Genomic DNA, 57671 nt, shown 5'->3' on the forward strand with positions numbered 1-57671 from the left:
GAGATCAAGCGATGCAATTCGTCGTTAGAATTTCAGTATTAAAACTTCTGAAGTTAGTATGAGCCAAATCATTTTTTCTATCCTCTTAAAACCATTACTTTAGTCGCTCAAAGCTGATTTTATGAATAACGCTGCCCAAAAACTTCTCTATGAACTGATTAGTCAACAGTCACCTGATGAGGCAGTGACGTGGTTAGATCAACAAGCCGGAAAATACCGGAGTCAGCCGAACAATCGCATTTTTAATTTGACCTTCAGTACCATCGTTCGGCATTTTGAGAAGGCTGATCTTACACTGAATGATAAAACGTTACAGAGAGCCGAGCAAATTCGTAGTGGCTGGGATTTGAGTCAGTGGGATGTTCGTCAAGCTGCCCGTACCTACTGGTTGCTACAGCTATCGGCTGATTCATTTGAAGAATACCGGAAGGTGCTAGACCGTTTATTTGCCACGGCGGATATGGATGAACAGGTGACACTGTACGCCGCACTTCCGCTGTACGATTATTCTGACCAGATGGCTTACCGGGCTTCCGAGGGTATTCGAACTAACATAACTGATGTGTTTGATGCGGTGGCATTGCGTAATCCGTACCCGGCGGAGTATATGTCGGATGAAGCCTGGAACCAGATGGTACTAAAAGCCATCTTTATGGGTCGCCCGTTGTATCTCATTCAGCAACTGGACGAACGTCGCAACCCCGATCAAGCCCGAATGCTGATTGACTTCGCCCATGAACGCTGGGCTGCCAGCCGTCCAGTAACTCCCGAACTCTGGCGCGGAGTTGCTCCTTACCTTACCGAAGAACACCTCCCGAATATCCAGCGTCTATTAGAGCAAGGTGACAAACTAGAAAAACAAGCCGCCGCCCTAGCCATCAAAGAAAGTGAAAACGATACGCTGAATAAACAGTTAGCCAATTATCCACAATCTGATAAGGAACTGGATTGGAAAACCATCGGAATAAGATACAATGATTGATGAGTAATGATTGATGAATAATGAATACCATACCATTAATCATTACTCATCAATCATCATTCATTAAAGAATTAGCAATCGAACCATAGAATAATTGAACCATGATGTTTATAGACCCCCACATTCACACTTCTTCCCGTACGACTGACGATTACGAAGCGATGCAGCAAGCAGGAGTTGTCGCTGTAATCGAGCCAGCTTTTTGGATGGGACAGCCCCGTACTCAGGTGGGCAGCTTCCAGGATTATTTTAGTAGCTTAGTGGGCTGGGAACGCTTCCGGGCCAGCCAGTTCGGCATTAAGCACTATTGCACCATTGGCCTGAATTCTCGTGAGGCGAACAACGAGGCCTTGGCCGAAGAGGTGATGGAGCTGCTACCACTATTCCTGAGCAAAGAAGGCGTAGTAGCGGTAGGCGAAATCGGCTACGACGACCAAACCCCGCTGGAAGATAAATACTTTCGAGCGCAACTGGAGCTAGCTCGGGAAATGGATATGCCGGTGATGGTTCATACTCCCCATCGCGATAAGAAAGCCGGAACCTCCCGCAGCATGGACGTTTGCCAAGAACACGGCTTAGCTCCCTCTGAGGTTGTAATAGACCATAACAACGAAGAAACCGTTAAGGAGGTACTAGACCGGGGCTTCTGGGCCGCGTTCTCTATCTATCCTCACACTAAAATGAGTCCCGAGCGCATGACGGCTATTGTGCAGCAGTACGGCCCCGAACGCATCATCGTGAATAGTGCTGCCGACTGGGGGATTAGTGACGTGCTTTCCGTACCTAAAACTGCTAACCTAATGAAAGAAAAGGGGGTGCCCGAAGAACATATCCGCCTCACTTGCTACCAAAATGCCCTGGATGCCTACGGCCAAAGCGGACAAATGAACGAAGCCGACTTACTAACCCCCGAACTGGTTGACCAGCGCAAAAAATTCTCCGGCAACTCAATTCTTCGCGGTGGACAAACCCCGAGGGTGGATAAGAGTGGTTCTTAACCGACTGAATAATACATTCCATTGGTTGATGAAAATCACATATCAGTAATAGATGCTTCTGAAAGGATAGGAGTAAACAAGCAGACACTATTCAAGTGGATAAAAAAGCTAGGGCTTGAAACTACTAAGTCAAAAAACTCTTCTTATAAAGGACAAGCTATCTCTTATGTAGAAATAGGTGATTTTGAAAAACTGTTTGAATACAAGCAGCAGAATGAGCAAAATTACACGCAAACTCAGAATTCAAGCAAAATTGATCACGGAGTCTTCTATTTAGTTCAGCTTGAACCTGAATTTGATCCTGGTCGATTTAAGTTAGGCTTTGCTACGAATATTGCAGAAAGACTAAGGTCTCATAAATGTTCTGCTCCATTTGCTAAAATTATAGAAACTTGGCCAGCTCATACTTTATGGGAAAGAACGGCGATTGATAGTGTAACTAGGGGTTGTGAGAAATTGTATACGGAGGTATTTAGAACTGATAACATAGAAAAAATCAAAATTAGATGTAATGAGTTCTTCGCGCTAATGCCAAATCTTGATAAAATCAAAAGATAGTTATGAATTCAATATGTGTCCGTACAACGCCAGTCTTCATTAAAAAATATTGGAGGTAAATTGATCTATGAAGAGTGTAAAAAATCGCTTCATAAATTTGAAAATGTTGAAGAAGAGTAGAAATTCTTAGACGTTACTAAGCAACAAGATGAAGTTGACTAAAGAAGAAGTTCAAGAGATTATTGACTACGAAATAGTAGTAGATTGCTACACTGAGGAGGAAGCCAATATGGGATGGGCTATCTATATGGAAGAGAACATCAGCTATCCGTTTGAAGCAGAATATGAAGTGAAGAAAAGACCGGGCGAGCGGCAGTGGAAGAAGGTACAAGTGGTCAATAACGAAACGGATGAATCTAGTTTTGATGGTGGTGATTACTACGTGGAAATTGAATACGAGGAAATAGTAATCCCAGTTAGAATTGACGAACTGAGAAATATAGTGGCCGATGAAGAAACAACGCAAGCCCTTCAGGTTTGGCAAAGCCGAAACGCATGGTAACCTATGAAAGCGTTTTTAGACCATATCAACTCGCAGGGAATTGAGCAATTGAAATCAGAATTGCGAGAACTTTATTCCAGCTTTGAAGTAGTACGAAATTACTACCTGATCAAGTTTAGTGACACTGAGATAGACGAAAAACTTCTTGCCACCTACAAAGATCAAATTACTCAAGCCATTTACCCCAACAAGTATATGCAGGGTGGGTTGGATACGGAAAAAGTGGATAATGTCATCCAGCAGCTAAATAGCCACGCTATCATCCGGTACTACATTGAGGCCAGCTTGCATGCAGTAGAAGAATGTACCAATATTGCCAATGAATTTGGTGGGGATTTTGGCGAAGACTTTTACATATACTTTGAGGAACTATTCGACGATGTTGTAAAAGTTATTTTGAAGGAAAACATCGAGAGTGAATATCAGATAAGACTACAAGAGATCGCTAACTCGGCTTGTGAGGGATACGGTCATTACGACCAACTGCAGGATACGCTTAGTAAATATTTTGGGGAATAAGGTAACTGTATCGTATGCACTTGCCAAATACAAAAATAGGCTTGTAAATCTAAAAATGTAGTAGATACAGGATTCGATAGCGGACTCAACCTAGACAGATGAGCAAGCTGGTTTAACATTATCAGCGTAAATTTCGTATTATTGCATATATGAGTAAGAATACTGAAAATATCACACTTCATAGCAAAGGCGGACGGCTGTACGTAAAGCCAGCCGATATTCTGGCTACTCAACAAGCCAAAGAAACGTTAGCGCAATTCAAGCAGTCATCTATTTATAAAGCTATTAAGCAGCGTAGTCGTATCCACGATGGCCGCAAACCCTCTAGTGCGGCATAAATAGCTATGCCCTTTAATCTACTCCTATTTCCGCTAGTAGGCGGCTACTATCTCCTCATTACTTCTCGCTTTACCAAGTACATTCATCAGCGAATAGATCGTCAGCGGCTAATTTTTAACGCGATACTAGCAGGAATTTTTCTGCTTGTTTTGGCTACAGTAGGAGTTAGAGTTCTAAAAATCAGCTTTCCCGAATGGGCACAGAGTATTAGAGATAGTTTTCCATTGCAATTACCGTATACCGGTACGGCCATTCTCTCGTTTTTGTTGGGTATTATAATTGCTCACATTTCTAACCTTTTTATTGACGATACTAAAGCACTAAGTCGCTCTATTCGGTTCATCGGGAATGAATTGGAACAATTAGTGCGAAGTGCTTTTTTTAACACAGCCCTTATTTCTTTCACTATGAAGAGCGGAAAAGTGTACGTAGGCTGGCCGCTGTCACTACCTCGTCCTTCGCGCGGCTCTTATTTGTCGGTATTGCCTTTAATTAGTGGGTATCGCGATGAAACCCAAGATATTGTGTTTACGACTGAATACTGGGATTTGTATCAAGAGCGGCAACTGGGAGGTGAAGATGATATTTACGCCGGATTTCTACTGGTGTTATCGGTAGATGAAATCACACACGCCAGCTTGTTTGATTTTGACGTGTACGAACGCTTTAATCAAACCCCAGACCGTAATATCGGCACTTAATCAATAGCCAAAGAAGATGCCCCTTCCCCGAAAGCTCAGAGCCTACCTACAACTAATGCGTCCAGCCAATATTGTGACGGCCATTGCGGATATTCTGGCGGGAGCAGCCGCCTCAGGAGCTATGTTGACTATAGTAAATAGTCTCGATGAAAACGTTGATCATTCAACCAATTTGCTTTGGTTGGTATTGGCTACGATTGGACTGTACGGTGGGGGAGTGGTGTTTAACGATGTGTTTGATGCTAAGCTAGATCAGAAAGAACGACCAGAGCGGCCTATTCCTCGGGGGGACGTATCGGTAACGGAAGGAGCCATATTAGGAGGAGTGTTGCTGGTTGGTGGTATTCTTTGTGCAGCTCAGGTGTCGGTAGCAAGCTTCGTCATTGCAACGGCAGTAGCGTTTTGTGCGCTGCTGTACGATGCCTGGGGTAAGCATCAACTTATTCTTGGACCAGTCAATATGGGATTGTGCCGGGGCGGAAACTTGTTATTAGGCATCAGTCTCGTTCCGGCAGCGATCGCGGATTATTGGTATCTGAGTCTTATCCCTATCGTTTACATTGCCGCTATTACGATGGTGAGCCGCGGTGAGGTACACGGGGGTAACCGTTCCGCATTGTGGGGCGGGGCCGGATTGTACACTATCGTTATTTTAGCGTTGGCTACGCTCGCTATTCGGGAGCAGAGCAGCTGGGTAGTGTTTGTATTTCTAGCGTTATTCGCCTCCCAAATCTATCCTCCTCTGTTTAAAGCCATCCGGCACGCTCAACCGCAGCTTATTGGCAAAGCAGTGAAAGCTGGGGTAATCTCGTTGATTGTTCTCAATGCCGTTTTTGCTAGTGTCTTCGCCTCAGGTATATTCGGATTGCTGGTTCTCTTGCTATTGCCGCTATCCATTGGACTAGCCCGTTTTTTTGCCGTAACCTGACGGTGAAACCATTTCTAATTTAATGATGAATGAATAGTGAGTAATGATTGATGGGTTGTATATTGTTATCCATTTGTGCTACACAAAGATTATAACCTTTAACTGTCATTTTATCGCCCTATCACTCATTCATCATTACTCATCAATCATTAGTTAAATGAAGTCGCTGTCCCAATCATTCGCCGTTGCTTTTCAATATCAGGTACACTTTACCGATCAACTATTTCAGACCGAAAACCCGTTGCTAAACGAAGTCTTTCCGAAAGACGGTTTAGCTAAACTATTCGTAGTAGTTGACCAAGGAGTTGCTGAAGCGCATCCACAATTGTTAACCGACATAAAAAATTACGTCAACGCCCACTCCGGTTTACTTTCCCTATTTGCTGACCCACTGGTAGTTCCGGGCGGAGAAGAAGCAAAGAATAACACTCAGTATTTGCAGCAAATTGTTGAGGCGGTAGACCGTCATCGGATCGACCGGCATTCGTACATCGTAGGTATTGGTGGCGGAGCAGTGCTGGATATGGTAGGCTTGGCCGCGGCGGTGAGTCATCGGGGCGTGCGCCACATTCGTATCCCTACTACCGTTTTGTCACAGAACGATTCAGGCGTAGGAGTGAAAAACGGAATTAACTACTTCGGCAAGAAAAACTTTCTAGGCACTTTTGCCCCACCCTACGCCGTCATCAACGATGCAACTTTCTTATCCACACTGGATGACCGGGATTGGCGAGCTGGTATTGCTGAGGCTATCAAGGTAGCCTTGATCAAAGATGCAGCTTTCTGGGAACGACTGGAGCAGGACGTTACTGCACTAGCTAATCGAGATCAGCCGGCGATGGATTATCTTATTTATCGTTGTGCTGAGATGCATTTACAGCATATTGCTGGAGGTGACCCGTTTGAGATGGGATCATCGCGCCCGCTGGATTTTGGCCATTGGGCCGCGCATAAGCTAGAGCAACTTACTGATTATCAACTGCGCCACGGAGAAGCCGTCGCTATTGGTATTGCCTTGGATGTCACCTACTCCTACCTCAAAGGAATGCTTCCCGAAGCCGACTTTCATCGCATCATCAAGTTGCTTTTGCAATTAGGTTTTGATATTTACACTCCTGAGTTAGCCGAACCAGATTTGCTACGCGGACTGGATGAGTTTCAAGAGCATTTAGGTGGCCAGTTGACGATTATGCTGCTGGAAAAAATCGGTAAGGGAGTGGAAGTACACGAAATGGGTAAAAGCTTAATCCAACAGGCAATCGGTCAGCTAGCGGAACTGCAAGCAGCGAAAGTTGTGAGTTGATTTTTTAGTTACCTAGATAGCAAATACTTTTACTTCCATTCGTGCTTTTTCATTATACTCTATGAAACTATCCGATCAACACCACCTTACCTACTGTACCAATATTCATCCGGGCGAAAGCTGGGAAGAAGTAGATCAGAGTTTGAAAACCTACGTGCCGACGATTAAAACAGCCGTAGCTCCTGATCAACCCTTTGGAATAGGCTTACGGCTATCGCAGCAAGCAGGAGAAGAACTGGCCCGTCCGGCGGATTTGGCGGCCTTTCAGGAATGGCTGGCGGAGAATAACTGCTATGTATTTACGATGAACGGCTTTCCCTACGGCGGATTCCATCGGCAGGTAGTGAAAGATCAGGTACACCAGCCCGACTGGACGACACCCGAACGCTCGGTGTATACGCAGCAAATGTTCGCAATTCTGGCGAAGTTACTTCCTTCGGATATGGACGGAGGAATTTCTACTTCCCCACTTTCGTACAAGTACTGGCACGCTGACGAACAAGCCCGTGAGCAAGTCTTTGAAAAGTCTACCGACCATTTGGTGCAAATAGTCGCTGGGTTGTACCAGCTTCGACAGGAAACGGGTAAACTACTGCACCTGGATATTGAACCAGAGCCGGACGGAACGCTGGAAGACACGCAGGAAGTGATTGATTATTTTAACGATTGGCTACTGCCCCAAGGTATACCAATCTTGCAACAGCAGCTAGGTCTGAGCCCGAATGCAGCCGAAGCGTGCATTAAAACGCATATTCAGCTTTGCTACGATGTGTGCCACTTTGCTGTAGTGTACGAAAAGCCAAAGGAAACTTTCCAACGCTGGCAAGAAGAAGGTATCCGCATTGGAAAAATTCAGATCAGTGCTGCCCTCAAAGCCGATTTACCATCTGATAAAACTGACCGCCAACCGGTAATCCAAGCGTTTGAATCACTAGTCGAATCTACCTACTTACATCAGGTGGTAGCCCGGCAAACCAACGGTCAATTATTACACTATCCTGATTTACCCGATGCACTAAAACATATTAGTAAGCCTGAAGTAACGGAGTGGCGAACACACTTTCATGTCCCCCTATTTGTACCCAGCTACGGAGTGTTAAATTCTACCCAGGATGCTATCCGCGAGGTGCTTAGTATTCTAAACGAAATACCCGTAACCCAGCATCTGGAAGTGGAAACCTACACTTGGGAAGTGCTACCGAAGGAAATTCAGCTAGGGCTGGATCAATCCATTATTCGGGAATTAGAGTGGGTACGTAACCTTATCAATTAACAATGTACAGTGAGCAAGTAGCAATGACTAATGATTAATGACTAATGATTAATGACTGATGACCAGTGACGAAGGACGAAGAATCAATAAGCAAAAAACTGTCGTAATAAACGTAGTAGCCCTCTCGGGTCGGGTGCTGGGCGAGCACACTCCTTTTCTGAAACGCTGGAGTCAGCAAGGGAAGCAGGTTGCAGTAAAACCCGTGCTTCCGGCAGTAACCTGTTCGGCTCAGTCTACCTATCTTACTGGGAAGTGGCCGACTGAGCACGGTGTGGTCGGTAACGGTTGGTACTTTCGCGATGAGTGCGAGATCAAATTTTGGCGACAGTCGAACAAACTGGTGCAAGCCCCTAAAATCTGGGATGCTGCTCGGGAGACTGATCCTAATTTTACCTGTGCTAACCTGTTCTGGTGGTACAACATGTATTCGTCGGTAGATTACGCAGTCACCCCCCGTCCACTCTACCCGGCTGACGGCCGAAAACTGCCCGATATTTACACCCACCCGATGGATTTACGCGATCGGTTGCAGCAGGAACTGGGGCAATTCCCGCTCTTTGAGTTTTGGGGCCCAAATGCCAATATCAACTCTACCAAGTGGATTGCCGAAGCAGCGAAGAAAGTTGACGAATGGCATAATCCTACGCTCACACTGGTTTACTTACCCCACCTGGACTATAATCTGCAACGCTGTGGTATTGATTTTTCTAAAATTAGTTCGGACTTACGGGAAGTGGATGCCGTTTGCGAAGACTTAATCATTTATTACGAAGCGCAGGGTGCCCAGGTAGTAGTACTGTCCGGGTACGGAATTACTTCGGTGAGCCGTCCGGTGCATATTAACCGAATATTGCGGGAACAAGGTTACATCACTGTGAAAAATGAGTTAGGATTAGAAATGTTGGATGCCGGAGTGAGCCGCGCTTTTGCCGTAGCCGACCATCAATTAGCTCACGTCTACGTTCAACATCCCGAAGATTTACTCAAAGTTCGGGCTTTGCTAGAAGCAACTTCTGGTATCGCTCAGGTGCTGGACGAAACCAGCAAACAGGAAAGTAATTTAAACCACAATCGGGCGGGTGACCTGATCGCGGTAGCCGAAGAAGATGCTTGGTTTACCTATTATTATTGGCTGGATGATACTAAAGCCCCCGATTTTGCCCGTACCGTCGATATCCACCGCAAGCCGGGCTACGATCCGGTAGAAATGTTTCTTGATCCAGAAATTAAGCTGCCGATGGCGAAGGTGGGTATGAAGCTCTTAAAAAAGAAACTGGGCTTTCGCTACCTGATGGACGTAATTCCGTTGGATGCTTCACTGGTAAAAGGCTCGCACGGGGCTATTCCTGCTTCGGAAGAAGATTGGCCGGTTTTTATTACTCAATCGTCTGATTTATTAGCGGATGATCGACTGCCAGCGACTGATATCTATTCTCTTTTAATGACTCATTTGGCTGGTAAAAGAAATAAAAGTGTCTGATAACCATACTATTACGAGAGTGGGTTTTAAGATATAAATGGTAAACTGACACGAGTGTTAGGTACGATTTATGTGGAAGCTATTCACATGAAACGCACTATTTACCCTGCTTTAACTTTACTATTGCTCTTAAACTTCGGGTGCTTTGACGATGGTATCGATTGCGGTTCTGCTGTACCTCGCTATTTAGATGTTGAAGGACTAACAGGTCAGAACATAGTAATTGATAGCCTTTTTGCTAATTTCGATACGTTGGCGGAAGGGGCTACTGTAAGCTATGCTGATTTTGGTATTCGGGTTACGCCCGAGGTAACGTTTACCGACGAAATTGCTGTATCAGAAGGTGGCTTTCAGGCTTTTGCTTGTGATCCGGTTCTCCCTCAACCGAGCGAAGAAATAGCCGAAATCGTGGTCTTTAGTTCCGCCGATTATTCTCAGGCAGCTAGTGATAAAGTGTTTCTAGCTGGAGATACGCTGAACTCTATCATTAAAATTTACGACCTGTACAGCGGGCGCATCGTTAGCTTACCCGATTTTTTTGTAGAGGATGATATAGCCGCTTCGGATCAGCCAATTACGCTACAGCTAACATCTGCCCCGACGGTTGCAACTGAACAGCAGTTTACGGTGCATTATCGTCTGGAGAATGGTGAGTTTTACCAGGTTACTACTGATCCGGTAACTATTTTACCCTGAAATACCATCTAGTGCTCTGTCAAGTTTGAAATTGAGGGTTAGGCGACCGTGAGTTTTGATCCAGATATAGGCGCAAAAAATGAGCATAGCCGTAGCTACGCGATTTTTTTTGCAACGCAGAGATGGGTCAAAACTCGCATCGGATAACCCGAAGATTTAGGCTTGACAGAGCACTAGGGTTATTTTGGTTAATTGAGTACTTTTTTGCTAGCGAGCATTAATACTGGGTAGTATTTACTTTTCTACTTTAGGCAATAGCTTTGGTGAGAATCGCGAAAAGCCAAATAAGCCGCTTTTATTTGTTAGGCTTACCGTATATTTACTCAACATTCACTTATTAAGTACTTACAATGGTTGTTCTCTCTAAACTTACCTGCTTATCAATTATTTGGGGGATTTTGGTAGCTTGCCAATCTAACTCTGATTCCACTATGGCGAATAAAACTTCTGAAGCTCCCGATGCCCCCCAACAAGATTCAGTACTTTCTGTCCACGGCGATACTCGCGTTGATCCCTATTTCTGGATGCGCCTTACTGATGAGCAAAAGCAAGCAGAAAATCCCGACGAGCAAACCCAGCAGGTGCTTCAGTACTTAGAAGATGAGAACGCTTATACCGAAACGGTGATGCAAGATACTGAGGAGCTACAGGATCAGCTTTACGACGAAATAGTTGGGCGAATTAGTCAGGAAGACTCATCGGTGCCCTACTTTAAGAATGGCTACTGGTACTATACGCGCTACGAAGAAGGGCAAGAATACCCGATCTACGCTCGAAAAAAAGAAACACTAAAAGCTGAGGAAGAAGTTTTACTGAATGTAAACGAACTGGCTAAAGACTACGACTATTACAACGCTCGTGGTTTAAAGGTAAGCCCTGATAATAAACTGCTGGCCTTTGCCGAAGATACGCTGAGCCGCCGAATTTATACCATCCGGTTCAAAAACCTGGAAACCGGCAAGATGTTGCCCGATCAGCTTCCCAACACGCAAGGTGACGGTGCTTGGGCTAGCGATAATCAGTCGTACTTTTACACAACTAAGGATCAGGTGTCACTCTTGTCTAATAAAATTTGGCGGCACCAGCTTGGGCAAGCCGTAGATAATGACGAGCTGAAGTACAGGGAGGAAAATCCTTCATTTTATATTGGAGTTACCAAATCTAAGTCTGGTGATTACCTCATGATTTGGAATCAGAGCACGTTGGCTAACGACTATCATCTACTTCGCGCCGATCGGCCAGAAGGTGATTTTCAGCAGTTTACCCCCCGGGAAGAGGAGCATCTTTACAGCATTGAGCACGTAGGCGATAAGTTCTATGTCCGTACCGATTGGGATGCTCCCAACTACCGGATTATGGAAGCACCGCTGGGTAGTACTAACAAAGCGCAGTGGAAAGAAGTGATTCCGCACCGTGAAGATGTTTTTCTGGAGGATATGGATGTTTTTAGTCGGTACTTGGTGCTAACTGAGAAAGCGAACGCACTGCCTAAACTGCGGGTAATGAATACCCAAGCAAATGAAGAACACTACATTCAGTTTGATGAGCCCGCTTACGTGCTTTCATCGGCGACGAATCCTGAGCTGGATTCTGAAGTATTACGCTACGGCTATTCTTCTCTAACCACTCCTACCTCAATTTACGACTACAACATGCGTACGCGCGAACCGGAGCTAAAAAAACGACAGGAGGTAATTGGCGGACATAATCCTGAAGAATACGTAACTGAGCGACTATTTGCTCCGGCTCGCGATGGTAAGCAAATACCGGTCTCATTAGTCTATAAAAAAGGGGTGAGGGAAAACGCGTCAACCCCCTTGCTACTGTACGCCTATGGCTCATACGGAAGCTCTATGAACCCCTACTTCAGCAGTACCCGATTGAGTTTGCTGGATCGAGGATTTATTTATGCGATTGCTCACATCCGGGGCGGGCAGGAAATGGGAAGGGCGTGGTACGAAGACGGCAAAATGTTTAATAAGAAAAATACCTTCACCGACTATATTGACTGCGCTGACCACTTGATTTCAGAAAACTATACTGATTCTACTCAACTGTATGGCATGGGTGGTAGTGCCGGGGGGTTGCTAATGGGTGCCGTTGCTAATATGGCTCCCGACCGATTTAATGGACTGATTGCTGCCGTGCCGTTCGTCGATGTGGTTTCTACCATGCTGGATGAATCCATCCCCCTGACCACCAATGAATTTGACGAGTGGGGTAATCCTAAAAACCTAGAATCGTACCAGTATATGCTTTCCTACTCGCCCTACGATAACGTAACTGAACAAGAATATCCTAACATGCTAGTAACTACCGGATTATTTGACTCGCAGGTGCAGTACTGGGAACCAGCTAAATGGGTAGCCAAACTGCGAGACAAGAAGACTGATGATAATTTACTATTGCTAGAAACTAACATGGATGCCGGCCATGGTGGGGCTTCCGGTCGCTTCCAACGCTACAAAGAAACCGCACTGGAGTACGCTTTTTTACTGAAGCTAGAGGAAGAAAACGAGCAAGTTACGAATTGATTAAAGTACTTTTGCGGTAGTAACTTTACTGGGTGTCCAGCGAGAACGTAGCTCTTCAATGTGCATATTTTCTCGCCCTTTCTGTAAGTGGCGCGGACTACTTTCAAAGGATAGTGAAGAAGGTAGAATAGTACCAGCGTAGGCTTCCTGCAAAAAGTCCATTACCTGTTGATAAGACGGAAAAAAGGCTTCCCAGTCAGCACTGTTCATTACATACTTCTTACGAAAAGCAGCGGAAAATAATCCGGTGCCATCATCAAAAAATCGCTCAGTAGTCTGGCCGTATTTGTTGTAGGGATAATAATGTAAGTCTTGTGGTGCGTGATGGGCTACCCATGAGGCATATGCCCAGAACTCGCTAAAGGTACCAAAGTCGTTTGCCGAGCGCATCATCAAATTTGCCCAATGGTCATCAGATTGATAGTAAGTTTGCAGCCTTCGCTGAAACGAACGAAGGTGTTCTTGCTTAAACCATAAGTGGTGGGGAACGAAAGTGCCTTCCTTATCGATGAGCGGTTTTACATTTAGTGTTTTTTCAATCCAAGCTCTCCACTTATTCACAATAATTTCGTTCCCGTACTGATTGTGCTGCAATAGCGCAAACCAGTAGCTGGTTTTTTCATTTTCTGATTGGATGATCGGCCAACTATCTACTGGCAATAAGTCGGCATCCCACACCAAGTACCATTCGCTAAGATTGGGTATTCCTTCAACTGCTCCCAGCTTAAGCAACTGCTGGTAGAACCATCCGGGTTGATACAGTGATTTCTCTAGTTGCAATTCCCCACAAATTTGTGCTTTGCTAAAGCCCATGGATTGAAAAAACGACTCTTCGGGATAGGTAGTTAGTTGGGGAACATCCCAGTCTGTAGCTAGTTCGGCTAAATGTTGCGCCTGTTCTTGAGGGGAAATAACGTGAATACTACGAGGCTGGTACTTTACCAAAATTCCTTCTAGTACTGCCCGGGTATTCCAGCGTACTTGGAAGAGTGGCAATACAAAATCGTAAACAGGGGGCGGCATAGAATTACAATAGATTTTGAAAAAATAGGGTCGTGAACGCTATTTAAAGCAGTGCACGACCCTCGGTAAGTTATATAATTGTTTCTTCTATCGTATTCTGGTCAATTACTGGCCCGGAGTAAACTGTGGAAGGATCTTCTAACCCTACATCGCTGCACAGAGGCTCTACCCCGAGACCTTTGCGGGGGAATCGTTGGCAAACCTTGTGGTACTCGCTGATAGCTTGCCGTAGTTCGTCGCGGGTTAGTTGGTTCAAATAGCCACACTGACCCACGTTCCCCTTGGGTAGCGGTGCTACTAAATTACCGCCTCGCTTTTCGATCATCTTCTCCTGAGCAGCCCACAGGGTTTCTTCGTCTAGCAAAATATCGTGCCATAGACTTAGCTCAAAGGTGCTGATGAGGGTAAGAATACGTTGCAGTGCAGCTTCATCAATCCAGTCGTTACGGTAGCTCAGGTAAGCTCCCCAGCCCATCCCGATGGCTACGGCGTGTCCGTGTAGCAAGCCCGCTTTAATTTCAAAGCCCGGTGACCAAGTATGGCCGTAGGCGTGAGGGCGGCACTGGTGGGTTTCGTACAGGTTATCGTATTCGGCCTCTACGTAGCTCCGCATGGCAGCTCCCAGTATCTTTTGCGAAAAGTTGTTGATCTCGTCGTCTTCGTCACAGTTTACAGTTCCGAAGGAAGTATCCAACAAGCGAGTGTTGACCTGCTCTAAATAGCCAAATAGTTTGGCATCTTTGACTACTGCCATTTTGATGATTTCAGCAATACCGTGCCGCAGCCAGCCCTTATGGAGCGTAGAGAAAAACGAACGGTCAGTGATCGATAGTACCGGGGCGTGGTACGCTCCAAACAAGTTTTTGTAGCCAAAACCATCGCAGCAAGTACGGGGTGAAGGACCCGCATCAATACCCGCAACAATGGAGGTAGACAACATAATGTAGGGCGTGTTGCGATGGTACAACGCGCAGGCTAGTCCACCTGTATCGGCAATCACTCCGCCCCCTACAATTAGAACTGGTTCATTACGCGATACACCCACTCGTTTAAAGTCGCCGAGCATCTGCTCTACCGTATTGATTCCTTTATCAACTTCCATAGCCCGGTAGACCAATTTCTTAAATTCAATATTGTGATGTGCGAAATAGTTTGTTAACTGTTCGCCGTAGTAGTGTTCCACGTTTTTGTCTACCAAGCAAACACAGCGTCCTTTGGGAAGAAATTTGTCTACTAATAACGTATTATTAGGGTCTAATGCGTTCTCCGTAATACGAATAGAGGTAAATGTTGAACAACTCATCACCGCCTCTACGGCTTGGTCATCTTCCGTGCTCACGGTGTAGCCTTTGCTCTCGCGGTAGTTAGAAGTAGGATAAATTGCGTGCGGATTCTCCTCAACTAATCGTTCGGCTAGTTCGGTGTAAAACTCCGATTCGCCCGAGGCACGTAAACGATCCAGCAGCTTAGTGTCTGCCTCACGGGAAGCGTATACTCCTTCCGAAAACGCTTTCCACGCTTTGCCTTTAGTTTGGTCAAAGGCTAAAGCTACTTCGGCTAGTAAAGCAAAAAACTCTTTGAGCTTTAAATTGAGAGAGCTTCGGAGCTTACGACAAGCTGAAACTCCCTCAATCGCTCCTGCCGCAATAAATTCATCGCCTAACTCTTTAGAGAAAGCGGAGGTTTGAGTAAAGTCTATAAGCAAATTCTTAAACAAATCTTCGCGCAATAATTCTTCTAACTTCACTTCAGTACTGGAAATAGTGAATTGATTAGGATCAATTTCGCGGAGAAATGCCCGGATGGATTCAGTAATCTGACTCATCAAGTAAAATTTAATAAGGTAAAAAGAGAATTGTTATTTAATAATGCATTACAGGGAAGTAACGTGGCTAAAAAAATATTTGTTCAAGTTATTAGGGAATAATATTATACAAAATATACTCTATTTTATAAGCATAAATAACTAATCTAGAGATGATAAAAACGATTAAAATAAGTAAGTAGATATTCTGGTTTAGGGATAGACTTACTACCACAGCTGCTTTTTATAAAAACTCTCAATACTACTTGATACTAGAGGAAATACTCGCATCCATCTACCTGATTTCGCATTCTAAGGCTAGTTCAACAGGGATACATTTACTGTATTATGATGCTACAAAAACAGGGGGCTAAAACCAGTAGCGAAGTAGACTTGGTGAGTAAATCAATTAAAACCTTTGCTCCCTTGCACAGTTAGGCTTACAGAAAAAGCGAGTTTAGATAAGTTAGCTTAAACCTGCTTCTCTAAGTATTACTATCATTCATCAATTTTCTTTACTCCGTGGAAACCATAATACGTGACCAAACACAACTTAGACCAGTAACTCCTCAAGCCCATATCAGCTTTGAGCTAAGCCGTGCTTTGGATCTACTTAACAATATTGACCTTTCTTCCGATTTAAAGGAGCAGCTTTTAACTCATCTGAATAAAGCCTCCCGAATTAGTGCCCAAATGGAAACATATCTTTCATCGGTCACTCAACCACCTTCCGAATGCTTACGTGATTTGGAGCGGGCAACTCTGGCTCTTCCTTGGCAGGGTGACTCTGACTTAGCGCGTACGTTAGAGCCGGAGATGCTCTCCGGGCATCTGGAAGGGCAATTTCTCAAACAATTGGTGCGCTTCACTAAAGCTACCTCGCTGCTAGAAATTGGCTTGTTCACCGGTTACTCGGCTCTAGCGATGGCGGAGGGGCTACCTGAAAACGGTAAGTTGGTAGCCTGCGAATTAGACGAAACAATTGCTGACTTTGCTGAAAGCTACTTACAACAGTGTGCTGCCGGGCGTAAAGTTGACATCCGCCGGGGTAAAGCCGACGAATCGTTGGAGCAACTACGCTCGGAAGGGCAGTCATTTGACTTGGTGTTTATCGATGCGGACAAGCCGGGTTATCGTAAGTACTTAGATCAGTTGATCAGTCAGCCTAATTCTTTATTAGCCGATCAGGGATTGATTGTGGTAGATAACACGCTGTATCAGGGCGAAATTTACACCAAGCCTTTGGAAGAGATGTCAGAAAATGCTCAAGCTATTTATCACTTCAATGAATACGTGCGTACGCATCCGGAGCTAGAAGTGGTGCTCTTACCCATTCGCGACGGAGTGATGTTCATCAGTCGAAAGCAAAGAAGCTAGCTTTTTCATCTCGCATGCGGTTTACAACGCTTAGAGTGCTACTGCTTATTTACGTTACCCTGCCGCTTACTTTAGTAGGGTTGTTAGTAGCGCGGTTCGTGAATTATCGGAAAAAGATCACACCTGCTCGACAGATCTCTTCTTCCCAATCAGCGGTACTCATTACCGGGGGACGCATGACTAAGGCTCTTCATCTGGCGCGTAGCTTTCACGCTATTGGGTGGCGGGTAGTTCTGACTGACGGCGAAAAGTATGCCTACTGCGGGCCTAAGTATTCTGAGGTGGTCAGTGCTTTTCGTACGCACCTAGACCTCGCCAAAGTAGGCGAAACCGCTTACTTAGATAGTTTGTGTAAAATCATCATTCAGGAAAATATTGATTTGGTGATTCCGGTTTCATCCCCCAAATCGAGCTTGCCCGATGCCAAACTACAGTTGGTGATTGATGCGGCGGTGAAGAAAGGTATAAAAGAGAAAGCAACCGTCGTTTTTCACGGTACGCCCGAACAAATAGGTACGGTAGACGATAAGTTTCTTTTTTGTGAAAAAGCGAGCAAGCTGGGGCTTTCATCACCAAAAGTGTTCCGTATGACCAGCTACGCCGAAGTGGAACAGTTTTCTCTCGCCGATTATTCCGACCAATCTTTCATCTTCAAAAGCATCAATTACAATCCTACCGCTCGGCTGGACGAGAATGTGTTTGGCCCGGACGACCAAGAAAAACTGTTAGCCTACGCTCGTTCGGTAGACATTTCTGCCAAAAGCCCCTGGGTACTACAATCGTATATTGAAGGACGAGAATACTGTACCCACGGAACGGCGGTGAATGGTAAGCTTACCCTGTTTTGCTGCTGCGAATCATCGGCCTTTCAGGTTAATTATGCCCATGTGCATAAACCGACCATTGAGCAGTGGGTGGCTACTTATGTAGGTAAAGAAAGGCTTACCGGTCAGTATTCTTTTGATTTTATTGAAGAGCAGCAGGGCAATATATTTCCGATAGAATGTAACCCGCGAACCCATACCGCAATCACCACTTTTTATAACACCACCCGATTAGCCGAAAGCTATCTGGCTAAGCAAGACACGTCAGAAGAGCAAAATCTGGATAAATCTACGTCTGTAGTGCCCGAACCAAATGCCAAACCTACTTACTGGCTGGCCCACGAGTTACATCGGATATTCAGGCCCTTAGCGGGCGAAACCTCGCTTCATGCCGTGAAAAGGATCTGGCGAGGAAAAGAAGCTGTGTACGATCCCGCCGATCCGCGACCGTTCTTGATGCTGCACTACGTACATATTCCTTATTTATTACTCGGGTTACTCCGGCGGGGCAGCAAGTGGAAGCGAATTGACTTTAATATTGGTAAAATAGTAGAAGTAGGAGGGGATTGATGTTGCCGGAGGCCGGAGATCGGTCGCTGTGGGACAGCCCCTGTGGAACAGCGACCGGAGACCGGAGACCGGAGACCGGAGACCGGAGACCGGAGACCGGAGACCGGAATTTAAAATTGATCGTTGCTGGAACCAACCAGCTAATGAATAATGATGAATTGGCGTGGGACCCTGTGCAGTAGACAATGAGCAAAGCTAAACCTTGTACATCAAACTACGCTAACACCTGAACACTTCAACCTTCTAACTCTGTAGACCAATGACCAATGACCAACAGCCTCACCTTATTCACTTTATTGGTTCGCCCAGTAGCTGGTACGAGTTTCGTTTGTCGCTCATCTATGCTACCCAAACGATTGATTTTTCAGCGTATCGGGAGCAGTGTTTGCTGGTTTTTCCGGATGAACAGTGGTTGTTGCTGGATAAAACTCACCTAAAAGATTTTAGCAAAAAGGCACTGAGTGAAAGTCAGCTACCGAAAGGGTATAACTACTACTCTGAAGAAGCTGCTCTTTGTAAACTTCCGGAAGGCTTCACACTGATTTCTCACGTGTTTTGTCAAAAAGGTATGATCGGGTATCGAGTCGTTTTTGAGAAGATGCCCAGCGTACAATTGGTTGGCAGCAATGCACAAGTAATCCAACTAACTCAATCTAAATTAGCTACTAAGCAAGTGGTAGCTGAAGCGGGCTTACCAGTGCCGGACAGTATCGTTCTAGAGAGCGAAGAGAGCCTTCAAGCTTCATGGGCAGAAATACCCCAACTGGGCAAACAAGTGATCGTCAAGCCAGACGATACGGATAATTCTGTAGGGCTTTCATTGGTTCAAGATTCTTCCGATCGCGAAGCACTTACCGAAGCGTGGGAAAAAGCTAGTCAACAGTCTAATAAGGTTTTAGTAGAAGAATACATTGCTGGTCGGGAGATAAGAAGCTGCGTAGTTGAAACTAATAAGGGTTTCATCGTTCCGGCCATGATTGAGTATCAAGTATCTGACCAGCACCCAATTCGGGCGGAGGCAGATAAGCTTAGTTTGGATGCGAAGGGAATGCCGCTGGCTCAGAGTTCCTACAAAAATATAGCGGCTATCTGTCCGGCTGACTTAAATGAAAAGCTGCACGAAAAACTACGTTCTTATTCTATCCAAGCCCATCAGGTATTGGGCTGTCGCCAATTCTCTATCTTTGATTTTCGTGTATCCGATTATACTCAAGAAGCCTACCTCCTGGAGGCCGGACTGTACTGGAGCTTTAGCCCCCAGAGTATGATCTCCAAAATGCTTACCGCTACCAACATGGATTTTGCCGAGCTTTCACGACAGGTGGTTAATGAAGCTGCTGATAATGACTGATGACTAATGATTGGTAATTGATATGATTTTTATTCATCACTCATTAACCATTATGTATTATCAGTATTTTGTCTTAACTCTTTCGGCATTTGTTCGTATATTTTACTGATTGCTTACTTACTTTAATACTTAGTATATGGCTACTTCAGTCAGTTCTACAGTGGAATATGCTTCACTAGCCCAGATTCAATCCGCTCAACAAGGTATTCCCGCCGATGAGTTTTTTGCTGTGGCTAAACAAACGGGTATTTCTCAAGAAAAACTAGCTGCTTTATTGGAAATATCCCCTCGTACCCTGCATCGCTACCAACGAGAGGCGAGAAACCTAAATGCTAAAGAAAGTGAGTTATTGATAAAATTATCTTTACTACTGAAGCGGGGAGAAATCATTTTCGGATCTACGGATGCCTTTACTGCTTGGCTGTTTGAACCGGCTTACGGACTAGACCGTCAGGTCCCCTTTGAACTACTATATACTAGTGAAGGGGTAAATGTGGTTGCCGATGAAGTAGAGCGAATTGCCTTCGGTGATTTAGCCTGATACCAGAGTGGAAGCGTATCGGATTACCCACACGCAGTATGCTGACCAGCTTTATGCTTCTGGCAGGTCGGCTCGTTGGAATACCAAGGGACAAGAAGTTATTTACACCGCCGGTTCTCGGTCGCTAGCCTGCTTAGAAAATGTTGTCCACCGCAATGCCCGAGGGTTAAATGCCCAGTTCCGAGTCATGGTCATTTACGTACCTGATGCGCTGTATTGCGAATCAATAGATGAGTCTGTACTACCTAATGATTGGTATGAGCACGCAGAAGTATCCCAGTGTCGGGAAATTGGTGACACTTGGCTAACAGAAAATCGGTCGGCAATCCTACAGGTTCCCTCTGCCATCATCCCTACCGAGTGCAACTATTTATTAAATCCGGGACACCCAGAATTTAGTCAAATCAAGTTAATTGCTACCGGACCTTTTCGGTTTGATTGCAGGATTAAGTAGTGGGCAGAAGAATTATTTCCGATTTTTTCAATAGACAAGATATTACGCACCCGCAGAAATTGATAGGGTTGAGGGCGCAGCGTAGTGAATAGTGGGGTACTCATTTTAGGAGTCACTAATCATTAAATCAGATGTTCGTTTATACTGATAAGTCAGTAAAGCTAGTTGACCACTATACTATGCTTTCTACTTACCTAATTGGTCAAACTTCTCTTTTACTGCTGTGTGAAGATGTAGAACATCGGTTCGCCAACCGTCTCTGTTTTCTTTCATGAAAAATAGCCCTGATGATAGCAGGGAATTACCCGTAAAGTTCATCTGCGAAATGCTGAGGTTTCGTTTAGGATCAATTAACAAGAACTGACCGCCAAAACCGTCGAACCAGATTGTCTGTTCGTCCTCGTCAACCCACCAAGAATAGCCGTAAGCATCATAAGGGCCTATGCTACGGCTGAATTTGGAGTGGGGCTGAGCGCTGTCTCTAATCCAGTTCCTGCTTACTATCTGTCGATTTATCCATTTTCCTTGTTGGGCAACCATAGCACCAATTTTGGCGAGGTCTCGGGCGCTGATGAAAATCCAATAAACGGGGTAGTCTGACTGCGTTTTATTGGGTACGGGCCAGGGGCTATTATAGACAATGTTGCTGGTAGAAAAATCTTGAAAGCCCAGTGGCTTGGCAAGGTGAGCTTCCATAAATTCACCAATGGACTGCCCTGTCTTTTTCTCTAGGATAAACCCAAGAACATTGAAGTCAAAATTATTGTAAAAGTAGAATTCACCGGGTTTATACTGTTCTCTTCTAGGTCTGTTTTTCTTAGCATAATCGGTTTCCGCTTCGGCCGGTAAATATATGCCCGAACGAGCCATTAGTAAATCCCCAATAGTTGCTGTCTTTTCCTGAGCAGTCAGTGGGGTTTTACTTTCGTCAATGCCTAATTCCTCCAGGGTTTCATCGAGTTTCAAATATCCCTGATTGAGAGCAATTCCAATAAGGAGGCTCATAATACTCTTCCTGACAGAATGAGCGTTGATGAGTTTCTTGGTATCACCAACCTCGAGAGCTATTTTTTCTTGATGGATAATGACAACGGCTTGAGCATTGTTGGCTGTATCTCGAATGTAAGTTGCTAACGATTCCTTTGTTTCTTCATCCATTAGCTGAGATTTGAGAAGGTCAGTACCGTATTCGCTCGGACGATAACTCACTCTTGGCACTAGCGAGTAAATAAAAAACGCTACAAAAGCGGTAAGAAAAGTAATTCCTGAAATCTTGATTGTTTTTCGCATTTTTAGTGCAATAATCTTGATTTCAAAGTGCTCATACTTCTCAAAACATGTTTTGAGAGATAATTATGGCTTTTTCAGGTGATCTTTCCGATACCCGGTGGGTGATTTTCCAGTAACTTTTTTGAATATCCGGTAAAAGCTTGCCTCCGAGTTAAACCCAGCCTCATAGGCAATCCCCAATACAGACAGGTGGTTGTACAATGGATCAACTAGTTTCGACTTTACCTCCTCAATTCTATACTGATTGATCAGCTCACGAAAGTTCTTACGATAACAAGAATTGATAACGTAGGATAAGTCACTCTGGGAAGCTCCAATGTTGTGTGCTAGTTCGGCAGCCGACAGTTCTGGTTTTAAATACTCTCTATCTTTTTCTAGAGCGACCTCAATTTTTTTCTTTATTTTTTCTATCTGTTGTTGAGAAAGCTGCTTGGTTTTTGTCAGTGTTTTAGAAGTCTTTTGGGGCGCGTAATCGCTTTTCTGATACCCCACAAACCCTAGATAATAGATATGAATGGCAACGATGATGTAAAATAGTTGCCAGCGTAAAAAACTCGAAGATTCAAAGGAAAAGATTCTATCCAAGAAGATGTTTACCAATGACAAAACACTGACTACTAGCAATTGCAGTAAAATATTTCGTAACCAATTAAAGGTAGGGTACGATGAATCGGAGGTATTACGCCCTAGCCAGCGTTTGTATTTTCTTAACTTGAAGAGTCCGACTGTTAGATAGGCGAATGCAGAAATCAGTGTGAGGTAATCCTCGATAAATTTTACCTTATCAAAATGAAAACTTTGCGCGATAGCGTCCTTGGCAGCAGGGTCGGTTACCGCTAACACATTAAAGTATACAATTAGTGAGTAGGTTTCTGAAAGTATAAATGGCAGGAAATGAAGAATAGCCCATCTGTTTATTTTAGCTTTTGGCTCAATAAGCAGAATAGCATAGAAGTAGATCAGGGGTTGAATGACCAGATCTACTGCCAAAGGAAAATACCGGAAAACGTGGGTATTCCATAGACCTAGTGTGTGCAGCAAGATTTTGCTACTAAGCAGGCAAAAGGCAACGATGGCGAGAGCGAGATAAATATTACTCTGGTGAGTCTTCTTCAGAAGTGACAATAGACTAGTTATTAGTCCTTGTACAATACCAATAAGAATAATAATATCGAATAGCGAAAAAGCCTGATTCAAGAACAATGGATTTCAGTCGATGCAAAAACACTCATTGTTGCTAATATAGGCTTTACTACGCTCAGGTCAAGTAATTGAGGTAGCTCAACAACAAATGATGAATAACAACGAGAACGTATTATTCACCAATCATTCGTCGTGAATCATCAAATCAAATAACCATGCCTCGGTGAAATACTCGGTCTCCCACTACGGCGGAATGATCAGCCCGGTGAAGGGTGCAGCGGTTGTCCCAGATTACCACATCGCCCGGTTGCCAACTGTGGCGGTAGATACGTTGCTCTTCAGTAGCGTAGTCGTAGAGCTTCCGAATCACTTCGTTTCCCAGTGAAGTATTGCGAATAGCTACGCAACGCTCCGGGGTTGACAGGTAAATAGTTTTCTTACCGCTGATAGGATGGGTTAGAAAAAGCGGGTGCCAAGTTTCAGTTTCACTGAGTTGGTGTTCATCCTGATTAATACCCGTGACCTGATGTAGCACTTCTGAGTTTTTCAATTCTTGTTTCAGTGTATCGTCCAACTCATCGTAGGCTCGGTATTGGCTGGTAAATAGCGTTTCGCCCCCGGAGGCTGGACAGTCTATAATTTTTAGTGCAGTAAAGGCTGGGGTCTTTTTTACATAGCTGGTATCGGTGTGGAACACAGAGCGGGGCGGTGTTTTTCTACCCTTATTAGATACTACGTTGAGCCGAGGTTCGTCAGGAGCATGTTTTTCTCCTTCGGTAAACGTAAGCTCACCCAGCTTACTCAGAAAGTTGGCAAAATCAGTATCACTCAGGGTTTGATGATGAAAAACCGCTACGCCATGGTTGGCCAAGGCTGCCTTTATATCATCAATTTCCTGGTCAGAAACCTCTTTAAGCGGTTGGCTGCCGGTTTCTTCCAGCACAAAATCTGACCCATCTACTGAATTAAATTTCATTCTTAGGCCGCTTTGCGTTGTAACTGATCAAAATCCAGCGAAGAAAGCTGCGCCTCCGCTCCTTCAAAGTCGTGCGCTTGGGTATTGGCTCCGCCGAAGGCATAGCTGGAAATACCTGCTGCCTGGGCAGCCGACAGGCCATCCTGGTTGTCTTCAATTGCTTTAGCCTCACTGGCCTCAACTCCTAATTTTTCTAAAGCTAACTGGTAAGCATCGGCGGCTGGCTTTTTGGCTTCAACCTGACTGCTATCAATGATTACATCAAAAGTATCAGCCGAAATTTCGGTTGAAAGGGCGCCCAATAAATTATCTATATTTTCGCGGCTAGTCGTGGTTACCAAGCCTAGTTTTATGCCTTCTTCCTTTGCTTTCCGAATGGTATCGGCAACTCCCGACCGGGGTTGAATGGACTTTTCCTGGAGCAAATCCTGAAAAATTCTTGACTTAGTAGCGTGAACCGCTTCAGCATCTACCGTTTCACCTTTACTTTCGGCAAAGCTCGCAATTCGCTGTTTGCCTCCGCTATCTTTAAGCAATTCTTGGTACTGTTCACGGGGCCAGTTCCAGTCTAAGTTATGCTCGTTAAACGCCTGGTTAAAGGCTTCACGTTGTAGTTCTGAGGTTTCGGCCAAGGTGCCGATAGATCCAAAAAGTAATGCTTTCATAGTTGTAGTTTTGTGTACCGGATAAACTATGACATCAGGTGGATGTTTGTGCTACTTACCGGTTTTTAGCAATTATAGTGATGTATACTTACTCACGCTCTACCAGTGATCCGGTCACTAGGTATTTATTAATGCCAGCACTTGCTTTCTATACGCTTTTTTAGGTGGGGTGAGCCAAATAGTATGCTTTTATAGCTCATATTTATGCATTATATTGAGCTATAAATTAAAATATTTGGCGCATAGCATTGGCCGAGTTTCAATTACAGATGCCTATTATACAAGCAGAGGACTTGCAAGCTTAACGGAGCTTTTGGTGGTTATTTTCACTTCTGCTTAATCGCCAATTGACCACAGGCGGCATCAATATCTTTGCCTCGGCTACGACGTACGTTCACGGTTACCCCTCTATTTTCTAAGTAGCGGGCAAATTGATCGAGGCGGTCTTCTTCGGTATTCTTAAAATCAGCTTCCGCGATGGGATTGTACTCAATCAGGTTTACTTTGCTCGGTACGTACTTGGTAAATTGCCATAGTTCTTTGGCATCTTCCAGCGTATCGTTAAAGTCGTAAAACACAATGTACTCAAAGGTGATGCGGGTGCGGGTTTTCTGGTAGAAATACTGCAAAGCTTCGCGTAGCACTTCCAGGTTGTTACTTTCATTGATCGCCATAATCCGGTTGCGCTTTTCATCGTTAGCGGCGTGTAGTGAGAGGGCCAGATTAAATTTCACCTGATCGTCGCCCAGCTTTTTAATCATCTTGGCAATACCGGCGGTGGAAACCGTAATTCGTTTGGGCGACATATTTAGCCCTTTAGGTGAAGTGATGTGTTCAATAGATTGTAGCACATTGGCGTAGTTGAGCAGTGGTTCACCCATACCCATGTACACAATATTGGAAAGCGGGACCTGGTAGTTTTCCTCGGCTTGTTGGTTAATAAGAACAACCTGATCGTAGATTTCGGCCGCATCCAGATTGCGTTTACGATCCATGTAGCCGGTAGCGCAGAACTTACAGGCCAGCGAACAACCTACCTGTGAGGATACGCAGGCCGTCATGCGTGAGTCCGTAGGAATCAATACGCCTTCTACCAAGTGGCGGTCGTGCAGCCGAAACATAGATTTTATGGTCTGGTCGCTACTAACTTGCTGTTCGTCTACCTGCAACGCATTGATCGTAAAGTTGTCTTCCAGTAACTCCCGCGTAGCTTTGGAGAGGTTGGTCATCTCAGCAAAGCTGGTGGCTGACTTCTTCCACAGCCACTCTTCCACCTGCTTCACCCGAAACGGCTTTTCCCCGGCTTCAATCAGAAACTCCTGAAGCTTTTCTGGTTTTATTTTACGAATGTCTTTTTTAGTAGCTACTACTGGTTCCATGCGATAAAAATACGTTTACACCTAAGCAACGATAAATGGGAATAGTAAAGTTTTCGTCTTACCGTAGTTTTTCTATTTGGCAAGAAGGGCTCTATTACTAATGGGGTGAATTATCTAATATCTGGAGAGAGAATATAATGTTAAGTTTTTGTTAAGTGGTTTTGATATTATAGCCTTTTTTATACCTTACAAATGAGAATTTATTTTTTACAATCTTATCGCTTCCGTAATACTTTTTATATCTTTTTTAAACCCTCTAAATTTCAAAAAATGACTTTTTTAAGGAAGAATTTACTCTTAGCCTTAGTGTTAGCCCTAATTACGTACGCTTGTACTAATCAGCATGACCAAGAAGCATCTTGGGAGGATTTAGATTATGAGTATAATCAACTGGAAAAATATAGATGGGAAATGCCACATTCTGCCCAAGAGTTTCGCGAAACATTTAAACTTTCGCGCGATGAATTTGCTGAGTTTATTGATTATGCGAAAGAAGGTAATTTGGCCTACATGGATAAGTTCTATGCCGAGCAAGTGTTGAAAAGAAATGTAGAAGTAAGTGCCGAAGAGTATCAAGAGTTTGAAAGGTTTTACAATGAAACTAATTGGGAAGAAGAACTCAAGCACGGAACGGGAAGTATTGATTTTGATAGTGAAAAAAAAAATCAACGTGGAACCCTGACGATAGAACCTTAGTTCCAGCCCACGCACGCTGCTGCCGTACCTCTTGCGGTACACGTCCCGAAGATGATGAAGACTCTCGCTCTATTATGCCTATTGGTATGGGAGTATTTACAAGCTGTCAAGGTGGTGGTAGCGGGAGCGGAAATACCGGTTCAGATGATGTAACAATAATTAGGGTCAGTTTCGCTAGTAAAGGTTATACTACAATTCATTTTACGGTTACTTACAATTATACGACCCATCAAACGAAGGTAACTTCTTACAGTACTGGTGAAACTAGAACAGGAGGAGTATGGCATCAGCAAGAACATTACGGACAGGCAGATGGAGTAATTGGTATAGCTCAAGTTGAAGGATATTGGGAGACTTTTTACGGAGGTAGAAGAGCTTATACTTACAGAATTGAGCATGAGAGGAATACTGGTAGAGTAAATGTTCGAGATGTAGATGATCGTCGTAGCCATTAATTAATTTAACTTACGGAAGCAGAGAAAGCACTCTTTAGGGTGCTTTTTTTGTTTAGAGATCATCGGTTTTAGTAAAACTAATCCAACAATAATTTAAATCAACTTCTATTTATTATTCAACTCTTTCGCCAAATTCAGCTCAGAAAGCTTGATGCCACGCCAACAACCAAAGTTGGATAGAAAGTTTAATGTGGGTGGTTATTCTTATTTTACTGCGTTACCTGCACTGTATCCGGCGGATAGATCACTCCCAATGCCCGGTCTATTTGTTTAACTACTTCCCCTTCTAAGTCGGCCAATTCAACAAACCGCATCGATAGGATATTGATCGTTTTGATTTCTTCTGGGTCAACCGGGGTATAAAGCACCTGAATAAAGGAAGGCATCAGCTCTTCGGTGATAAACCCTTGCGAAGTATATACTTCGGTGGCAGCGGTGACTATATTGTAGTCAAACTCAGCCACAATACCCGTGGTTACTGCCGCGTCCCAAGAAGTACTTTTCGGAAATTCAGGAAAAAACGAAGATCCGTTGGAAATAAGACCAAGTACGTCAGAGCTAAAATAACCTTGTTGAGCCAGGTAGGTTCGAAGAGTGTCTTGTTCGTCGGTGGCTGCCCGGCGAAGGTTGCTGATAATTGTTTGGTGAATATGCATGGCTGAATCCAGTATCCGCCGATTATCTTTCATTTCCTCAATAATACGTTCTAAAGCGACCTCTTTTTGCCGTTCGATTTTCTGATTCTCCGCGTAGCGATTGATAAATAGTGCGAACAAAACACTGAATACAATCAGCGCGCTTTCTATCAGCAGTCGTCTGAATCCTTTTAGTCTGATTTTCATGAGAATTTACTGTGATAAGTATCAATCTTTACCGTTACCATTCAGTGCCGCCCCCAAATTAAGCTCGGATAGTTTCGTGCCGCCTTTAACACCGAAATCTAACGTGCGGATGGGGAACGGTATGGTAATATCGTGGGCATCGTAGGCTTTTTTGATGGCAATAAATACCTGATTGATAATTTGTAAAATGGTGGGTTCGCCCGGAAAGGTAATCCAAAACCGGAGGTTAAAGTTGATGGAACTATCTTCAAATTCGTAGTAATCAAAAATAATATCCTTGTCGGTTCGTACTCCCTCCACCGTTTTTACAGCATCTAGTGTCACTTGTTGTACTTGCTCTAAATCTTCGCCGTAAGAAATGCCAATTTTTAAGTCAATGCGTCGCTCACCCGTAATTGTGTAGTTGATAATTTTCTTCTGGATGACATCTTTATTGGGAATATACACCTCCTGCCCCTGAAAGGTACGAATAACGGTCAGGCGAAAGTCAGTTCGGTCGAGAGCACCGATAGTACCGTCAATTTCTACGACATCGCCAATGTTGAAAGGCTTTTTAAAGGCTAAAATAACCCCCGCAATAAAGTTGGCAGCAATATCCTGAAAGGCAAAACCCAAAGCGATACCAACTACGCCCAGTCCGGCAATGAGTGAAGTAACGGCTTTGTCTAACTCTAGAATCTCTAGCACGACAAATACTCCCAAGCTAAGCCCCAGGTAGTATACCAATTGAGTCAGTAAACGCTGAATGCTAACATCTTCAGTAGCGCGCCCGATAATCCGGGCAAATAGTCGCCGTCCCAGACGAGCCAGATTTAGGAAGATGACGAAAGTCAGAATCGCTAAGACTAAATTGGGTAGCATGGCAGTCAGCTTTTCTAGCCAAATATCTATTTTATTAAAAATTGTTTGGAGGGCGCTATTGACATCAAATTTCATAAAAGTGTAGGGTTGGTGCGGCCAAGCTAGTAAGTTAGAAAAAATCAAATGGGAAAGAGAACATGATAAGTGCTGATCTTTAGCAATTTCCGTTTACCACCGTATTCCTACTCTCATATCTATAAAATCGGCTACGTGACCGTGCACCTTAAGGGACACTCCAGCATTAAGTAACTTTCCTAATTGGTAGTAAATCGCGTAGCGTTGGAAGAATGATTTATCGCCTGTGGTTTGAGGTTGATAAGCGTTGTAGCCCATCTGCTGGGTAAAAGATAGTTTGCCGAAGACCAAAGCGTGCCCTAGGGTAAGTGATAGCCGTAATGGAACGGACTCATTATTTTCGCGTCGGGCCTGTTCAGCTTTAGCACCATTATAGTATAGCTCAGCCCCAGCCAAAAAACCATTAATATTACTGACCGGTCGTAGTGCCCCAGTTTCTATACCCAGATTTAGGTAGCTACTACGCTTGTATAGTGCGTTGGCTTCTAACGATCGGCGCGATCCGCCTAAGTACAAGTAGCGGTGCCAGGGTTGCACTCGTAAACCCGGTTGTCGGGCGTGAGTAGGAAATTGCTGATCACCAAAGTGTTTTTCTACTCCTAAAGACAGGGTAGGAAAGTTCATGCCCTTGTTAGGAGATCGTATGCCACCGTTGCTGATGTGGTTATAATTAGCAGACAGCCGTAGTATAGCATCTTCTTGCAAGCGATAATTCAGGGTAAGGCTGGCTAAGCCAATAAAACTAGTGGATGAACCAAAGAAGAGGTTATTCGGATTAGTTATTTCATCGTAAATTTTCGTTAAATAGCTAACTCCCACTTCGCCTCGAAGGGTTATAAACCAGTTTTTTCTAAAACTCAGATAAGGCTCACCAAACATGGTGAGATTATACGATTGTCCTAGTTCTTGAGGGTTTTGAAAGTCAAAGTACGTAACTCCGACTCCCACTTTTGTAAAGCAATTGCAACTAGCCCAGGCATCGGCGCTTTTCAGTACACGGCCAGCCTCTAGGCCAATTCCCCACGGGGTACTGTTAGCGAGGCTTTGCAGTACGGTAGCGTGAGGAATAATGAAGCCAACGTGGCTTTTCACCCCTACGTAAGGAGTATTTTCCTGCGCTAAACAGCCCAGGCTATTTACCAAAAATAGACTGGCTACAATAAGCGATATTTTCATAGTAGCAAAACTTAGAAAGCCATACGGATGAAAAATACAGTTGCTGGCGTAAGTATGGCTCTCGAGTAAGATAGATATATGGGATGAAAATAATTTCTGTTGGGCAGAATTCATCGATATTTTCCGGAATTTTGATTTCCTTTTGAATCGGAGAATAAATATTATCTTTGAAAAGCTACCCAACTAACCTACTACACTTGAAAAACGCACTTATCACTATCAGTACTATTATTGATCGGCTCAATGAGAGAGTTGGACGTGGGGTAGCTTGGCTTACTACCGTATTGGTATTAGTGATTGTTTACGATGTGGCAGCTCGCTACTTGTTTAACACTTCGTCGGCGGGTATTGTGGAGCTAGAGTGGCATTTGTTCTCCTTCATTTTTTTGCTGGGAGCGGCTTACGCACTAAAGCACGACCGCCACGTGCGGGTTGATGTATTCTATCAGAATTTTAGTCCTAAGAAGCAGGCTTGGGTCAACCTGATTGGTACATTGCTATTCTTGATTCCCTTTTGCGTAGTAGCAATGGTTGCCGCCTGGAAATTTACTATCAATGCCTGGACTATTCAAGAAGGTTCGCCCGACCCCGGGGGCTTGCCCGCTCGTTACGTGGTAAAGGCGGCTATTCCACTAGGCTTTTTGCTATTACTGCTACAGGCAATTTCATTATTTATCCGTTCCCTGCTCACCCTTACCGAAACTGCCCGCTCGTATGATTGATGCGCTACCGCTGATCTTATTTCTGCTCATCTTTATACTAATTCTGTTTGGGTTTCCGGTGGCGTTTACGCTAGGGGGAGTTTCAGTGCTGCTTGGGCTGTTTATCTTTGATGTAGACTTCTTCTATCTGCTGTCGCTGCGGGTGTACGGAACCATGACTAACTACGTACTGCTGGCGGTTCCACTCTTCATCTATATGGGGATTATGCTGGAAAAGTCAGGGCTGGCGGAGAGTTTATTGGAAACGATGGCCTTATTGTTCGGAAAGTTTCGGGGAGGCTTGGCCATTGCCGTAGTGGTTGTCGGAGCGATGCTGGCGGCTTCTACTGGAATTGTCGGTGCTACCGTAGTAACGATGGGGTTAATCAGTCTGCCTACCATGCTCAAACGGGGTTACAGTCCCGAATTAGCTACCGGAACCATCGCTTCTGCCGGAACGCTGGGGCAGATTATTCCGCCTTCGGTGGTGCTGGTTTTGCTAGGCTCGGTGTTGAACGTATCGGTAGGTGACTTATTCACGGCAGCATTGATCCCGGGTTTAGCGTTGGTGGGTTGCTATTTATTATACGTAGTAGGAATGGCCTACTTCCGACCGCAGCAAGCCCCGCCTATGCCGACTGAAGAGATAGCGCAATTTCGGGCAGGAAACATGACGGCTCAAATTATTAAAGCATTTGTGCTTCCGTTTTTGCTGATTATAGCGGTGTTGGGTTCTATCTTCGCCGGAATTGCTTCACCTACCGAGGCGGCAGCAGTGGGAGCTTTTGGTGCCTCCGTACTTACTATTATTCAGGGAAAGTTTACGCTACCTGTGCTGAAGGAAGTGATGCGGGAAACGACCCACCTCACTTGTATGGTGTTTATTATTCTGGTAGGGGCTACCGCTTTTGCGTTGGTTTTTCGAGGTTTAGAAGGTGATCGCTATTTAGTAAGCTTGATAGAAAGTGCTAACCTAAGCCCAATGGCTTTCCTAGCGATTGTAATGATTGCCGTATTTATCGCCGGGTTTTTTATTGACTTTATCGAAATTATTTTCATTATCGTTCCGGTGGTGGCTCCCATTTTCGACCGCATGGGCATCGACCTAATCTGGATTGGCATTTTGCTGGCGATGAATTTACAAACCTCTTTTCTCTCCCCTCCTTTCGGTTTTTCCCTTTTTTACCTAAAAGGAGTAGCTCCTCCCCAAATTACTACGGCGCACCTATATCGCGGAATTGTGCCCTACATCATCATCCAGCTCGTTTTCCTCGCCCTAATTATCCTCTTCCCTGAGATAGTAACAGTGTTGTTGGATTAGGGTAAACGGAGACCGGAGACCGGAGACCGGAGACCGGAGACCGGAGACCGGAGACCGGAGACCGGAGACCGGAGACCGGAGACCGGAGACCGGAGACCGGAGACCGGAGACCGGAGACCGGAGACCGGAATTTAATTTCGATGTGTTGTTTTTTCAAACTTGAACCCTGTAAATTTGCTCATTGCTCATTGCTCATTGCTCATTGCTTTACCACCCAATTAGGTGATGGTTCGTGGGCTTCGTCCATAATCCGGGTAATATCTTCAACTACTTCAGGGTTTTGACTAGCTACATTATTAGTTTCGCTAATATCATTTTCTAGGTTAAATAGCTGAATGTCTCCGGTGAACATTGGTTCCCGGATACCCTTCCAGTTACCCATGCGAACGGCTTGCCGCGAACCTTGCTCGTAAAACTCCCAATACAAATAGTTATGGCTACGCTGGTTTTCTGATTGACCCAATAAAGTTGGGACAATACTAGTACTCTGAGTATGCTCTTCGGGGTAATCAGCTTTCGCTAATTCAGCAAACGTAGCCATCATGTCTCCGAAATAACCGATATAATCAGACGTGACTCCCGCGGGAGTATGAGCGGGCCAGCGGGCAATAAAGGGTACGCGGATTCCGCCTTCGTGCATTGCTCGCTTGATGCCTTGTAGTGGTCCGTTAGAGTCGAAATAATCCGGATCATTACCCCCTTCACGGTGGGGCCCGTTGTCGGAAGTGAAAATAATCAAGGTATTTTCGTCAATGCCCCGCGCTTTCAGGGTTTCCACAATTCGGCCAATATCTTTATCCATTCGGGAAATCATAGCGGCAGTGCCTTTCTGGGCTTCCGGCCAATCGCGATCAGCGTAGATGCCGTAATCCGGTACTTCCATGCCTGCTTTACCCGCTTCGTTATTGGCGTGAGGGATAGTAAGCGCTAAGTATAAAAAGAATGGGTTGGAACGGTCTTGCTTCAGAAACTCTAGTGCTTCATCTACAAACAGATCGTGGCTGTAGGTAATTTTCTCGGTAGCGTAGCCTCCCACAAAGGAGCCATATTTATTATTAGTGCGTTGTACTACATTTTCTAAAAATACTGAATCTCGATTATTCCATAAAAATTCAGGGTAATAATTGTGAGCGTGTTTTTGGTTCAGATAGCCGTAAAATGAATCGAAGCCTTGCTTTAACGGATGGCCTTCCTGATTGATCTCACCCAATCCCCATTTCCCTACTAAAGCCGTTTGGTAATCAGCACCCTTTAGGACTTCTGCAATCGTTATATCCTCATCTCGTAATGTTTGACGATCAATATTGCCTCCGGCATTACCCCGCACCTGATTACGTCCCGTGTGTTGCCCAGTCATCAGTACCGCTCGGGAAGGAGCGCAAACGGTAGAACCCGCGTAGAACTGCGTAAATCTAATTCCTTGGGCAGCTAATTCGTCAATATCGGGAGTCTGAATGTCTGATTGTCCGTAACAACCTAAATCGCCGTAGCCCAGGTCATCAGCCATAATAAATATGATATTGGGTGACTCGAAAGTAACTTCCTCAGAGGCTACCTCGCTGGTGGTAGTTGGTGTAGTAGAGCAGGCAGAAAGGAGTAAGAATACAATAGGTAGTATGGCAAAGTTGCGCATGTAAAAAATGATTAGGTTGTTGCCAATAAGTTAGGGAATCTTGCGAAACGAAACAACTTAGGGCGAGGGGCAGGGGGTGTGGGGAATGACGAAAAATTGAAAGTTGTAAACACTATTCATTTTCCATTCTTCGGTACACTGCCAAGCTATCGTTACTTCGAGTGAATAATAAGTATGACTGATCGGCTCTTTCTTCGTAAATAATATCCCGCACATCGCCCCGTACCATAATTCCACTTTGGTTGGCATCTATCACCTCAAATTTCTTATTGTTCTGGTAGGTGAGTACCAACCCATAACTGGTATCGTAACGTCCGGTACTGATGCGGGTTAGCGACTGGTTGCCACCCAGGATCAACTCTAGCTGTCCATCTTGGTCAATGTCCGCCGATGCGATGGCGTATACCGGAGCGAACTGGGCTTTCAGTGGTAAGGGTTGAACGATCAATGTACCATCCTGATTTCCTAAATAAACTGATTCGAATAGCATAGCCGAGAGTGTATCGGCACCTGCTAATTGTTCAGTAGTAAAGAACTCACTAGGTGAAGTTTTAGCAAAGGTTTGGTAGTCAGGAAAGCGTTTTTTTAGCTCAATAATTTGACCGAGCAGTTCGTCTTTGCTGTAGGCGAATACTTCTTCACCCTGCAAATAATGGGTAAAAATAGGGTCAATTGAGCCATTCTGATCGAAATCGCTGTAGATTAAGCGAACTGGTTCATCGACCGTGGGGCGGTACAGGTTATTTTTTCCGAAGTTTCCGGCAACCAAATCCATATCGCCGTCTTGATCTAAATCAGTCGCGTGTAGCGTATTCCACCAGCCACTGCTGTTGGGAATTTCGGTAGTTTTTAGTTGCTGACCGGCTTCGTTGTAAAATAGCTGAATTGGCATCCATTCACCTACTACCACTAAGTCAGGATAATCGTCATCGTTTAAATGAGTAAAGGTAGCGTCGGTAACCATTCCTGGTTGCAGTAGCTGAGGGGCGAAAGCTTCAGTACTATCGGTAAAGCTTCCGGCTCCATCATTTTCTAAAATGTAACTGCGGGGCGAGAGTGGGTATTTTCCGGGAATTAACCTGCCTCCCACAAATAAATCTTGATCGCCATCCTGATCGATATCGGCAGCAGTAACCGTAGCTCCACTGGTGAGCATATCAGGAAGATTATCATTCGCTAAGACAAAATTTTCTTGACCACCATTAAGGTATAAACGATCTTGTAAGGCTGGGTCTTGTTCAGTGAAATCGCTACCGCCACTCACCACGTATAAATCTAAGTCACCATCCTGATCAGCATCAAAAAATACCCCATCAGTATCTTCTGAGCGGGCATCAGCAACAAGAGCAGGAGAAGCAAGTTGAGAGAAAGTCCCGTCGGGTTGTTGCAGAAAAAGTGCCCCCGCTTGTCCCTTTGCTCCGCCAATATGAAAATCAACTAAGCCATCACCATCAAAATCTCCTTGAGTTATTTTTGGGCCTAAATTGGAAATTCCCTGCGGAAGCATTTTATCCCGTTTAAAATCCAGGAACGAATTTTCCTGGTGGGCAAAATCAACGCCTAGTTTATCGTCAGCAGTAGTAAAAACTGATTGAGTACTCGGAGCTTTGTCAACTTTCGGTTGAGCATCAGTCTGTTTGAGAATGAGGGTCTGGTTGGCATTTATATCTTTTAGCGACTGGAAGGAGTTATTAGGCCAAACAATGGTTAGTTGCTCAACGGTAACGAGCGTGTCCAGACCAAATACTAGTTCGTAAGGAACCGAGGATTGGAAACCACGTACCGGAATCATTTCCTGATATTGAGTTTGCTTGTTATTTTGTAAATACACTTTAGCTCCTACTCCGAACCTATTTTCCTCGCTGCCTTGTAATCGTATTTTTAGATAATTCTTCTGCTTCTGATTATTACGGTAGATAAATACCTCCTCGTTTACGTTGTTAACTACTAAATCTAAATCTCCGTCGTTATCCAGATCAGCGTAAGCAGCAGCGTTGGACAGCGAAGGCTGCTCTAATCCCCAATCCTCGGTACGATTGGCAAAAGTGAGATCACCCTGATTTTGGTAGAGATAATTAGGAACCTCAATGGCGGGCATGTTCTCTACCAAGCTCATTAACTCTACATCTAGGTTTTGCTGCTGGACTTTTACCTGTTCGCCAACTACGTAATTCATAAAGTCCATATCCAGATAGTTACGGGCGTAACCGTTGCTGATAAACACATCTTTCCACCCATCCAGATCAAAGTCTGCCATTAGGGGTGCCCAACTCCAATCGGTACTGGAAATACCTGCCAACTGACCAATTTCTCGAAATTCAGATAAGCTGCTTGTATCTCGCGCCGGATAGCCCGTTTCAGTAAATTGAAGTGGGGCAGCAGTATTGAGTTGCAGCATATTGCGCATGGTTTGGTAGTGGAAGCCACTGCGAATAAGCTCGCGGTACTTATCGTAATTCTCGGAGCCGAGCGACATTTTTAGGCGATAGTTATCTTCGGGCAACATATCCAGGGTGATAATGTCGGGGCTAGCGTCATTATTAATGTCGGCGGCATCGCAACCCATTGAAAAAAGGGAAGTATGTTCTACGTATTCTCTCAACGACTCCTGAAATTCACCATTTTGCTGATTGATGTACAGATAGTCTTCTTCGTTGTAATCGTTAGTAACGTAGATATCAAACCAACCATCGCTGTTTACGTCAGTCACGGCTACGCCCAATCCGAAGCCCAGCACATTCTGAATAATTCCGGCTTCTTGGCTAATATCAGTGAAGCGGTTACCATCGTTTCTAAACAACTTATCGCCTAATTGCTGATTGGTTCTTTTTTTATGCTGACTAACCAAGTTGCTAAAGCTGGCAAATTCTTGGGTAGAATGATTAAGTACGAATACATCCAGGTCGCCGTCGCGGTCGTAGTCAAAGAAAGTAGCTTGGGTGGAGTAGCCCGCATCATCTAAACCATAAGCTTCGCCCTGTTCCGAGAATGAAACCTCGCCAGTGGTAGCCGTGGTATTGATAAACAGTAGATTTTTCCGTCGGTCAGCACTAGCCGCCGCAGAGCGACAAACATAAATATCAAGCCAGCCGTCTCCGTTTACGTCTGCCATCGCTACCCCGGTGTTCCATAATCCAGCCGCAGCTACCCCAGCTGATTCGGTAGCATCTTTAAAATCCCATTCACCTTTATTAATGTAGAGCTTACTCGCTACTAGATTGCCGCTGAAATAAATATCAGGCAAACCATCGTTATTGACATCGCCTACCGCTACGCCACCGCCGTTGTAGAAGTAGCCGTATTTCATCACATTAAACTCTTCACTTTCGCGCAGTACATTTTTGAATTTGATCCCGGTTTCACTGGAGGGAAGAAGAGTAAATAATTGCTTATCATTCGCTGGCTCAGAGCAAGATAATGAGCCAATCAGCGTAGCCGTTAGTAGATAGAAAGATAGGTTCTTAGTAAACATAATCAGAAATATAGGCAAAAAAAAAAGTGCCCGGGCAAGTGGCACTTTTTTGTACATGTCAAATGAGGAATACATTACCTAGCATCCCACCATAGTCGGGTGGTTCCGTTATCGGGCCCACCTAATTTACCGCTGATGGCTTCCTCTACAGCGGCTCCGTTGGTTGTAAATTCACCATCCACATATGTCACCCGGCGGGGTACCGTATTCACCGGAATGGTCGAATTGTCAGTGTTCAGGCGGTTGTAAAACGTTGGGTAGCCTGTTCTTCTTTTTTCGGCCCACGCCTCTTGAGAGTTAGGGTAAAGTGATATCCACTTTTGCGTAATAATCTGCTCAAGCTGCTCTTCGGTGCTGCCTCCAGTATTAAAAGCAACAGGCACCTGCGAAGGAGCCGGGTCAGTTCCGTTGTAAGAAGCAGGGGTGTTCGTGCTTTCTACGTAGGAGTTTCCAGACAAATTATTTCCGTTTAAGCCGTATTCAACGTGCGAAGCAACAATACCTTGTTCGTAGAAATCCTGAGCAGTTCCTCCCCCCATATTCCAACCTTCCAGTGCGCCCTCGGCTCGTAAGAAGAAAGATTCAGCCGCGTTCATCGCTACGTATTCAGGTCCGGGTGCGCCTGCCACAGTGTAGGCCGGAGCCATGTCGGAAGCAACAGCGTTGAAGTTGGTGCCTTGCTTATCCACTTTAGACTGCCCATTTCGCATACCTTCAAAAGGGAATTCTACCCCTGCGGGATCATCAGTAGGATCGGGTTCGGCTGCCGGGGCCGCGTAGAACTGCATTCGGGGATCTTCGTAACCTTTAAGAATACTTTCCATATCGGCACTCATCCGAAATTCACCCCACTGGGTAATGGTATTATAGGGATTTCTGAAGTCGGGGTTCGTTTCTATAATAGCATTATCGCCGTTTTCCTCGATGAACTGACCAAGTACTGCTGCTTTTTCTGCTTCGGTCTGACTCAAAGTGGGGTCAACGTACTTTACTCGCATAGCCAAACGCAAACGTAATGTGTTGGCAAATTTTAACCATTGGTCGGCATCACCCCCGTACACTAAGTCATTTCCGGCTAAGAAAGAGGTTGCCCCCTCGTTACTTTGCAGCACCGAAATTGCTTCGTCTAACGTAGCAAAGAAATCCCGGTAGATGTCTTCCTGCGAATCGTAGGCTACGGATAGTTCTCCGTTACCAAACTCCGAGTAGGGAATAGGCCCCCAGTAGTCAGTAACCCGGTGGTATGACCATACCCGCCACACTTTCATCATAGCATTTTCCAGCGGAAGGTCGTTGTCTGCTGCAAAGTCTTCCGCAAATTTAATCTGCGGGGCAGCGCTAGCATAAAAATAGTTAAACGCCCCATTGAGCCATCCGCCTACTAAAATAAATTTATCCGAATCAAAATTAGGGGCAGTAGTGGCAAAGTACCCGCCGTAAATATCGGAGAACAATGATTGAGTAAGTTGGAAAGGCCCCCGGGCAGGGTCACCCAAGAAGGCCGGAGTGTACTGCGCCGCCTTCACGATTCCCCCGAACTCACTTTGCGATAGATTATCTACCGTCAGGTTCTTAGGGTCAGTGTTGAGTTCGGTGAAATCATCGGTACAGCTATTGGCCACCAGAATGATGGACAAAGCGGTTAGAAATAATATACTACGTTTCATCATACTACTACTTAAAATTAAAATCCAAGATTTACTGATACTCCGAAGCTACGGGTGGTAGGTGGGGCAAAGGAATTTAAGCCTTCTGCGTTGTTATCTACCGACTGCACTGCTTCGGGGTCAAAATATTCTGTTTTATTAGTAATAAAGAATAAATTTCTTCCTACCAACGAGACACTGGCACTGCGGAACGGAAGCCGTTCTAATGCGCTTTGGGGCAAACTGTAACTAAACGCCAGTTCCCGTAGGCGAATGTTAGAAGCATCACGAACAAAAGCTTCCCCTACTGGAGCGTTTCTACCGCCCAATCGGTTCCATAGATCCTCAGCATTTACCTCAATATTATTGGGAGTCTCGGTAGGGTTTCCGTCAGTATCCACTAAGACAGCACTTTCACCACCGAAGATATTTTCACCAAAGATTAGTGAGCCATCCCGTCCCTGAGAAGTGTAGTCGAGCAATCCGCTACCTGCCATAATAGCTTCGGTGAATACGGCCACTTGTCCTCCTTGGCGGAAATCTACCAAAGCCCGTAGAGAAAAATCTTTGTAGCGGAACGTATTGCTGATGCCCATCAGCCAGTCGGGCTGGAAGTTAGCTACTTGCACGGTTTTACCCGATGTAACTATTGGCAGGCCTCGGTCGTCAATAAGAACATTACCATTTCTATCTCGCTCAAAACCTCGGGAAAACTGGTTACCAAACGGCTCATCCTCCTCAATTTGGTACTCATTTAAGAATCCACTACCCTGAATCAGTACGTCGGTGTCTTGAGAGATTTCCAACACTTTACTAACGTTTCGGGCAAAGTTAGCCGTTAGATCCCAAGAGAAATTTGGAGTAGTTACCGGAGTAACACCCAGTATAATTTCTACGCCCTCGTTTTGAACATCTGCTCCGTTCTGGAACACGCTACGTACCCCGGAGGCAACCGGTACATTAGTGGCAAATAATTGATCAAAGGTATTTGATCTATAGTATGTGAAGTCCAGTCGTAGATTATCGTCCAGGAACCGCGCATCAAATCCAGCTTCCCATGTTGCAGTCCGCTCAGGGACAAGATTATCCACTGGTAATACTGGGTTTAGTGAGATAGCACCATTTCTTATGTTAGCTTGCTGGGACAGACGATAAGGGTCAGTATCATTTCCTACTTCTGCCCAAGAACCTCTAACCTTGAAGAAACTCACCACCGAGGGAAAGTTAACTAAGTCACTAACTACGGCAGTCAATCCTACTGAAGGATAGCTGTACGAGCGATTGTCTTCGGGTAAGGTAGAAGTCCAGTCGTTACGGAACGAGCCACTTAAGAAAATGGCGTTATAGAACCCAATTTCTCCGAAAGCGTATACCGACTGTTGCTCTCGTTCGGCGAAATCCTCAAACGGACGGGGCTGCAATGTATTTCCCACCGCAAACAGATTGTCTACGTCAAAGTTAGAGCCACGACCACCAATTTCCTCAAACCTGGCTATTCTGAGGTTGGCTCCGGCGTTGAGTCCGATAGAAATATTCTCACTCACCTCTTTTTGGTAACTCACCAAAACATCGGAGTTCCATTCCAAGTCGTAATTCACCAATTTTTCGTACGAGCCTTCATCAGCCGTAATGTACGTGTCGGCGAAGCGTAAAAACTCTTGGTAATTAGTTCGGCGGTCAATACCTGAACGGGCTAAAATAGAAAAGTCATCCGTAATTTGATATTTCAATGATAGTAACCCGAGCGTGCGCTCATTAACTCGAGGGCGTTGTACGTTATTTGCCGTCCAGTAGGGATTACCCGCTTCATTAGAGCGAGGTACAAAGAAGTGCTGTCGTAGCTGCCCGGCATCATTCGTAAATTCATAGTACTCTAAGTCCTGCGTACGTACGTTTCTAGGTAGGATATAAGCGTAACGCAGCGGGTTGTCAAAGTTCTCACCACCAAATAATACGTTAGAGAAATTGCTACGAATGTAGTTCACTTTGGTATCTATTGTCAATTTATCGAATAGCGTAGTGGTATTTCGGATATTGAGGTAGTGACGGTTTACATCGTTATTGGGTATAATTCCACCCCCGTCAGTATTAGTATAATTGAGACTGGTATTAGAATTTTCATTATTGATATTTACCCCTGCGCTTACGGCAATCGTATGCCCATTCTGAAAGAAATCCCTAACGTTATCTGGCTGGGCAGTTAAGGGGTATGTGCTTCCTACTGCAGCCAGATAATTAGGGTCATTAGACCAATGATCTACCACTTGCCCGGTCATGCGCGGTCCCCACGAAGTGAAAGCGGTAGGCGAGTAGATTCCGGCAGAACCCTGGCCAAACTCATCTTGGTACTTCGTTAGGAGGATCGGGGAATTCACCTGATAGTTAAATCCTAGGTTAGCCGTTACCCCTTCTGGCGCACCCGCGCCCGATTTGGTGGTGACAATAATTGCCCCGTTATTAGCCCGGCTTCCGTAGAGGGCTGCGGCATTACCGCCCTTGAGTACCGATATATCCGCAATATCGTTAGGTGAAAGGTCGGCAATATCTCCGCCCACCGGAACTCCGTCAATCACGTAAAGTGGTTGGCTTCCATTGGGTTGCAGCGAGCGGTTTCCGCGTAGTACCACTTTTGTAGGTGCCCCTACTCCGGCACCTGTAGTAGTAATGGCAATACCGGCCACTTTACCACTGAGGGCTTCCGTAATATTCACCGGGCGGGCTTCTTCAATACCTTGGCTCGATACTTCTTGGGTACTGTAGGTTAGGGTACGTTTTTCTTTGGTGATACCCAAAGCGGTTACTACTACTTCGGTGAGTTCGGTTAAATCGGAAGTGAGTGTTACATTAACGGTGGAGCGCCCATTGACTTCTACCGTTTGAGACTCATAACCAACTGAAGTAAATACTAAAACCGGATTTTCACCTTCTACGGCGATGGTGTAATTACCATTTACATCAGTAACGGTACCAATAGTAGTACCTTGCTGGAGTACGTTAACTCCGGGTAGACCATCCCCATCACCAGTTACGGTGCCAGAAATGGTTTGTGCCTGTACGGCTTGAAACCCAAATAGGGTAAGGGAAACTAAAAAGATTCTGTAAAATAGGGTAGGAGGTATCCTCATAGTATAATAGTTAGGATGTGAGAAAATTGCTAAATAACCGTAGGCGGGAAGATGAATAGAAGGCCAGTGTGAGAGAAGGATGGCGTATACGGGCACTTTTCGTCAGGAACCCACCTGTATTGGATACGACAAATCTATGTATAATTTTATATTTTACAAATGTAGCACGAGCAGTATATCATCGAGTAGAAAAATGATATGAGCTTTCAGTCAATATTTTATGAGCTAATTCTACAATCTGCTGTAGGTTTTTGTATAATCAGACAGTATTACTATTTTTCATTCGATCTGATTACATTCAGGCAAATTATGAGTTATGGAACACGATCGGCGTACCGCAATTATTACCGGGGGTAGTAAAGGAATTGGAAGAGCTACGGCAGAAATAATGCTACGCGAGGGAGCAAATGTGGTTATTTTAGATAAAGACAAGGTGCAGAGCAACACTCTGCAGGAAGCGGGTGAAAAAAGAGTGCTACTTATTCGCTGTGATGTGTCAGTAGAGAAGGAGGTTAAGTCCGCTATTGCTCAAGCCGAACAGACCTTCGGGCAAATTAACTATCTGGTAAATAATGCCGGCATTCAACGCTACTCTACCGTTACCGAAACGAGTGAGGAAGAGTGGGATTTAGTAATGAATGTTAATTTGAAAAGTGCTTTTCTGTGTGCGAAGCACGCCATCCCGTATATGCAAAAGATTGGTCGGGGGGTAGTAGTCAACGTTTCTAGTGTGCAGGCCATGCTCTCTCAGAATAACGTAGCTCCCTACACTACTTCTAAAACTGCCATGCTAGGGTTAACTCGCAGCATTGCGGTTGATTACGCGCCTACTATTCGTTGTGTGGCGGTTTGTCCCGGAACGGTAGATACTCCCATGCTACAGTGGGGCATAAAACAATCACCCAACCCGGAGCAGGTCTATCAGGAATGTGTGGATATGCATTTGACCGAACGAGTAGGACAACCCCAGGAAATTGGGGAGTTTATCGCTTACTTATGTAGTGATAAAGCAGCTTTCATGACCGGGCAGGTTTACCGTATTGACGGCGGCTTGGGGGTGATGATTCCGGGTAGCAAACGGGATTAAATTCCCTAATTGGGAAAATGTTCTACATTCTTCAGATCATCATTCAGTTGTAAAATCAACCGTAAATGCGCTTTTAGAGATTCTTAAGCCCATTTTTCGTGAATTTTCCGCGATTTGGGTAGAAATGGTACACTGTTCGCATTTACAGAGCCAGTTGGTAATTAAAAAATATAGCGTTATGGATACGAGTCGAAGAATAGAATTAGCAATTAAAGTAACATCAATACTGGCCGTGTGGGCTGTTTGCTGCATTATTTGATGCCGCATTCACAGCAACACTTTTAGGAGTTCACAATAAGCACTGATAAAGTGCTTTTGTTATTTTAGGGGATTCTCATACCAGATTACCCCCAAGCCACCCTGAGTGGGGCTATTGTTATTCTCTTCTGAGGTAAGAACATCCAAATCCCCGTCTTGATCTAAATCTATCAGCTTCGCAAAATCAAATTTACGACCTAGTGTATCGCTAATGGCTTGGTGTTTCCAGCCCAGGTCGGTGAAAGTGCTTACCATTACTCCGGGCCGACGATCAGCATCTTCGTAGGTGGTAACGAGTTCTAGGCGGCTATCAGTGTTTAAATCACCTGCTGTAACTGATTTTCCTCTTGTGCCAGCCTGTTCGGAGTAGGTTATGCTATCGTGTATCCATCCATTGGAAGTTTGATAAAAGCAATGTAGCTGACCATACAAGTCCGGCACAAAAATATCAGGTTGGTCATTCTGGTTCCAATCAGTTACGGTTAAAAACATTGGTTCACCGTTAGTAAGGCCGATATTATGGCTAATCCAGGGTTGAAATAGCTGCTCAGTTTCACTAGCCGGATGCTGGAGCCAGCGGACGCCCCGCAAACTTCCTTTTCTATCTGAAATTAAAATATCAGCATAGCCATCTTGGTCTATGTCTACCGTCTCAATTGACATAATCCACCCCGCTGGTGAAATCTCGTGAAACTGCTATTGGTCTATTTCTCGCGGATTAGCGGGAGCTTCTAGCCAGCCTAGTGTACCGTTTTGGCCTTTAGAGCCAACAATCAGATCTACTCCGTGTTTATTATCTATTTGATGAGCTACGCCAAACATCCATTGCGTGCGATCTACCGTGCAAGGAATATCTACCGACTTCCAGGCGGCAGATTGCGTGTACTGTTGCCAATCAGGGGGTGCCCAGTGTATCGTAATTCGCCGATGATTCCCTTCGGATAACGTAATTATGTCGGAAAAGCCATCCTGATCTAAATCTACCACCAGAGCATCTTCTACAGCGGGCGAGGGTACCTCTACGTAAGTCCAGTTTTTAGTAGGATCACCGGGGTGAAAATAGAGGCGAGTGACATTACCTTGCTCCCAGCCAGTGATAATATCTGGCAAAGAATCGCGGTTGGCAAAACAGACCTTGGTTCCGTCGGCCCCAAACGAGGAATCATCGATAGTATGCCGCTGCCAAGGGAACTTCATTTGGGCGTGAATGGTAACCGGAGTTAGGTTAGATAGGATAATTAGCCCAAATAGTAGTTTAGTTAGCATAGTAGCAATATACTATTTTTCGGTTTAGCCCTCTTTTGTTAGGAGTTGCCGGAGCTGTCCATTAGCGTAGTTTTCCAGATCAAGAACTGCTTGGTAAGGATCACCCAGTAGATTTAGTAACTGAGTAAATACCAATTATGACGGACTAGGCGAAAACGGAATCCGTTGGCCATCTTTTTCTAACACAATATTATAGCCTAACGCTGAGACAATACCGACAAAGTTTTTTAGGTGCATATCTTCAGATTTTCCCGACCGGATGTTCTGAATGGCATTGGCCGATACCCCAGCTTCCTTAGCTAATTGGCGTACTGATTTATCGTCTTCGTCCATGAGTGCTAACAGCAATTCGGATAACGCTAATTCCCGGTATTCCTCTTGATAGGCTTTGGCAAACTTGGGGTCTTGCATTTCCCGCTCAAAGGTGCTCATCAATTTATTCGTCTTCTTGCTCATAATAATTGTCCTCCTGTACGCGATGTTGGTAATCTGCCATTAGGCGTAGTGCCCGTTCTTTTTCAGTTTTCGGTAGCTTTTGTTGCTTTTTGATAAAGGCGTTTGTCACGATGATCTTCTGACCTTCAAAGAAGAAACTTAGAAAGCGGTGCGGCTGTGGTTTGAATGCATATACTTTATCACCTTCATTCCGAAACTTGGTTTGATCGCGGATTTGGCCGATCTCTCCCATCATCTGAAAAAGCCGCAATACCTTCCGCCGATCGGCCGGGGCGAGTGATTGGTAATACTCTAAAGCTTGACTCTTACCTTTGTCCGAGTAGAACCACTCAATAACGTACCGCGTCCCCTGATAGGCGATATATTCTTTCATACGACAATCGTACAAGTTAAGTTGTACAATGTCAAGCAATTTCAACGATTAGCGATAATGACAATTATCAGATTTTGTTATGCTAAGTGACTAAGCAAAAATATACTCAATAGTAGGCGTTGATTTCTGGTCAATTTATTCAGTTCTTAATAGCTATTTTCACCATCAGTTTAAATTAGGATTATGGAAACGAATCCTACCCCAGAAGCTCAAAGAGAAATCGATCTTTATCTTAATGATAAGGTGAATAAGATATTATATAGAAAACTTGTACCGACCGGAGTAATAGCAGGTATCATAGGTTTTTTCTTAAGCTCGTTTATTAACGAATCCGCGAGAAATACTGCTATGGAAAGAACATTCAATGTGTTTTCAACAAGCGTCAGGGATGTTGCTAAAGAAATAGGAAAAATTGAAGCAGAAATACTTACTTCAAAGAACGAAGCAGATGAAAGTATAGCCGCAATGAAAATCTTAGTTAATAAAAATAAGAAAACAAAAGAGGAGTTAGCGGTGGTTCTAAATCAAAGTAGTACAGCGAATCAAATAGCTGACGCACTAAACAAAAACAAGCAGTTTAAAGAAGATATTCTTAATCTACTCAAAAACGATGTAAAAATCATTCAAGAAAAAGAACAGGGAAATAGACGTCAAATTGAAAATTTAAAGTATTCTCAAACGATAAATTCTTCTCAAATTAGTCAGATCGCTGATATATTACACACAGCTGTACCTAACCAAACAAAACTTGTTTTAGTTAACTCTACGGCCTTAATACAAGCACTTGGACATGGGGTCTACGGCGGGAAACTCTACTCTAAAGAATAAGTATGATAAAATACTTCAACACGTATTGATAAACTAAGATCGGAGTTGCCATAAAATCTGTCATCATTCTCTTTGTTCTTGCCAAGTCTCCACTAGGAAAGCTGCCATCGCTCCTGCGACATTTACAGCTAGTTCAGCGTGTCTGGGTTTTGGCTTAACTGCTTTACGTCCTTTACCGTGATCATCACTCACCTGGTTTATTAAAGTCCCCAAGTATTGAACTATTATGCGGCACCCTCCCAAGATTGCTTTAAAAGCTTGCTCTGAATATTGGCTTATCGAAAGGTTCATGCCTTTAGCATACGTACCGTACAACTTGGGGAAATCATCTGAGTGTCAGCCAAGTTTAAGTGAGCTAAAGTAGTTAGTCCGAATAATAGTTTAGTTAGCATAGTAGCAATATACTATTTTTCGGTTTAGCCTCCTTTTGCTAGGAGTTGCCGGAGCTGTCCATCAGCGTAGTTTTCCAGATCAAGAACTGCTTGGTAAGGATCACCCAGTAGATTTAGTAACTGAGCAAATGCCGGTTCGGTCTTAACTCCTCGCTGTTTTAGCTCCCTAACTTTCCGGTGGAAATTTGCGTCGGCTAGTTGTAAAATACGGTGCTCAACCATCATGTGCCGATAGGCGTGTTGTCGTATCGCCGGAAGCGACTGTCCGAATAGCTCGATCAGCCATTTTTGGTAAGAGAAGCGGATAATCGTACTAAATTGAGGCGCGGAATTTGAATCAACACAAAATCCAGTCAAATGACCATATCGAGAGCTTACGAAGTCAATGAATGATGGTCGATCATGCGCCTCGCAACAAATATCCAAGTCGCTAGTGTCAACATCAATTCCGAGCGGCACAGTACCGGTAAGTACGGGACAATACGCTGATAAGTAGTTGAACAAGCCTAAACCTTGAAGTGTTCGATAGGCTGATTGTTGCCGATCGTTTCCTTCTCCTAGATAAGATAGGCTAGCAAATTTCACTCCTCAGACATTAAAGCCCGGTAGCACTAGCGGTCTATACTCCGGGTGGCGACGAATGTACATAGCCACGTAGGGACAAAGCGGTAGTACTGGCTGGTTGATCTCTTTGGCGTATTCTAATCCGGTGCGGGCTAAACGAGAAGCTAGCCCTTTTCCTTCGTACGATGGAGGTACTTCCGTATGTGTGAACACTATTTGTTTTTTCGCCGGAATATATTGCAACACGGCTTCTGTACCATCCAGAAGAATAGCGAAGCGTTTTTTATCCGGTTGATGAACAACGTTAAATTGATCGGTTGATGTGGCCATAATAAAATATACAACGGTTAGATGGGAATAAAACCAAAGATACGGATAGTATTCTTACGGAATCGTACTAATTTAGGGGTTCGATAGTATCTATCCAAGCACTATGAAGTTATGCTACCTCCTTACCAATGTTCTGCTATTTCTAAACCATTTGGCTTGGAGTCAAACCAATACCAGCGTTTGGAAGGAGTTGACTGACGTAGTAATCGAGGATCGTTACGATGCTTCAGTAGGTTACGAAATATCGTATCCGGTTTTTGGCGATCGGGCCACCGCTTTAGACGGACAGCAGGTCACGGTGAAAGGCTATATGATTCCGTTTGAGGCGTATCTAAAACCCAACTACTTCATACTGTCGGCCTTGCCTATTGCTGCCTGCTTTTTTTGTGGGGGCGCGGGTCCGGAAACTGTGATGGAAGTATTTAGCCAGGATAATATAGAACTCTCTTCGGAGGTAATTGAACTGCGGGGAACACTGGAGTTAAACGCGGACAACCCCGACCGCATGATGTACATTCTTCACGATGCCGAACTAATAGAAAACTAAAGTTCTCACTACCAACTAGCACTATGAAAAAATATCTATATCTGACGCTATGCCTCCCCATAATCTTGGTAGCTCCGGTAATGGCGCAATCTGAAGACGATGCGACTATGCTACGTAAAATCTACGATGAAACTCTGCTACGCGGGGAAGCCTACGAAAATCTCCGCAGCCTGTGTAAAGATGTTGGGGGGCGGGTAAGTGGATCACCTGAAGCAGCGGCAGCCGTAGAATGGGGTCGTCAACTAATGCAAGCCTACGGGTTTGACAGTGTTTTTCTTCAGTCGGTAATGGTGCCTCACTGGGTGCGGGGTCAGCAGGAGATAGGGCGTATCGTCAATTCCCAAAAACTAGGAACGCGGGAGGTAAATATTACCGCCCTCGGAAATGCCGTAGGCACCGGCGATGCGGGCGTACTGGCGAAGGTAGTCGAGGTTCATACATTTGACGAGCTAGCCGACTTAGGCGAAGAGAATGTTAAGGGTAAAATTGTATTTTTCAACCGCCCAATGGATCAAACCCAAATTCAAACCGGGTCGGCTTACGGTTTAGCCGGAAATCAGCGGCGCAGCGGCCCTTCCGAAGCGGCAAAGTACGGTGCTGTGGGCGTAATTGTCCGCTCACTTTCCACGGCCTTTGATGATTATCCACATACCGGTAGTACGGTGTATTCCTTTAACATCCCCAAAATTCCAGCCGTAGCAATTAGTACCAATGATGCTGATTTGCTGAGCAAAACACTAGAGGAGGAACCAACGCTCTCTTTTTACCTGGAAACGCACTGCGAAATGCTGGACGATGTGCTTTCGTACAATGTAGTAGGTGAAATTACCGGAAATGAGTATCCGAATGAATATATCGTAGTCGGTGGCCACTTGGACTCCTGGGATTTGGCAGAAGGAGCTCACGATGACGGAGCCGGAGTAGTACACTCTATTGAAGTGCTACGGACGATGAAAGCAATGGATTATCGGCCCAAACGAACCATTCGGGTAGTATTGTTTATGAACGAAGAGAATGGACTGGCCGGAGCGAAAAAATATGCGGAGTTAGCTGAAGAGCACGGTGAAAATCATCTGGCTGCGATAGAGTCTGACGCTGGCGGGTTTGCTCCTCGGGGTTTTGGCTTAGACGTGAGCGATGCTGCTTACGATCAAATTCAGCGCTGGAAACCGCTGTTTGAACCCTACGATTTGCATAAATTTGACAAGGGAGGCAGCGGAGCCGATATCAGTGCGCTCAAACCGCAGGGAGTAGAGCTAATCGGATTACGACCCGACTCCCAACGTTACTTCGATATGCATCATTCTGCCTTAGATGTATTTGAGATTGTCAACCGTCGGGAGCTGCTACTGGGATCGGCGGCTATGACTTCGCTAGTGTACCTTATAGACCAGTACGGCTTCATAAAGGATCAGCCTTCCGCCTCTGGAACCGGTGAGTAAAAGTAAGTAGTACTATTCCTACCTCAATTGTGGTATTTTTGGTTGATATTCAGCTCTAATATTACATCATAAAATGAGCGTGCTATTCTAGTATCACTGAATATCATACGTGAATCTTTTGTGTGGTCCGCTCGAAAGAAAATAGTCAGGGTCAGTAGATAATTCGTGCGATTGTCTAAATAAATCTATTATTTATTGAAATAATTAAATAAAATGCGCTTATTTTGTATGTTTATTGCTCAGAAATAGCAAGCTCTATTACCATATAAAAGGCAGTATGTATTACCAAATCAGACAGTTAGCATTACTTTTTTTTCTTCTTAATACTACTTTTTCTTACGCCCAATTTGAGAAGCAAACCTTGCTACAAGCCGATGGCACTGGCAACAGTGAACCTTACCGAGCCGTAGCGTTTATAGATGCAGACCAAGACGGCGATCAAGATATTGTTGGTGAAATTATTTCCGACCCAACGTTTGTACCTATTAACATAAATTTTAGTGGATCAGCGGAGAATACAGCTCGCCATTGGAGCAACACTAATCAGCCCGCCGAAGCAAATGCAAGTATAGCTCTTATTAACGCTTTAGGTGAAGCTGTTGGAGCTACTTTGACTTTAAAGACTACCTGGGACGGAGTGGGTGAGCGAGGCTATAACGAAGAGCAACCGGGCTTTTACCCCCCGGCAGCCACTCGGTCTTATTATTTCACCAGTGGTACTGAAGAAATGACCATTTCGGGGCTAAACGCAGACGATGCCTATAATTTTACCTTTTACGGTAGTTCCCTCTTCGATGATGACCGAACCGCAATATACCGAATTGGTAGCCAAGAGGTTGAACTTAATGCATCGGATAATGAGTCTAATACAGTTGCGATAAACAATGTTACCCCAGCAGAGGACGGAAGCATCACCGTAGAAGTTGCTAAAAAGGGTGGTGCCAGATATGCATTCCTAAACGCTATGGTCATTGAGTTGAGCCGTCAAAAACCACATCAGTATAAATTGTTAACCAATAATGGCCAAACCCCTTTTGCGGCGGGGGGGGTAGTAGATGAAGCAGCCAATTGGTCTTTTGGAAAGGCAGCCGATCTCAATCAGGATACCTATCCTGACATTGTGGCTTATGATACTGAAGATCAGCAGTTGTTATGGTACGAAAATCAAGATGGGGCGGGTTTTGTTAAGAAAACGGTTGGCAGTGGCGGACTTTCGTATACCAACGAAGATCAGGTTTCGGTGCTAGATATTAATCAAGATGATGCGCTAGATATTCTGGTCAAGGAGGGTAATCAGCTTTACTGGTACCAGCAAACGAACGGTACTTTTGCTAATCGCGCACTGTGGGCCGAGGGTGAGGCTACTAATTTAGCGGGTGCCCCAGTAATACGGGGTGATATTGACGGTGATAACCTTTTGGATATTATCTGGTCGGATGATCAAAAACTATACCCTTTAACTAGTAAAAACGCCTACGCACTAGGTGCACCAATTCAGGTAGCTGGCCTAGTGAGTCCCATTGCGTTGGCGGTAACTGATATGAACGGAGATGATCAGACTGATCTGGTAATTACGGAAGGGTACAATTGGACGGGAAGTTACCGGGTTGGCTACCTGGCTAACAGCGCAGGCGGTTTGACGAATACCCCCACATTCTTAACGATTACTGATACCGATTGGCTTAATCTTCGTCCTAGTCGCTTACAGGCCGATGATATAGATAAGGATGGTGACTTGGATTTTTACGTATCCCTCGCTCCCGAGGCGTGCAGCGGAGTGGCTCCGGCTCAAACCGGATGGCTGGAAAACCAAGGCGACTGGCAGTCAGCGCAGTATCACGCGCTGAGTACTGCTGAAGTCCAATGGACGGATATTGACCAAGATGGCGACCACGATTTAATCAGCAACACGGGCGATGCCACCGGTATTGCCTGGACGGAGAATGCCAAGAGTGCCTGGGATAGTACAGTCTATCAATCAGTAAATCAGCCAATTATTGATAAGGTTGCTCGGGTAGTTCCGGAGCGCAAAAGTGCTGCGCTTACTGGTTTAACAGTTCAGTCTACTCACCATGTAGCCGACGTTGCCATTCAGCAAGGAAATATTTTACTACCCCAAATTCAAGCGAAGTTACATTCGGCAGAGGCCTCATTCGCTCAAGCTGATATTGATGCCGATGGAATAGCTGAATTATTTGTTGCTGACGTAAATGCCGAAGGGTTTACCGTAGTACGCTGGAAGAATTCGGCTAGCGGATCAATCCAAGAACTGGTGACCCACCGGGGAATGCCTCGTTCTAACGGTATTTTTGTAGCAGCAAATGGGCTACTATTCGCTCCGGTGAACGAGGCAGGAAGCCAGTACGGTTGGTGGAAATTAACCGACGAGCGTTTTATTCGGGCAGGAACGATAGAAGGAGCAGTTACCCAGTTAGTTGACATTGATGCTGATGGTGCCTCGGATGTACTAACGACTGACGGTTGGTACCGCAATGTTTCTAATACCCAGTTTACCCGAAACACTACCGCGAAGGGAAATTATGCGGTAGATATGGATGGAGATGGTGATATCGATATTGTTGATGCATTGGGAACTGGTACTAAAACGTGGTACGTAAACCAAGGAGACGGAAGCTTCACTAGCAAACCTTTGGGCTTAGGAAGTGAAGAAGTGTTGGTGTTTGCTGACTTGGATGGTGATGGTAGCGCGGATGTTGTCCAATCTTCAGCCAACGGGTTAACTTGGCGAGCGCACACTGAAGAAAGTGGTACATTTGAAGCTAGTACGGCTATTGATGATTTCGCTGCCCGTCAAGTGACAGCAATTGATACCGACGCTGACGGCGATGTGGATTTGATTGCTCATAATCAAGAAGTTGTTATACAATATAAAAATACGTTTCAAAGTCAGGAGAATACGGCACCGGAGGCACAGCAGGCTATTGAAGATCAGATAGCCGAAGCTGATACTGTTTATCAGTTTCAGGTACCCGATAGTGCATTTAAAGATAATGATACCGGAGATGTACTCACGTATTCAGCAAAACTGAGCGACGAAAGCACTTTGCCTGCGTGGCTTACATTTACCGCCAATACCCGGACTTTCTCGGGCACCCCCGCACTAGGTGATACCGGAACGTTAACTATTCAGGTGCAGGTGGCTGACTCGGAGGGTGCTACGGCAACTCAGGACTTTGATCTGTCGGTAGTGGCCGAAGATACTACTACTAACCCGGGCGACGGAGGTCCGGTGACTGGCATCGGAGATGAATCAACTACGGAATTGATTTTATATCCGAATCCGGTGGAAAGAGGGGAAGCAATTGTTATCAAAAACCTACCACTTCACAAGTTTACGGGAGGGCGGGTATACTCTGCTCAGGGGAAAGAGTTGATTAAAATTCAACCAGGAAATTCGCAGATTGATAGCTCTTCGTTAACCCCTGGAGTATACTTACTAGAACTGAGAGGCAGGGAAGGTATTTATCGCCGCCGCCTTATCGTAAAGTAAACTCCATAAACTGGACATCTGTAAGTATCTAGCTTCGTTATCACCTATCAATTAAAAACTGTATTTTAAAGAGAGAAGGAAATTGCGCCCGGTTTCGTCGGCAAAGTATCGCAGTCGATCGGTGTAGTTACGATACGAGGTGTTCAAGGTATTTTGGATTTGTACCCCTAGCGTGAAATGGTCAATCTGTCCTGACCAAGACAAATCGAGCAGAAAATACCCATTGGGGGGAGGAAGAAGATCGAAGATAGCATCATTCTCGGCGAATATATTCCGTTCAGCTGCTTCAAGCTCTCGAGCTGGAATAGTGCGAGGAGCCTGAAACTGCCGAAAAGTATAATTGGCACTAACACTCCACGAAGATTCACTCAGCACACCCCATTTTCCTAATCTTTGCGATAATTGATACTGCACGTTGGCGGGAGGTAATCCCACAAAGTATTCGTTACGGGTTACATTCTTAGCCCATACATAGCTTCCCTGGAGTTTGGATGACAATTGGTGCGCGTGCTCTAGGGTCGTGCTGGCATCTACTCCCATCAGTAGGGCATCATCTTGGTCATAAATGAAAAAGGGAAATGCGCCGCGGATAGTCTGGGTAATGCCAGCGGGCTTGGTATAAATATAGTTTTGGATGTAATTGATGTAAGCCGTCACCTCAGTTTGCTGACTTTCGCGAGTAGATTCGTAAGTACCAATCCATTTAAAGCCCACCTCAGAAGGAGCGGGACGGTCGTTCTCATCTAAAACATTATCGGTATCTATTGAGCCATCTTCTCCAAAGCGATGCCTCCATAAACCATAATCAATAGAAGTCTGATGGCGACCAAAACTATACAACTCAGATACGTTGGGCGGACGCCAAGCAGTACCCAGGTTGGTGCGGAAAGTTTCGTAATCGCTAAGCTGTTTTACCAACCCTAAGGTAGCGGTTATGTTCTGAAAGTTTAGATTATTGCGATACACATCGTTACGCGAGTTTCTGCCCCGGATAGACATCGTTTGGTAATCGTAGCGAATGCCAGCTTCTACCCAGTCGTTTCCCAAGGGACGTCGCTCAATTAAATACAAACCGATGCGATTAACATTGTAGTTAGGAATAAAGGGAATAGTACTGGTGCCGGGTAGGTTATTATTATCCTGAACCAAGCCTTGCGCTCCTAATCGCCCTTCCCACTGGTGAAAGGAAGGGTGTTCCCACGCAGCATCCAGTGAGTGAGAGATAAGCTGTAAATCAATGGCCGGACGTAGATTGATGGTGCCCCGCCGTACGTCAAATTCTTGTCGATTATTTTGCTGAATAGCGTACTGAATTTCTACAGACTGGTTATTGCCGAACCACTGCCCCCGAATTTTTGCCATATTGTGGCGTACCCGCTGTCGAGGATTGCTGATGCCGTAGGAAAATGGCTGCGTAAGCGGTGGCGGAGTTTGCTCAATGGCGTTCACTAAATCTATCAGATTTCCGGTTACGGCACTTCGCAATATGCCTAGTTCTTGGTCGAAGTGGCTGAAATGAGCTACTAGATCAATGTTTCCGTAGTGGAATCGGGTAGTAAAAGCCCCACTCTGTTCTTTTTTTCCAGTGTTGGTCAGTTGATAATCCGGGGTGTGTAGGTCACCCTGTTGTACTACCGAAGCCTGACCCAAGAAGGCAACGCGATGAAAGCCCTTTTGTAGTTGCACCGTTCCTTCCCCCGACCTCCCGTTGGATTGACCTACCGCTTGAATTTCACCTTGGAAGGAAGTCAGAAAATCCATTTTAGGTGGTTCAATCAACAGTACCCCACCCAAGGCTTCGGGGCCGTAACGAACCGTGGCGGCTCCTTTCACCACTTTAATATTTTCCGCTAACGACGGGTCAATTTCGGGGGCGTGCTCCGACCCCCAATTCTGAAATTCGTGCCGAACACCGTTGTTTACCACTAGTACTCGGTTGCTGTGCAAGCCGTGAATAATTGGTTTAGCGATATTTTGCCCAGTCTTCAAGACTGAAACACCCGTAATCTTACTGGCCAGATCTCCTAATGACTGCGATTGATACGTAGCTAAATCTTGCGTAGATAGTTCACTGACGGAGCTGGAGAAAAGTTCGCCGGTCAGGGCTTCTTCCTCTATGACCACACTTTTTAAAGTAAGGCTATCAGGAGCCAGGAAGATTTGTGGGTTTTTGTGAAAGGGATCGTGGTGATGAATTACTGTTTTGTATCCTACAAAAGAAATCACCAAGTCAAATTCCCGATAGCATACTTGAGTGATTTGAAAGTAACCCGCTTCGTTGGTAACTGCCCCCCGGGTTGTGCCTTCTATCTGTACCGAAGCAAAGGCTAGTGGTTGCTGACTGCTGATGTCAAGCACTTGGCCTGCTACTTGGTATTGACACGAGTCCGTAGGGGGCACTTGGGAAAAGCTGCCTGTAATTATGGCAATAACGCCCACTAGCGTAGCGAATAACTTCATTTGTAGCAGGCTTGGCATTGCCCTTTCACCACTAGAGCTACTTCGTCAATTTGATAATTTTTAGGAAGAGTTATTTTTGGCACCAGATGTTCGGGCAGGCATTCAGTTCGTCCGCAGACAGTACACGTAAAATGAATATGGTCAGAGTGGTGAACGGCTGTAGGTGGTTTTTGATTAGTAAGTCGCTGCCGGATAGTGCCTGAAAGGCCGAAGTAAGCCAAGCCACCATCGTGCGGAATGAGGTGCAAAATTCCTTTCTCGATAAAAGTGTGTAGCGTCCGATAGAGGGTCACCCGGTCGTATTGGGGCAACTGGTTTTCTAAATCCTTTGCCGATAAAGCGTAGCTTGATGCTAAGAAGAGTTTGATGACATCGCAACGCCCAGCGGTGATACGAAGCTGATGCTCGTGCAGTATTTCCTTTACCGCTGTAGTGTTCATGCTGGTAAAAATAGTAAATATGCAAATAAGTTGCATTACAATATGCCCTTCCTAACCGTGAAAAAGATTATTTTTTGTTTGCTGACGATCCATTTTAGAAAAATTCTGAATAAGCTACCGGAATGAACAAGCCTAAAATAGGTTAGTTCCTTATGCAAGTTTGAATTGGAAACCCGAGCATGACTCGACTGAAAAAGATTGTGACGGCCTTGCCGGCTTTGGTGATTTTTCTGATGGCCAGTGCGGTATTGCTTGAAGCTGCTTGCGTTTACGGTTTGGTTCACTCAGTGCTAATGGGTGCAACGGCAGATGTTAGTATCTATTTACTCATTATCATTGTGCTTGGGGCAATGCTCGCTATCGGACTTATGGTAGGAAATCACTTGGCCAAATCAAAAGAATAAAAACCAATAATCTGATGAATATTAAAAAACAAACCCGAAAGGAATTTCTGGCGGATGTAAGTAAGTTAGGTGCAGCAGTAGTGATCGGAAGTACTTGGCTTAGTGCTTGCTCCGGTCCATCTGACCGAGAGTCGGCTACTACGACTGAAGAGCCAGCTACTGAGTCGGAGCCTGTAGTAGCAGAGAAGGAGCCGGTTCCTACCCAATTGGAAGCCGATGCCTGCGATGATCTATCGGGCTTAACCGAACAGGAGATTGCCATGCGAGAGCAACTGAAATACGTAGCCCAGAGTGAGAAAGAAGGGCAAGTTTGTACGAACTGCCGTTTTTGGCAACCAACTGAGCAAGAAGGAACCTGCGGTGGCTGCCAACTGATAAAAGGTCCAATTCACCCGAACGGCTGGTGCCAGTCGTGGGTGGCAATGCCCGCCGATGCTTCTTAGAAGAATAAGCTACCGAATGCTGATCGGGTTTTTACTTTCATCAATGGCTACTAGGGTAAACTGACCACCGATAGCTTTTTCCCGATCTTCGGAGTACATCTGCTCAATGTAAATATCAACCTGCACCTTCAGGCTGGTATTGCCCACCTGAGCAACCGTGCCCACTAGCTCAATAATGGTACCCGCCGGAATGGGTCGCGTAAAATTGATTGCATCGCTACTAACGGTAACCATTCGCTGTCGGCTGTACCGAGTGGCCGCAATAAAGGCTACTTCATCCATAAGTTGCAGGGCTGTTCCGCCGAATAGCGTATCGTAGTGATTGGTAGTGCTTGGAAATACTGCTTTGAAAATGCGGGTTTCGGATTGCTTAACGCGCTCTTCTCGGCTCATGCCACTTCCTTTTCTAAGGCTAAGAAATGTTGTAAAGCACCGTCGGAGTCTTTCATCGGAAAAATGCTCAGATGACAGCGGTACGGCTCACCGCTACGGCGGTAGTTAACGATAACCTCCTGGAATGGTTCCGCAACCTTTAGTTTTGTCCGAATGCGGGTTTTGCTTTCATTTGAGGTAGCTTTGCCCTGAAGTATTCGGGGTTTTCGGTGAATAACCGACTGAGGTGAGTAACCAGTCATGGTAATAAATCCCTCACTCACC

At 44.9% G+C, this 57671-nt stretch carries 54 protein-coding genes and 1 pseudogene (1 of these 55 running past the window's edge); 30 read left to right on the forward strand and 25 right to left on the reverse strand.

Annotation, left to right across the window (positions count from 1 at the left end):
* The first annotated feature begins 121 nt into the window (after nt 1-121).
* The 13 genes from P0M28_RS22655 (at nt 122) to P0M28_RS22715 (ending at nt 12813) form a co-directional block, all read left to right on the forward strand.
* Nucleotides 122-982 (forward strand): EboA domain-containing protein, encoded by an 861-nt coding sequence (locus P0M28_RS22655; protein WP_302205351.1) that lies wholly within the window; start codon nt 122-124, stop codon nt 980-982.
* Nucleotides 983-1083: 101 nt separating this feature from the next.
* Nucleotides 1084-1980: a TatD family hydrolase gene (locus P0M28_RS22660; protein WP_302205353.1), complete on the forward strand. Its 897-nt coding sequence runs from the start codon at nt 1084-1086 to the stop codon at nt 1978-1980.
* A gap of 21 nt (nt 1981-2001) precedes the next feature.
* Nucleotides 2002-2538, forward strand: a complete 537-nt coding sequence (locus tag P0M28_RS22665; RefSeq protein ID WP_302205355.1) for a hypothetical protein — start codon at nt 2002-2004, stop codon at nt 2536-2538.
* Between the two features lie 148 nt (nt 2539-2686).
* A complete protein-coding gene (locus P0M28_RS22670) occupies nt 2687-3040 on the forward strand; it encodes a calcium-binding protein (RefSeq protein WP_302205356.1) in 354 nt (117 codons plus the stop codon).
* A 3-nt stretch (nt 3041-3043) separates the two neighbouring features.
* Nucleotides 3044-3559 carry a DUF6155 family protein gene (locus P0M28_RS22675; RefSeq protein WP_302205358.1) on the forward strand — a complete coding sequence of 172 codons (516 nt, stop codon included), beginning with the start codon at nt 3044-3046 and terminating at the stop codon, nt 3557-3559.
* Nucleotides 3560-3708: 149 nt separating this feature from the next.
* Complete coding sequence (locus P0M28_RS22680) at nt 3709-3897, forward strand: hypothetical protein (protein WP_302205360.1); 189 nt, start codon at nt 3709-3711, stop codon at nt 3895-3897.
* Nucleotides 3898-3903: 6 nt separating this feature from the next.
* Nucleotides 3904-4599: a hypothetical protein gene (locus P0M28_RS22685; protein WP_302205362.1), complete on the forward strand. Its 696-nt coding sequence runs from the start codon at nt 3904-3906 to the stop codon at nt 4597-4599.
* Between the two features lie 16 nt (nt 4600-4615).
* Nucleotides 4616-5527, forward strand: coding sequence for a UbiA-like protein EboC (eboC, locus tag P0M28_RS22690; RefSeq protein ID WP_302205363.1), 912 nt, complete (start codon nt 4616-4618; stop codon nt 5525-5527).
* A 157-nt stretch (nt 5528-5684) separates the two neighbouring features.
* Entirely contained in the window at nt 5685-6830 is a 1146-nt protein-coding gene (locus P0M28_RS22695; RefSeq protein WP_302205365.1) for a 3-dehydroquinate synthase, read from the forward strand.
* Nucleotides 6831-6891: 61 nt separating this feature from the next.
* Nucleotides 6892-8103 (forward strand): metabolite traffic protein EboE, encoded by a 1212-nt coding sequence (eboE, locus tag P0M28_RS22700; RefSeq protein ID WP_302205367.1) that lies wholly within the window; start codon nt 6892-6894, stop codon nt 8101-8103.
* 58 nt (nt 8104-8161) lie between these two features.
* Nucleotides 8162-9583: an alkaline phosphatase family protein gene (locus P0M28_RS22705; protein ID WP_302205369.1), complete on the forward strand. Its 1422-nt coding sequence runs from the start codon at nt 8162-8164 to the stop codon at nt 9581-9583.
* Between the two features lie 87 nt (nt 9584-9670).
* A complete protein-coding gene (locus P0M28_RS22710) occupies nt 9671-10279 on the forward strand; it encodes a hypothetical protein (RefSeq protein ID WP_302205370.1) in 609 nt (202 codons plus the stop codon).
* Between the two features lie 431 nt (nt 10280-10710).
* Nucleotides 10711-12813 (forward strand): S9 family peptidase, encoded by a 2103-nt coding sequence (locus tag P0M28_RS22715; protein WP_302205372.1) that lies wholly within the window; start codon nt 10711-10713, stop codon nt 12811-12813.
* Here P0M28_RS22715 and P0M28_RS22720 read toward each other — a convergent pair whose 3' ends face one another.
* Both P0M28_RS22720 and P0M28_RS22725 read right to left on the reverse strand, forming a co-directional pair.
* Complete coding sequence (locus P0M28_RS22720; protein WP_302205374.1) at nt 12814-13836, reverse strand: DUF6492 family protein; 1023 nt, start codon at nt 13834-13836, stop codon at nt 12814-12816. It abuts the gene before it with no gap.
* A 70-nt stretch (nt 13837-13906) separates the two neighbouring features.
* Nucleotides 13907-15661 carry a sedoheptulose 7-phosphate cyclase gene (locus P0M28_RS22725; protein ID WP_302205375.1) on the reverse strand — a complete coding sequence of 585 codons (1755 nt, stop codon included), beginning with the start codon at nt 15659-15661 and terminating at the stop codon, nt 13907-13909.
* Between the two features lie 501 nt (nt 15662-16162).
* Here P0M28_RS22725 and P0M28_RS22730 point away from each other — a divergent pair.
* The 6 genes from P0M28_RS22730 (at nt 16163) to P0M28_RS22755 (ending at nt 20757) form a co-directional block, all read left to right on the forward strand.
* Nucleotides 16163-17017, forward strand: coding sequence for an O-methyltransferase (locus P0M28_RS22730; RefSeq protein WP_302205377.1), 855 nt, complete (start codon nt 16163-16165; stop codon nt 17015-17017).
* A gap of 14 nt (nt 17018-17031) precedes the next feature.
* Nucleotides 17032-18411, forward strand: a complete 1380-nt coding sequence (locus P0M28_RS22735; protein ID WP_302205378.1) for an ATP-grasp domain-containing protein — start codon at nt 17032-17034, stop codon at nt 18409-18411.
* The gene (locus P0M28_RS22740; RefSeq protein ID WP_302205380.1) at nt 18408-18593 is read left to right on the forward strand and encodes a hypothetical protein; all 186 of its coding nucleotides are present in this window, start codon (nt 18408-18410) and stop codon (nt 18591-18593) included. Before P0M28_RS22735 ends, P0M28_RS22740 begins: the two co-directional genes overlap by 4 nt.
* 77 nt (nt 18594-18670) lie before the next feature.
* The gene (locus P0M28_RS22745; RefSeq protein WP_302205381.1) at nt 18671-19762 is read left to right on the forward strand and encodes a D-alanine--D-alanine ligase family protein; all 1092 of its coding nucleotides are present in this window, start codon (nt 18671-18673) and stop codon (nt 19760-19762) included.
* Nucleotides 19763-19898: 136 nt separating this feature from the next.
* On the forward strand, nt 19899-20303 hold the full coding sequence (locus P0M28_RS22750) for an Xre family toxin-antitoxin system antitoxin (protein ID WP_302205383.1): 405 nt from the start codon (nt 19899-19901) through the stop codon (nt 20301-20303).
* A 7-nt stretch (nt 20304-20310) separates the two neighbouring features.
* Entirely contained in the window at nt 20311-20757 is a 447-nt protein-coding gene (locus P0M28_RS22755; protein WP_302205385.1) for an RES family NAD+ phosphorylase, read from the forward strand.
* 186 nt (nt 20758-20943) lie between these two features.
* Here P0M28_RS22755 and P0M28_RS22760 read toward each other — a convergent pair whose 3' ends face one another.
* The 5 genes from P0M28_RS22760 to rlmN all read right to left on the reverse strand — a co-directional run bounded on the left by P0M28_RS22760 (nt 20944) and on the right by rlmN (nt 26210).
* Nucleotides 20944-22047 carry a serine hydrolase domain-containing protein gene (locus P0M28_RS22760; RefSeq protein ID WP_302205386.1) on the reverse strand — a complete coding sequence of 368 codons (1104 nt, stop codon included), beginning with the start codon at nt 22045-22047 and terminating at the stop codon, nt 20944-20946.
* 63 nt (nt 22048-22110) lie between these two features.
* Nucleotides 22111-23244: a helix-turn-helix domain-containing protein gene (locus tag P0M28_RS22765; protein WP_302205387.1), complete on the reverse strand. Its 1134-nt coding sequence runs from the start codon at nt 23242-23244 to the stop codon at nt 22111-22113.
* A 151-nt stretch (nt 23245-23395) separates the two neighbouring features.
* Nucleotides 23396-24166, reverse strand: coding sequence for a TauD/TfdA dioxygenase family protein (locus tag P0M28_RS22770; protein WP_302205388.1), 771 nt, complete (start codon nt 24164-24166; stop codon nt 23396-23398).
* A gap of 2 nt (nt 24167-24168) precedes the next feature.
* A complete protein-coding gene (locus P0M28_RS22775; protein ID WP_302205390.1) occupies nt 24169-24831 on the reverse strand; it encodes an HAD family hydrolase in 663 nt (220 codons plus the stop codon).
* Nucleotides 24832-25157: 326 nt separating this feature from the next.
* Nucleotides 25158-26210 carry a dual-specificity RNA methyltransferase RlmN gene (gene rlmN, locus P0M28_RS22780; RefSeq protein WP_302205392.1) on the reverse strand — a complete coding sequence of 351 codons (1053 nt, stop codon included), beginning with the start codon at nt 26208-26210 and terminating at the stop codon, nt 25158-25160.
* A gap of 270 nt (nt 26211-26480) precedes the next feature.
* On the opposite strand from rlmN, the gene P0M28_RS22785 reads away from it, so the two are divergent.
* Nucleotides 26481-26906 carry a hypothetical protein gene (locus tag P0M28_RS22785; protein ID WP_302205393.1) on the forward strand — a complete coding sequence of 142 codons (426 nt, stop codon included), beginning with the start codon at nt 26481-26483 and terminating at the stop codon, nt 26904-26906.
* A gap of 74 nt (nt 26907-26980) precedes the next feature.
* The gene (locus tag P0M28_RS22790; protein WP_302205395.1) at nt 26981-27361 is read left to right on the forward strand and encodes a hypothetical protein; all 381 of its coding nucleotides are present in this window, start codon (nt 26981-26983) and stop codon (nt 27359-27361) included.
* Between the two features lie 209 nt (nt 27362-27570).
* Here the strand turns inward: P0M28_RS22790 and P0M28_RS22795 are convergent, their stop codons facing one another.
* From P0M28_RS22795 to P0M28_RS22805, 3 genes are all read right to left on the reverse strand, one after another.
* Entirely contained in the window at nt 27571-28203 is a 633-nt protein-coding gene (locus P0M28_RS22795; RefSeq protein WP_302205397.1) for a hypothetical protein, read from the reverse strand.
* A 21-nt stretch (nt 28204-28224) separates the two neighbouring features.
* Complete coding sequence (locus P0M28_RS22800) at nt 28225-29139, reverse strand: mechanosensitive ion channel family protein (RefSeq protein WP_302205399.1); 915 nt, start codon at nt 29137-29139, stop codon at nt 28225-28227.
* A gap of 93 nt (nt 29140-29232) precedes the next feature.
* A complete protein-coding gene (locus tag P0M28_RS22805; RefSeq protein ID WP_302205401.1) occupies nt 29233-30315 on the reverse strand; it encodes an acyloxyacyl hydrolase in 1083 nt (360 codons plus the stop codon).
* 197 nt (nt 30316-30512) lie between these two features.
* On the opposite strand from P0M28_RS22805, the gene P0M28_RS22810 reads away from it, so the two are divergent.
* On the forward strand, nt 30513-31037 hold the full coding sequence (locus P0M28_RS22810) for a TRAP transporter small permease subunit (protein WP_302205402.1): 525 nt from the start codon (nt 30513-30515) through the stop codon (nt 31035-31037).
* Nucleotides 31030-32337: a TRAP transporter large permease gene (locus tag P0M28_RS22815; protein WP_302205403.1), complete on the forward strand. Its 1308-nt coding sequence runs from the start codon at nt 31030-31032 to the stop codon at nt 32335-32337. Before P0M28_RS22810 ends, P0M28_RS22815 begins: the two co-directional genes overlap by 8 nt.
* A 199-nt stretch (nt 32338-32536) precedes the next feature.
* Here P0M28_RS22815 and P0M28_RS22820 read toward each other — a convergent pair whose 3' ends face one another.
* From P0M28_RS22820 to P0M28_RS22835, 4 genes are all read right to left on the reverse strand, one after another.
* Nucleotides 32537-33970 (reverse strand): arylsulfatase, encoded by a 1434-nt coding sequence (locus P0M28_RS22820; protein ID WP_302205405.1) that lies wholly within the window; start codon nt 33968-33970, stop codon nt 32537-32539.
* Nucleotides 33971-34082: 112 nt separating this feature from the next.
* Entirely contained in the window at nt 34083-37442 is a 3360-nt protein-coding gene (locus tag P0M28_RS22825) for a VCBS repeat-containing protein (RefSeq protein WP_302205407.1), read from the reverse strand.
* Nucleotides 37443-37516: 74 nt separating this feature from the next.
* Entirely contained in the window at nt 37517-39112 is a 1596-nt protein-coding gene (locus tag P0M28_RS22830) for a SusD/RagB family nutrient-binding outer membrane lipoprotein (RefSeq protein ID WP_302205409.1), read from the reverse strand.
* A 14-nt stretch (nt 39113-39126) separates the two neighbouring features.
* The gene (locus tag P0M28_RS22835) at nt 39127-42213 is read right to left on the reverse strand and encodes a SusC/RagA family TonB-linked outer membrane protein (RefSeq protein WP_302205411.1); all 3087 of its coding nucleotides are present in this window, start codon (nt 42211-42213) and stop codon (nt 39127-39129) included.
* A gap of 316 nt (nt 42214-42529) precedes the next feature.
* Here P0M28_RS22835 and P0M28_RS22840 point away from each other — a divergent pair, with 316 nt between their 5' ends.
* Entirely contained in the window at nt 42530-43300 is a 771-nt protein-coding gene (locus P0M28_RS22840; RefSeq protein ID WP_302205413.1) for an SDR family NAD(P)-dependent oxidoreductase, read from the forward strand.
* Nucleotides 43301-43618: 318 nt separating this feature from the next.
* Here the strand turns inward: P0M28_RS22840 and P0M28_RS22845 are convergent, their stop codons facing one another.
* From P0M28_RS22845 to P0M28_RS22860, 4 genes are all read right to left on the reverse strand, one after another.
* Nucleotides 43619-44221, reverse strand: a complete 603-nt coding sequence (locus tag P0M28_RS22845) for an FG-GAP repeat domain-containing protein (RefSeq protein WP_302205414.1) — start codon at nt 44219-44221, stop codon at nt 43619-43621.
* A 33-nt stretch (nt 44222-44254) separates the two neighbouring features.
* Nucleotides 44255-44824 carry a hypothetical protein gene (locus P0M28_RS22850; RefSeq protein ID WP_302205415.1) on the reverse strand — a complete coding sequence of 190 codons (570 nt, stop codon included), beginning with the start codon at nt 44822-44824 and terminating at the stop codon, nt 44255-44257.
* A 135-nt stretch (nt 44825-44959) separates the two neighbouring features.
* The gene (locus P0M28_RS22855) at nt 44960-45280 is read right to left on the reverse strand and encodes a hypothetical protein (RefSeq protein WP_302205416.1); all 321 of its coding nucleotides are present in this window, start codon (nt 45278-45280) and stop codon (nt 44960-44962) included.
* Nucleotides 45261-45653, reverse strand: a complete 393-nt coding sequence (locus tag P0M28_RS22860; RefSeq protein WP_302205417.1) for a type II toxin-antitoxin system RelE/ParE family toxin — start codon at nt 45651-45653, stop codon at nt 45261-45263. The genes P0M28_RS22855 and P0M28_RS22860 overlap by 20 nt, the downstream gene beginning before the upstream one ends.
* Nucleotides 45654-45836: 183 nt before the next feature.
* On the opposite strand from P0M28_RS22860, the gene P0M28_RS22865 reads away from it, so the two are divergent.
* On the forward strand, nt 45837-46481 hold the full coding sequence (locus tag P0M28_RS22865; RefSeq protein ID WP_302205418.1) for a hypothetical protein: 645 nt from the start codon (nt 45837-45839) through the stop codon (nt 46479-46481).
* Between the two features lie 63 nt (nt 46482-46544).
* Here the strand turns inward: P0M28_RS22865 and P0M28_RS31155 are convergent.
* From P0M28_RS31155 to P0M28_RS22875, 3 genes and pseudogenes are all read right to left on the reverse strand, one after another.
* Nucleotides 46545-46802: pseudogene (locus P0M28_RS31155) on the reverse strand (abortive infection family protein); the annotation flags it as partial.
* 95 nt (nt 46803-46897) lie between these two features.
* Nucleotides 46898-47458, reverse strand: a complete 561-nt coding sequence (locus P0M28_RS22870) for a DUF4269 domain-containing protein (protein ID WP_302205419.1) — start codon at nt 47456-47458, stop codon at nt 46898-46900.
* Nucleotides 47459-47461: 3 nt separating this feature from the next.
* Nucleotides 47462-47767 carry a GNAT family N-acetyltransferase gene (locus tag P0M28_RS22875; protein WP_302205421.1) on the reverse strand — a complete coding sequence of 102 codons (306 nt, stop codon included), beginning with the start codon at nt 47765-47767 and terminating at the stop codon, nt 47462-47464.
* Between the two features lie 103 nt (nt 47768-47870).
* On the opposite strand from P0M28_RS22875, the gene P0M28_RS22880 reads away from it, so the two are divergent.
* The 3 genes from P0M28_RS22880 (at nt 47871) to P0M28_RS22890 (ending at nt 53267) form a co-directional block, all read left to right on the forward strand.
* Nucleotides 47871-48314, forward strand: a complete 444-nt coding sequence (locus P0M28_RS22880; protein WP_302205422.1) for a hypothetical protein — start codon at nt 47871-47873, stop codon at nt 48312-48314.
* Between the two features lie 23 nt (nt 48315-48337).
* Nucleotides 48338-49756 (forward strand): M20/M25/M40 family metallo-hydrolase, encoded by a 1419-nt coding sequence (locus P0M28_RS22885; RefSeq protein ID WP_302205423.1) that lies wholly within the window; start codon nt 48338-48340, stop codon nt 49754-49756.
* Nucleotides 49757-50033: 277 nt separating this feature from the next.
* A complete protein-coding gene (locus P0M28_RS22890; RefSeq protein ID WP_302205424.1) occupies nt 50034-53267 on the forward strand; it encodes an FG-GAP-like repeat-containing protein in 3234 nt (1077 codons plus the stop codon).
* 51 nt (nt 53268-53318) lie between these two features.
* On the opposite strand, the gene P0M28_RS22895 is transcribed toward P0M28_RS22890, so the two are convergent.
* Nucleotides 53319-55727: a TonB-dependent receptor gene (locus tag P0M28_RS22895; RefSeq protein WP_302205425.1), complete on the reverse strand. Its 2409-nt coding sequence runs from the start codon at nt 55725-55727 to the stop codon at nt 53319-53321.
* A complete protein-coding gene (locus P0M28_RS22900) occupies nt 55724-56167 on the reverse strand; it encodes a Fur family transcriptional regulator (protein ID WP_302205427.1) in 444 nt (147 codons plus the stop codon). Before P0M28_RS22900 ends, P0M28_RS22895 begins: the two co-directional genes overlap by 4 nt.
* A 179-nt stretch (nt 56168-56346) precedes the next feature.
* On the opposite strand from P0M28_RS22900, the gene P0M28_RS22905 reads away from it, so the two are divergent.
* Both P0M28_RS22905 and P0M28_RS22910 read left to right on the forward strand, forming a co-directional pair.
* Entirely contained in the window at nt 56347-56571 is a 225-nt protein-coding gene (locus P0M28_RS22905; RefSeq protein ID WP_302205428.1) for a hypothetical protein, read from the forward strand.
* A 14-nt stretch (nt 56572-56585) separates the two neighbouring features.
* The gene (locus tag P0M28_RS22910) at nt 56586-57014 is read left to right on the forward strand and encodes a high-potential iron-sulfur protein (RefSeq protein ID WP_302205430.1); all 429 of its coding nucleotides are present in this window, start codon (nt 56586-56588) and stop codon (nt 57012-57014) included.
* Between the two features lie 9 nt (nt 57015-57023).
* On the opposite strand, the gene P0M28_RS22915 is transcribed toward P0M28_RS22910, so the two are convergent.
* Together P0M28_RS22915 and P0M28_RS22920 are read right to left on the reverse strand one after the other, a co-directional pair.
* On the reverse strand, nt 57024-57407 hold the full coding sequence (locus tag P0M28_RS22915) for an acyl-CoA thioesterase (RefSeq protein ID WP_302205432.1): 384 nt from the start codon (nt 57405-57407) through the stop codon (nt 57024-57026).
* A protein-coding gene (locus tag P0M28_RS22920; protein ID WP_302205433.1) for a PAS domain-containing protein crosses the window boundary here: on the reverse strand, nt 57404-57671 show its 3' portion. It continues 215 nt past the right edge of the window; the window shows 268 of its 483 coding nt (coding positions 216-483); the start codon falls outside the window, past its right edge; it ends in the stop codon at nt 57404-57406. The genes P0M28_RS22915 and P0M28_RS22920 overlap by 4 nt, the downstream gene beginning before the upstream one ends.

Source organism: Tunicatimonas pelagia (genome assembly GCF_030506325.1).
GTDB classification, from domain to species: Bacteria; Bacteroidota; Bacteroidia; order Cytophagales; family Cyclobacteriaceae; genus Tunicatimonas; species Tunicatimonas pelagia.

Excerpts from the sequence above, each read along its gene's own strand:
- P0M28_RS22655 (WP_302205351.1), top strand. The coding sequence starts at position 122 with ATGAATAACGCTGCCCAAAAACTTCTCTATGAACTGATTAGTCAACAG.
- P0M28_RS22660 (WP_302205353.1), top strand. The coding sequence starts at position 1,084 with ATGATGTTTATAGACCCCCACATTCACACTTCTTCCCGTACGACTGAC.
- P0M28_RS22670 (WP_302205356.1), top strand. The coding sequence starts at position 2,687 with ATGAAGTTGACTAAAGAAGAAGTTCAAGAGATTATTGACTACGAAATA.
- P0M28_RS22675 (WP_302205358.1), top strand. The coding sequence starts at position 3,044 with ATGAAAGCGTTTTTAGACCATATCAACTCGCAGGGAATTGAGCAATTG.
- P0M28_RS22680 (WP_302205360.1), top strand. The coding sequence starts at position 3,709 with ATGAGTAAGAATACTGAAAATATCACACTTCATAGCAAAGGCGGACGG.
- P0M28_RS22685 (WP_302205362.1), top strand. The coding sequence starts at position 3,904 with ATGCCCTTTAATCTACTCCTATTTCCGCTAGTAGGCGGCTACTATCTC.
- eboC (WP_302205363.1), top strand. The coding sequence starts at position 4,616 with ATGCCCCTTCCCCGAAAGCTCAGAGCCTACCTACAACTAATGCGTCCA.
- P0M28_RS22695 (WP_302205365.1), top strand. The coding sequence starts at position 5,685 with ATGAAGTCGCTGTCCCAATCATTCGCCGTTGCTTTTCAATATCAGGTA.
- eboE (WP_302205367.1), top strand. The coding sequence starts at position 6,892 with ATGAAACTATCCGATCAACACCACCTTACCTACTGTACCAATATTCAT.
- P0M28_RS22705 (WP_302205369.1), top strand. The coding sequence starts at position 8,162 with ATGACCAGTGACGAAGGACGAAGAATCAATAAGCAAAAAACTGTCGTA.
- P0M28_RS22710 (WP_302205370.1), top strand. The coding sequence starts at position 9,671 with ATGAAACGCACTATTTACCCTGCTTTAACTTTACTATTGCTCTTAAAC.
- P0M28_RS22715 (WP_302205372.1), top strand. The coding sequence starts at position 10,711 with ATGGCGAATAAAACTTCTGAAGCTCCCGATGCCCCCCAACAAGATTCA.
- P0M28_RS22720 (WP_302205374.1), bottom strand. The coding sequence starts at position 13,836 with ATGCCGCCCCCTGTTTACGATTTTGTATTGCCACTCTTCCAAGTACGC.
- P0M28_RS22725 (WP_302205375.1), bottom strand. The coding sequence starts at position 15,661 with ATGAGTCAGATTACTGAATCCATCCGGGCATTTCTCCGCGAAATTGAT.
- P0M28_RS22735 (WP_302205378.1), top strand. The coding sequence starts at position 17,032 with ATGCGGTTTACAACGCTTAGAGTGCTACTGCTTATTTACGTTACCCTG.
- P0M28_RS22745 (WP_302205381.1), top strand. The coding sequence starts at position 18,671 with ATGACCAATGACCAACAGCCTCACCTTATTCACTTTATTGGTTCGCCC.
- P0M28_RS22750 (WP_302205383.1), top strand. The coding sequence starts at position 19,899 with ATGGCTACTTCAGTCAGTTCTACAGTGGAATATGCTTCACTAGCCCAG.
- P0M28_RS22760 (WP_302205386.1), bottom strand. The coding sequence starts at position 22,047 with ATGCGAAAAACAATCAAGATTTCAGGAATTACTTTTCTTACCGCTTTT.
- P0M28_RS22770 (WP_302205388.1), bottom strand. The coding sequence starts at position 24,166 with ATGAAATTTAATTCAGTAGATGGGTCAGATTTTGTGCTGGAAGAAACC.
- P0M28_RS22775 (WP_302205390.1), bottom strand. The coding sequence starts at position 24,831 with ATGAAAGCATTACTTTTTGGATCTATCGGCACCTTGGCCGAAACCTCA.
- rlmN (WP_302205392.1), bottom strand. The coding sequence starts at position 26,210 with ATGGAACCAGTAGTAGCTACTAAAAAAGACATTCGTAAAATAAAACCA.
- P0M28_RS22785 (WP_302205393.1), top strand. The coding sequence starts at position 26,481 with ATGACTTTTTTAAGGAAGAATTTACTCTTAGCCTTAGTGTTAGCCCTA.
- P0M28_RS22790 (WP_302205395.1), top strand. The coding sequence starts at position 26,981 with ATGCCTATTGGTATGGGAGTATTTACAAGCTGTCAAGGTGGTGGTAGC.
- P0M28_RS22795 (WP_302205397.1), bottom strand. The coding sequence starts at position 28,203 with ATGAAAATCAGACTAAAAGGATTCAGACGACTGCTGATAGAAAGCGCG.
- P0M28_RS22800 (WP_302205399.1), bottom strand. The coding sequence starts at position 29,139 with ATGAAATTTGATGTCAATAGCGCCCTCCAAACAATTTTTAATAAAATA.
- P0M28_RS22805 (WP_302205401.1), bottom strand. The coding sequence starts at position 30,315 with ATGAAAATATCGCTTATTGTAGCCAGTCTATTTTTGGTAAATAGCCTG.
- P0M28_RS22815 (WP_302205403.1), top strand. The coding sequence starts at position 31,030 with ATGATTGATGCGCTACCGCTGATCTTATTTCTGCTCATCTTTATACTA.
- P0M28_RS22820 (WP_302205405.1), bottom strand. The coding sequence starts at position 33,970 with ATGCGCAACTTTGCCATACTACCTATTGTATTCTTACTCCTTTCTGCC.
- P0M28_RS22825 (WP_302205407.1), bottom strand. The coding sequence starts at position 37,442 with ATGTTTACTAAGAACCTATCTTTCTATCTACTAACGGCTACGCTGATT.
- P0M28_RS22830 (WP_302205409.1), bottom strand. The coding sequence starts at position 39,112 with ATGATGAAACGTAGTATATTATTTCTAACCGCTTTGTCCATCATTCTG.
- P0M28_RS22835 (WP_302205411.1), bottom strand. The coding sequence starts at position 42,213 with ATGAGGATACCTCCTACCCTATTTTACAGAATCTTTTTAGTTTCCCTT.
- P0M28_RS22840 (WP_302205413.1), top strand. The coding sequence starts at position 42,530 with ATGGAACACGATCGGCGTACCGCAATTATTACCGGGGGTAGTAAAGGA.
- P0M28_RS22845 (WP_302205414.1), bottom strand. The coding sequence starts at position 44,221 with ATGTCAATTGAGACGGTAGACATAGACCAAGATGGCTATGCTGATATT.
- P0M28_RS22850 (WP_302205415.1), bottom strand. The coding sequence starts at position 44,824 with ATGCTAACTAAACTACTATTTGGGCTAATTATCCTATCTAACCTAACT.
- P0M28_RS22855 (WP_302205416.1), bottom strand. The coding sequence starts at position 45,280 with ATGAGCAAGAAGACGAATAAATTGATGAGCACCTTTGAGCGGGAAATG.
- P0M28_RS22860 (WP_302205417.1), bottom strand. The coding sequence starts at position 45,653 with ATGAAAGAATATATCGCCTATCAGGGGACGCGGTACGTTATTGAGTGG.
- P0M28_RS22865 (WP_302205418.1), top strand. The coding sequence starts at position 45,837 with ATGGAAACGAATCCTACCCCAGAAGCTCAAAGAGAAATCGATCTTTAT.
- P0M28_RS22875 (WP_302205421.1), bottom strand. The coding sequence starts at position 47,767 with ATGGCCACATCAACCGATCAATTTAACGTTGTTCATCAACCGGATAAA.
- P0M28_RS22880 (WP_302205422.1), top strand. The coding sequence starts at position 47,871 with ATGAAGTTATGCTACCTCCTTACCAATGTTCTGCTATTTCTAAACCAT.
- P0M28_RS22885 (WP_302205423.1), top strand. The coding sequence starts at position 48,338 with ATGAAAAAATATCTATATCTGACGCTATGCCTCCCCATAATCTTGGTA.
- P0M28_RS22890 (WP_302205424.1), top strand. The coding sequence starts at position 50,034 with ATGTATTACCAAATCAGACAGTTAGCATTACTTTTTTTTCTTCTTAAT.
- P0M28_RS22895 (WP_302205425.1), bottom strand. The coding sequence starts at position 55,727 with ATGAAGTTATTCGCTACGCTAGTGGGCGTTATTGCCATAATTACAGGC.
- P0M28_RS22900 (WP_302205427.1), bottom strand. The coding sequence starts at position 56,167 with ATGAACACTACAGCGGTAAAGGAAATACTGCACGAGCATCAGCTTCGT.
- P0M28_RS22905 (WP_302205428.1), top strand. The coding sequence starts at position 56,347 with ATGACTCGACTGAAAAAGATTGTGACGGCCTTGCCGGCTTTGGTGATT.
- P0M28_RS22910 (WP_302205430.1), top strand. The coding sequence starts at position 56,586 with ATGAATATTAAAAAACAAACCCGAAAGGAATTTCTGGCGGATGTAAGT.
- P0M28_RS22915 (WP_302205432.1), bottom strand. The coding sequence starts at position 57,407 with ATGAGCCGAGAAGAGCGCGTTAAGCAATCCGAAACCCGCATTTTCAAA.